A 57,671-nucleotide genomic window follows, 5' to 3' on the forward strand; every position below is an offset into this window, starting at 1 on the left:
CATCCCCATTAAAATAATTATCATAACCAGTCCCTTTAGGTAGAGCTAGACGTTTTCCATCTAAACTATTTTCATTTAATTTGTTATTAATCATCATAATATATTGGGTGGAAACAAATGGTCGAGACATAGTCACATTGTGTTTACGAGAATCTTCATAATCATAAATCATTCCTGCTACAATATCAATTTCATGATTTTTAGTCATTTTATCCAAATCTTTTTGTGACTTTACAGGCACCAGTTCAAACTTCAATCTAGTTTTATCAGATATGTGATTTAATAAATCTATTGATATACCCTTTAATTCTCCTGTTTTTTTATCTATGTTTTGAAATGGTGGCTTATTTAAAAGTACTCCAACTTTTAATGTATCTATATCTTTAATATATGTAGTTTCATCATCAGACAAAATCATCTTACTATTTTCTGGTGTAAAATATTTTTCATACAAAGCAGTCGAAAAATATGGGTCTGTCTGTTCGATATTATTAATTGCTGAATTGAGTCTTTGAGTTAAGTCTGTACTTCCTTTAGGTGTAATAAAATAGAATGGCTTTGGTGAGAATTTAGCTATAGTACGCACACCTTCCATTGGACTCACACTCACATTAAGCAGTGCATCTGCTTCACCAACCTTTAGTGCTTGTAATTGTTCTTCTTGTGACTTACAATATACCAATTTAGGTGATATTAAATTCATCTTGCAATATTCATTTAATTCTTTAAGCCTAGTATTAGAATTCTCTATTACAGCAATACGAATTTCTTTCATAGCTTCTAACCTTATACTATCAATAGCTGTATTTTCATATAATACTTGTAATACTGTATTTACTACTCCATAACTATTACCTGCATAATTATACAATTTTTCCATCTGCTCATTGTATAACATGCTTCCCATTATATCAATCTCACCTTTTTCTAACATTTTCATTAGTTTTGTAAGAACTTCATTTTCATCACCAGATACTTGAACAAATTCATAATTCCATCCAGTATATTGTGCAATTTCTAACAGATATTCGTATGTATATCCAGAGTACTTACCTTGTTTATCTAGTTCAGTTAACCCTTTTTGAATAGGATAAGCAACCCGAATAGTACGATTATCACTACCTAGAGCATTGACATTAAAAGGAAATATGCAAGAAGTGAATATGGATGCAATTACAATAATTAATAAAAGTAATTTTTTTGAATTCACTACACTAATCCTCCATATAATTAAGATTTACAATGCAAATTACTACTTAAACTTTTAGATATGAAAAAGTAGATTAGCATAAAAAAGGATATAAAAATTTACTTAAAAATTTAAATATCCTCACCATATACAATATACCTAGATTATAACTGATTTATTTGATTATTACAACAAATTTACTATATTAAATGTATACATTATCTTGTGCTAATCTTGAGTATATAATACATTCTAAGTTCTATCTTATTTCAAATTTAGCACTATTTCTATTTACAGTTCTCTTATATTTTACACTTGGGTATCCCAATATAAATGAAGTTATAACTGCTTCATTATCATTCATTCCCAATAATTCCTTTAACTTTGGCTCTACATTTGATGCCATAACAAAGAATCCATTGTAGCACATTCCTAATCCTTGAGAATAAGCCATAAGCTCCATATTAGACGCAGCTAATCCACCATCTACATATACACTTCCTCCTAAAGAAGTATCACCAACTACTACCATAAGTAATGGTGCATCATAGAATAGAGAATCATATCCTTCTTCTTTATATCTTTTGTACATTCTCTTAAATGTATTTTTATATATAGAACGTACAGGGTCTTCATCATCAGTATTTAATGCCAAGTTATAAAGCCCTTCTATTGCTAATTCTTTTACTTCTTTTAGTTTTTCTTTTACTAATATGTATCTTATCGGTTGTCTATTTCCACCTGTTGGTGTGTATCTTCCTGCTTCTACTATGTTTTTTATTTTTTCTTCTTCTACCTCTATGTCTTTATAGCTTCTTATACTTCTTCTAAATTTGATAAAGTTTAGTAATTTTTCAGGCTCTAGTTCAAAATTTTCATGATTGAATTCTAATACTTCATTTTTATCAAATCCTTGCATTTCTATTGCATCTGTTGGACATATAGCCATACAATGACCACAATTAATACAGAGAATATTTTTCACCTTTGCTTTATCTTCTTTAACCCTTATTGCATTTACAAGGCAGTCTGACTCACACATACCACATCCTACACATTTGTCTAAATTTATGTCTATCATTCCAGATTATTCCTCCATTTTAAAATTTTTACTCTAGTATAAATCAAATAGTTGTCCTAGTCAATTTTTATTTTTTTAACAATACATAGGCTTTAATTTTTTAATTAATCTAAAAAATTTACACTGTAATCTTTCAATTTACCATTATCATATGTTATCTTTGCACTAAAAATTTTGCCTTTTTTAGCCCAATCTAAAAATAATCTGTCGCCTTCCCACATATTTAAGTCAAATATTTTATCATTATCAACCCAAAGTAACTTGCCTTCTTTACAATTATCTAAATCTTTGTTAGATAAAGTTCCTTCAAATTCATCTGAAAAATACAAAAACATATACCAATCTTCTTCATCTTTAAATTTTGGAAAAGTTATCAATCCTTTATATGTTAATGACTTAAGAGTAAGACCTGTTTCTTCTTTAACTTCTCTGACTATACATTCTTCTGGTGTTTCTCCCTGCTCAAATTTTCCACCAACACCTACATACTTACCTTCATGTACATCATCTTTCTTCTTATTTCTATACAACATTAAAGTCTTACTATCTTTTTCTATATAACAAATAGTCGTAAGTTTCATATACTTCGCCTTACTTTCTCTTTTCTATTTTTCATTTACTTATTTTATATATTTAAGTTTATTACTATAATTACTGATGCAAAGAATCACTATAATTACTCATTGCAGTCAATTATTAACAAGTTGACCTTAAGTTTATATTAATTATAGTCATTTATTTAAACTAATTATTTGTCAATTCACATTTTTAAATTTATTGTTATTTTCCTTATTTACTCATTTTCATTGTTTTCAAGTACATCACTAATATTTTTCATTGCATTAAGAGAAAGCTCTGCAAATTCATCAAATGGAATCCCTATATCTTCTATACTTCTCATTGCATCTCTATTTACATTTGAAGCAAATCTTGTTTCTTTCATTCTTTTAATTACAGATTTTGTCTTTACACTCATAAGTTTTTTATCTGGATAAACTAAAGCTATTGCAGTTATAAATCCAGTTATAGGGTCTGCTGCATATATAGCTTTTTCCATTAAACTAGTTCTTGTAACCCCCATACCATCATGATGACCAAGTATTGCTCTATACATTTCTTCATCACCAAAATTTTCTTTTTTAAGAAGTTCTACAGTTGTTGTTGCATGACCTTCACAGATTTCTCCTGGCTTTCTTCCAACTATATCTGAATCCAAATCATGTAAAAGACCTGCAACCGCCCATTTTTCTTCTTTCTCTGGCTCTAGTCTTTTGGCTAAATCTTTCATAACTGCTTCAACTGCATAACAATGTTTTCTCATTCTATCAGTTTCTAAATACTTAAATAAAATGTCTAAAGCTTCTTCTCTCATTTTCAGTAATCCCCCTGTTTTTTCATAGATATGATATTTTTATATATTAATACACATAAATTCAAGAGTTTTTATATATTTATGTATATTTTTCATGTTATATCTATTCTACACCTTTATAGTAGTGTCCTGCAACTGTTCCAATTTCATCCAATTGCTTATATAAGTTAGTAGCTTTTTCTCCAAGTTTATAATTATTGTTTAAAACCTCAATATGAGCTTCAATAACTTTCTCTACCATTTCACTATTTTCCACTGTAAAATCTATTCTAAATACATCTACTCCAATCTCATCTAATTCATAAAGATTGTCCAACATACAGGTTACCTTTGAATTGTAAATAGTGCTTCTACAGAATATATCTTGTGTTATCCTATAACTTGCATCTGTAAAATCTCTTAGAGCATAACTGCTCTCCTTACATTTAGCTACTCTCTTATCTTTTTTACAATCTCTAACAACAACCCCCATAGGACAGTATTCTGTGACCATCATAGGCGTATATCCATATATCACTGCTTCAATTTCTGCATCTGTATATTTTAATGTTTGTTCAATTTCACTTAAATTTAACTCCTGTGATAAACAAACCGTATTTGCTCCTGTATCCCTAAAGTGATTTATACTTTCACTATTAAAAGTATTCAAATAGCAATCTATATTTAGATTTTTATCTTTAAAATAATCCATAGAACCCCAATTACCAATTTGAATTTTATTTAGCCCTTTTATATTATCTAATACTTCAAACTGTTTGTATTCTCTATTTCTAATAATTCTTGGTGCTGAATAGATTAATCTATCTTCAAAGCTAGATGTTCTTTCACTTGAAACATTTACATCATCTATATTTAATGAAGAATTTACACTATCTATATTTGAACTTAAATTAACTGATTCTTTAGAAATACTTGAAGCTATTTCCAAAGCTTCAAATAGCGTATTTATATCTTCATAATAAATTAAATCTACATTATATTTTAGTACTGCTTCTAATTGCTCTAAATTCTTAACTTTAACTCTAAGTTTAGGAGTTGTATTAAATTCTTTATGTCGATTTATTTTAGCTGGTTTATATTTTAATTTACTTTCCTTAAATCTTCTCTCTTTTATCCTTATTCTTTCCTCATCCAAAAGCTCAATACAATCTCTTCTCATTTGATTTAATATACTTATAGGTATACTTACACCTTCGTCTAAATCAATGTCTATATCTTTTAATTTATAAGGCGTGTTTCCAAGTTTTTGAATCTGTGTTTCGATTTTTTCTTCACTTAAAGCAACTTTTATAGCTTTTTCAGCTACCTTTTCACCCTCTACAACTGCTTTATTACCACAAAAATCACTTATAGAGAGTACTGGCTTTTCACCCAATTTAATACTTACTTTTGCATTTATGTTAGTTTTTATAAGTTCTTTATCTTGCTGAAATGTAGACTGTACTTTGTCCATTAATTCACTGTCTGAAGTCTTGAATATAAGTTGATTTCTCTTTGCTTCCCCAATAAAATCTAATTCGATTAAATCTCCTTTGTGTGCTATTGTAGTTATCTCTCCATCTTTTATAATTCTTCCAATAGTTCCTCCACCTAAGTTGATTCCATCTCCTTTTTTAAGGGTATTCTCTAGTATCACTCTAAGTCTCTTTGTTTTTCTATTATGGTCTAAGACTTTTCCAACATATAGACCTTGATTGTTAGGTCTATCAGAATTCATTATATCCTTACCAACTTCACCTAATATATATCCTTTAGTAAACTTTCTATTGAAGATAGTATACAAATTATTTATTATTTCCTCAGAAATATTTATTTTATTCTCACTTATAAACTCATTAATCGCTTCTCTATATCCTGAAACTACAGTAGCTACATATTCTGGCTTTTTCATTCTTCCTTCAATTTTTAGAGATAATACCCCTGCTTCGATTATTTTGTCTAAATCTTCTATAGTACTTAAATCTCTAGGGCTTAATAAGTAATCTCCATTACTATTTACAACTTCACCTGTATTTATATCTATTAACTCATATTTTTGTCTACATGGTTGTGCACATCTTCCTCTGTTTCCAGACCTGTTTCCTATCATACTGCTCATAAGACATTGACCTGAATAACATACACATAAAGCCCCATGCACAAATACTTCTACATCTACAGTTGTATTTTCACAAATCCATTTTATCTCATCAACATTTAATTCTCTTGCCAAAACTACCCTATCAAATCCTACGCTTTGAAGGTATTTTACATCTTCTAGGGAATGAGCTACCATCTGAGTACTTGCATGTAATTCAAAATCAGGTAGTAATTTTTTTATAAGCCTTGCCATACCTATATCTTGAACTATTAATGCATCAATATCTATATCATATAAAAATTTTACATACTCGACAAAATCTTCTATCTCATACTGTTTTATCAATGTATTTACAGTGACAAATACTTGTACTCCTCTTATATGACAATATTTAACAGCTTCAATCAACTCATTTCTATCAAAGTTATTTGCAGATGCTCTCGCACTAAAGTCTTTTCCACCTAAGTACACAGCATTTGCCCCATTTTGTACTGCTGCTTTCAAGGAATCAAAAGAGCCAACTGGTGCAAGTAATTCTATTTTTTTCATATTTTTCTCCTCTATATATACTTGTTAAACTTAATGTTATCATGTCTATAATTTACACATTTACACTAAATTTATATACTACTTACTATATTTAAAGTATATCAAATAATGACTCTATTGTTTTGTTAATTTAAATTAAAAGAATCATCTTTATTGATAAACATAACTATAAAGACTACTGATAAAATAAGGAAACATATTAATATAGATTTTTCCACAAAAATCTTTGTAAAAACAGTTCCCAAAATAGCTCCCAAAATAAAGAATATAATAATAGCATAATACTGCAAACTCTTCTTTATCATAAAAATATTTTTAGTTTGCACATAATGAAATAGTGTTTCTGTAGCACTTCTTAAATTACCAGTACACATTGTTGTTGCAAATGTGTTGCCATTTACCTTTCTAAAACTCTCAACTTGCATTGAACAAATGAAAGATATAGCAACATTTACAAACATATTAAATTTTCCTTGAGGAATAAAAGAAACAATAAGTATAGTAATCATTTCAATTCCAATGATAACTTGTCGCCAATGAATCTTTCTATTATTATTTTTAAAATGATTTCTTATTTTTTCTGCTATCAACACCCCTAAAATAAAAGCCAAAATAGGAATAAAATAATAAAAAGATTTCCTGACATTACCTTCTGCTATGTTAAGACCAAATAAAACTATATTTCCAGTCTGTGCATTAGCAAATACTTTTCCTCTTACTACATAAGTATAAATATCTAAAAATCCTCCTGTCATTGCCAATAAAGCGCATAAGAAGAATGATTCAGACATCTGGCTCTGTTTTGTCATATATAAACATCTCACTTTCTATTGATAGATACCAAATCAAAATTCTTTTAGATATTATTTTTTATTTTAATATTTTAAAAAAATTTTATATTTACATATTATTTATACACTAGTTATATGTATACATTACATGTTATTTATATTTATTATTTATAAATTAAAAGAAGCTGTCTCAAAAAACAAGAGACAGCAAATCTTTTAATTTATTCCACGTTTTTTACATCATTATTTAACCCTGTACATTTTAGCTGTAAATCATAAGCCTTGTTTTGAAACTCAGAAGCTAAATTTTCAGCTATAGTAGCTCTTTCATTTGATTCTTCAAGCTGAGCAGTTAACTCTTCTATCTTGTTTTTATAAGCATCTAACTCGGCTTTAGAGCCTTCTGTTGTATTACTAAGTTCAAATATTTCTTGCTTTTTATTTTCTATAATCTCAATTAACTCTTTCATTTTAGCTTCAGTTTCACGATTTTCTGCTTCTTTTTCTGCTATTGTAAGTTTTAAAGATTTGATTTCTAATTGAAGTTCTTCGTTGGATGAACCAACCTTCTTACTCAATTCTTCATTAGCTTTAATCAACCTCTCATTTTCATCTGAACATTCAAATAAAAGGTCTGATATATTTAATGCAGTTAATATTGCAGCAACTGATAAGCTTAGCTTCGGGTTTTGACGTGTTATCTTATCCATTTCTTTGTCAACAAAATCAGCAATACTAATCATAAATTTCTCTGACTTGTCTCCAACCATTGGATACTCAGCGCCATGGATTTTTACCATTACTTTGTTCATCCTAACCTCCCCGACATTAGTTGTTAATTTGATCTTAAGTTAGCATTCAATTTTTTGCTTAATTCACTTAATATCTTATCATGCACCTTAGCTACTTCTTCATCTGTTAGAGTTTTATCTTTACTTCTATAAGTTATTGAATATGCAATTGATTTATATCCAGCTTCTATTTGAGAACCTTTGTAAACATCAAATAATTTGTAGCTTTCTACTAATCCTTGACCATTTTCCTTTATTATATCTTCTATTTGTTTTACAAATACATCATCCTTAACAATAAGAGCTATATCTCTAGATGTAGATGGATATTTTGGTAATGGTACATAATTCTTTGTTCTATCAGAATTATCAAATACAAAATCAATATCTATTTCAGCAACATAAACTCTTTGCCCTAGATTGTAGTTTTCTATAACATCTGGATGCAATTCACCTAATGTACCTACATATTTATTATTATACACTATTTTAGCACATCTACCAGGGTGGAAGGTAGTATTATTATCTTGAGATTCAATTTCATAATCTTTAAATCCTACATTTACAAGTACAGTTTCTATAGCTCCCTTTAATGCAAAGAAATCTACATCTTTACCATACATACCTACACACATTCTATTTGCTTCCATAGGAAGTTCTGAATCTTGTGGTGTGAATATATGTCCACACTCAAATGCTGATACTTCTTCTATCTTATGAGATATATTAGTTGATAAAACATCTAACATATTTGGTATTAAAGTAGTTCTCATTACAGAAGTTTCTTCTCCTAATGGGTTCATCAACTTAACAAAGTTTCTCTTTATATTACCTTCTGGTACTCTTATCTTGTCAACTCCCTTAGGGCTTACAAATGAATATGTTAATATTTCATTTAATCCTACAGCAGTTGAATTATTTTTTAGCGCTTCCATGAATTTTTGTTTTGGAGTTTTAACCCCTGCAGTTGTATTTCCTTCTAATTGTACAGAAGGTATATTTTCAAATCCATAAATTCTAGCTATTTCTTCCCATACATCAGCTTCTTGCTCCATATCTGTTCTGAAACTTGGTACATCTACTTCTAGCTTATCATCAGCAATTAAATTGCATTTAAATTCTAATGATTCTAAAATTCCTACAAATTGTTCCATTGGTACATCTACACCTAAAAGATGGTTGATTCTTTGAGGATTTACTACTAATTTTTTAGGTTCTGGTTTATTTGGATATACATCAACAGTTCCTTTTAATACTTTTCCAGCACCTAACATTTCAACAAGTTGTACAGCTCTATTTGCTGCTATTTCTGCAAGATTAGGGTCTAAGGCTTTTTCATTTCTTGAAGATGCTTCTGACCTAATTCCCACTTTTTTAGCTGTCATTCTTATGTTTTCTGGCTTGAAATTGGCACTTTCGAAAAGTACAGTCTTTGTCTTGTCAGTTATTTCTGAGTTTGCACCACCCATTACACCAGCTAGACCAAGTGATTTTTCTCCATTTGTTATAACTAACATATCTTTGTCTAATGTTCTTTCAACATCATCTAGTGTTACAAGCTTTTCTCCATCTTTAGCAGTTCTTACTACTATTCTTCCTGTTTCTACTTGATTTATATCAAAAGCATGAAGTGGTTGACCAAGCTCTAACATTACAAAGTTTGTTATATCAACTATGTTACTTATAGGTCTTACACCTGCTTCTGTAAGTCTTCTTTGCATCCAGTATGGAGAAGGTTCTATTTTTACATCAGTTACCATTCTAGCAACATATCTTCTACATAAATCTGGATTATCTATCTCAACTTTGAAGTCTATTTCCTCGTCACTTTCTTTTACTTCTATTTCAGGATATTTTACTTTTGTTCCTATAGTTGCAGCTGCTTCTCTAGCTATCCCCATCATACATTTGCAGTCAGGTCTGTTTGAAGTTAATTCAAAATCTATTAAAGCATCATTTAATCCTAAAACATCTTTTACATCTTTTTCTAATTCATAAGAGTCTTCGTGGTCTAAAATATATATACCACCTCTTTTGTATTCTTCAATATAATGTTCATCTATACCTAATTCAGCTGCTGAACACATCATACCATCTGATAATTCACCTCTGAAGTCAGTTTGTTTAATTTCAACTCCTCCAGGTAATTTAGAACCATTTACAGCTACTGGAATATAATCTCCTTCTGATATATTTGTAGCTCCTGTAACTATTTGAACAACTTTCTCTCCAACATCTACTTTAGTTACAACTAACTTATCAGCATTTGGATGTTGTTTTATTTCTAAAATCTTTCCAACTAATATATTTTCTACTTCTTCACCATAATAATCTATTGTTTCAACTTTAGTTCCTGTCATTGTCATTTTATCAGCGAACTCTTTTACATCCATGTCTATATCGACATAGTCTCTAAGCCATTTTAAAGATACTAACATCTACACACCCTCCTAATTAAAATTGATTTAAGAATCTCATATCATTTTCGAATAATAATCTAATATCATCTATTTCATATTTAAGCATTGCAAGTCTTTCAACCCCAACTCCAAATGCAAATCCACTGTAAACTTCTGGGTCTATTCCGCAATTTCTAAGTACATTTGGATGAACCATACCTGAACCTAATATTTCTATCCAACCTTCATACTTACACATTGGGCAACCTTTACCACCACATTTGAAACAAGTAACATCAACCTCTGCACTTGGTTCTGTAAATGGGAAGTTATGAGGTCTAAACTTAGTTTTGATATCAGAACCAAACAATTTTTCAACGAAGATATCCATAGTTCCTTTAAATTCTGCCATAGTAACATCTTTTCCAACAACAAGTCCTTCTATTTGATGGAACATTGGTGAATGTGTCGCATCTGGTGAATCAAATCTAAAGCATCTACCTGGTGCTATTACTTTAATTGGTAACTCTTGGCTTCTCATAGATCTTACTTGAACTGGAGACGTTTGAGTTCTAAGTAATACACCATCATTGATATAGAATGTATCACTCATATCTCTTGATGGATGGTCTTTAGGAGCATTTAATGCATCAAAGTTATTTTCAACTGTTTCAACTTCTGGACCTTCTGCTATAGAGAATCCCATTCCTATAAATATATCTGTTACTTCATCTATAATTTGAGTTATTGGATGTTTCTTTCCAACTTTCAATACTTTTCCAGGTTGAGTAACATCTATTACTTCTTCTCTTAACTTTCTTTCTTTTTCAATAGCATTTATTTCTTCTTTTTTGGAATTTATGCTAAGTTCAATATTCTCTCTTACATCATTGGCAACTTTTCCAACTACTGGTCTTTCTTCAGCAGATAATTTACCCATCTCTTTAAGTATGGCAGTTATCTCACCTTTTTTTCCTAAATACTTAACTCTTAAACTTTCTACATTTTCTATGCTTTGTGCCTCTTTTATTTCAGCTAAAGCTGCTTCACGTAAAGCAAGTAATTTTTCTTGCACACATATCACCCTTTCGTTTTTTTGTATAAAAAAAGCCCCTCAATCCCTGTCTAGGGACGAAAGGCTATAGTTTCGCGGTACCACCCTAGTAGTTTAACAATCTAAAAATCATCAAACCACCTCTAACAAACTTAACGCGTTTTTCACGTCAAAGCCTACTATCAAATTTCAGCTTTGTTACTCTAGAGGGAACTTCTCCTGACCTCTTAGAAAACACTCCCAGCCTAGGTGTTTATCTCTTTACTAAGTTTAATCAAAATACTTTCCTCTTTCATTGCATTTACAATATTATATTGTTTATTTTAGTATTATATCATTTATATCTATATTTTGTGATTATCTATATGATTATTTTATTGTGACTATTTTAAAGTACAATCATATAATATTTTTATCAATCATGCTTAAAATATATTGACTATTTTTGATACTCTACTATTTAATTCAAGATTATAACACGACATTATATTTATTACAATACATTAAATTAAGTATTTTTTTATTTCATACATCAATATAGCAGAACTTATTGCCGCATTTAACGACTCAGCTTTGCCATATATAGGTATTTTAACCAAAATATCAGATTTTGATACAAGCTCTTCATTTATCCCATTTGCTTCGTTTCCTATCACCAAAGCTACTTTTGAACCGTAGTCTATTTTGTCATAAAAATTATCTGTATTTAAATAACTTGAAACTATATTAAATCCTTGTGATTTAAGTATATCCACAGTTTCATCTTGTATGGCATTGATTATATTCATATCAAAAATAGAGCCCATAGTTGACCTAATTACTTTTGGATTGTATATATCGACGCATCCCTTTAGTGCTATTATTGCATCTACTCCAGCAGAGTCAGCAGTCCTTATTATTGTTCCCATATTTCCTGGGTCTTGTATTCTGTCTAAAATTAATACAAACTTATCTTTTTCATTTATACTTTCTTTTAAATTTTTTTCCTTAAATGAAACTACACCTATTATACCTTGAGTATTTTCTGTGTCTACAAGTTCCTTAAAGTTTTTATTAGTAGTCTTATATATATTTGTGTTTTTTTTATCTAAGTTTTCTAATAATTCCATGTGTTCCTTTTTATTTTCAAAATCCTCATTGATAAATACATAATCAAGATTTGCATTACATTCAAGTGCAAGCACTACTATTCTGTACCCTTCTATTATGAACTTTGATTCTTTTGTTCTATTTTTTGACTTTAATAATGCTTTAGTATATTTTAATCTTTCATTATCCTTACTGCTTATAGTTGTAATCATTTTATATAAATGCTAACTTGATATTAGCACAACCTCCTTATCATTCTTTATCCTACTTCTAAAATCTTTATTTCTATTAAAATTCTATTCTCGATTGAAACTCTATTCTCGATTAAAATAAAAATAGTATCATATAACTATTCATAATTATATGATACTATCTACTTTCATTGCAATCAAATATATCTTAAATAATAAACTATCTTCTTCTAATTATACCCTTATTTCCAGATGTAATAGCTGTTATGCTAGTGTTTTGACCAATTATAACCAATATACTTCCAGCTGTAAGTTCCTCATCAGGAGAAGGTGTCACATTTATATTTTTACCAGTCTTGATGGCAAGCACAGTTATCTCATATCTAGCTCTAAGCTCAAGTTCTACAAGTGTTTTACCAACCCAACCATTTGGAGTTACGATTTCAACAATTGAATATTCTGGGTCAAGTTCAATATGGTCTAATATATTGTCAGAAACTAAATTATGTGCAACTCTTACTCCCATATCTCTTTCTGGAAATACAACTCTATCTGCACCAATCTTATAAAGAACTTTGGCTTGCAATTCATCTTTTGCCTTACATATTATTAACTCTACACCCATTTCTTTGGCTATAAGAGTCGCCATTATAGATGCTCTTATATCAGAACCTATTGCAACTACTGCTACATCAAAGTTACCTAAACCCAATGATCTTAATGCTTGTTCCTCAGTAACATCCACTATAAGTGAATGAGTTACTTTATCAGATATACTTTGAACTGAATCTTCATTTTTGTCTATTGCCATTACTTGATGTCCTAAAAGATGCATAGTAGATGCAACTGAACTTCCGAATCTCCCACATCCAATGACTATATATTGCTTCATCTCGAAACTTCCTCCCTAATACACAATTTGTATAATATCTATTAAATTAACTTTTATATAGATAAATTAATTTTAATATTTTTATTTTATTAATCATAGCTAAATTTATTTGCTAGATTATTTCTATCATTAATTGATTTATTTAATTGATTATATCAAATTCATTTTCCTAGATTATATATCATTATTAATAGATTTATCTAATAAATGGTACTCTAACCAACCATAATCTTGCCTTCTGCGTATCTAACTGGCTGACTCTTTCTTCTACCTCCAGAAAGTATAGCCATAAATAAAGTAAGAGAACCAACTCTCCCCATAAACATAAAGATTATTATTATAACCTTACCTAAAGCATTTAGATTTGCACTTCCAGCTAAACTTGAACCAACTGTAGCTAGTGCTGATGTAACCTCAAATGCTGATTGAACTAGTGTAAACTTAGGTTGAGTTATTGAAATAATCAAAGTTCCAAAAATAACTGCGGATATACTAATTACAAATATCCCTAGAGATTTTTTTATAGTTGTTGGAGCCAGTCTTCTCTCAAAAGTTTCTATATCAGATTTTCCTGATAAAAAACTTCTAACTGTAATTATTAAAACTGCTAATGTTGTTGTTTTGATACCTCCACCAGTAGATGCAGGTGATGCTCCAATAAACATCAAAATTATCATTATAAATATACTACTTTCTTGTAAAGTAGCTAAATCAAGTGTATTAAAACCAGCAGTTCTTGCTGTTACTGATTGAAATATCGCTGATAATATTTTCCCTTTTACAGGTAAATCTGCCATAGTGGCCTTTTGGTTAAACTCTATAAGAAAAATAAATATTGCACCTACTAAAATAAGTATTGCAGTTGAAAATAAAACAACTTTAGAATGCACATTTAATTTTGAAAATCTTCTTTTTCTTACAATATCAAGAACAACTGGAAATCCTAATCCACCTAACACTATAAGTGCACAAATAGTCATTGATACTATAAAATTGTTTACATAAGAATTTAGCGATGTAAATGGCCCACTTACACTACCCATTAAGTCAAATCCGGCATTACAAAACCCTGATATTGCGTGAAATACGCTATACCATATCCCTCTAGATAAACCAAATTGTGGAATAAAGACAGTTGATAAGACTAGTGCTCCTATTCCCTCTATGGTTATAGTTATTATTAATACAAACCTTGTAAGTTTTACTAGCCCTGATAAGTCTGCTTGGTTTAATGATTCTTGTATCAATAATCTTTCTCTTAGTTGTATTTTTTTTCGTGCCATAAGTGAAAACATTGTAGCTACGGTCATAAATCCAAGACCACCAATTTGTATCAATGTTATTATTACTATCTGTCCAAATAAACTCCAATAAGTTGCTGTATCTACCATAACTAGACCAGTAACACAAACCGCTGAAGTAGCTGTAAATAGAGCATTTAATAAACCTATACTCTCTCTACTCTGTGACGATATCGGGAGTGTTAACAATATTGCTCCAATTAAAATAGTTGCTGCAAACCCAGATACTATTATTTGAGTAGGTCGCATTCCATCTGCGTAGAGAATAAGTCTTCTAACTATTGTTTTCAACTTTCTTTATACCTCCTTAACATAAAATCATTACTGTTAAGACCTTTAATTTGTTTATTTTTAGAGTTTTCCTCTAAATTATTACTCTATTATAGTATAAATATTGTATAAAGACAATGATATGAATTTTTATAAATTTTGTTTAGAATATTGCAAATTTTTATATATGTCTTTTAATTTCAATTACATCAAAAATTTCTATATTTTTTGCATATAATAAGTCTAATAGTAGAATAGTTTTTCGTATTTTATACTTAAAATTTATTTATCATTTTACCAATACAATTTTCATATATTTTCTTGAAGTTAAATTTTTATATTATCTATAATCTTGTCCATATTTTTATATTAAATTTTCTTAATATGCATTTTTTATATTTAATATAGTAAAATAACTAATAACTATATCCATGATTGGAGGATTTCTATGATTAAATCCAAGAAAAGATTATTTATTTCTCTAATTTTAATTGTAATTTTTATTATATTTGCATTATACATAAAAAATTATACTAATGATTCAAAAAAAGATTCAGTTAGAGGAACTATTCCTTTTGAAAAAATGGAATATAAGCGTCCTGACATAAAGTCAGTATGCGAAAATATTAACACATATAACGATAAACTTTTAACATGTAAAAATGCCAAAGAGCAATTGAACGTATTTAGTAATGTCGATAAGATTTACCAAGACTTTTATAGTACACTTACTATAGCAAAACTTAGAAATAATATTGATTCATCAGATGAATTTTACTCTAAAGAATACAAATACCTTATGAGTAAATCTGTGGATGTCGATATGGCATACAAAGATTTTCAGGATACATTTGTAAATTCTAAGTTTTCTAAAGAACTAAAAAAAGAAATTGGAAAAGATGGATTTAATTATTTAAAAAACATTGGAAAGCTTAATTCAGAAGAAGTAGAAAGCCTACTTAAAAAAGAGCAAGACTTAGTTGTTAAATATGAAGACTTATTATCTAAGTCTACTGTATCAGTAGATGGAATGGAAATAGACTTTGAAGAAGCCATGTCAAAACCCAATCTCACTTATGAAGAATATGTAAAAATCTATTCAGATTACTTAAAAAAATACAACCCTATATTTGGTAATATTTTTTTAGAACTTGTACAGACGAGAACTGAAATAGCAACTAAGCTAGGCTTTAAGAATTATACAGATTATGCTTATTTAAATTTAAATAAAGATTACTCCCAAGAGGATGCAAGAAAATTTAGAAGTGAAGTAAAAGAGTACATAGTTCCATTATATAGGAAAGTTACATCACAACCTTCTGACTCTTCTATTTATATTAAGGCATATAAGAATCGTTCATTTAGAAAATTTGATAAAGTACTTGAAGATATATCTCCAAAATTAAAAGAGTGTTTTAACTACATGAAAAAGTATGACTTATACGATTATTCCTCTGGGAAAAATAAATCACCTGGAGGTTATACTACTTATATAACCAAGTACAAAGCACCCTTTTTATTTAATACATGGGACAATTCTTTTTTAGGTGTTACTAGCTTTGCTCATGAGTTTGGTCATTTTTTTAATTACTACAACAGTATTAACTCAAATAATACAATACAGCCAAGTATTGATATATGCGAAGTTCATTCAACATCTTTAGAAATTTTATTTTACAAGTATTTTGATGAATTCTTTGGAAAACAATCTGAAGCAATAAAAAAAGAACACTTATCGATTGTTTTAAACACAATTATTGATGCTTGTCTTTACGATGAGTTTCAAGAAATTATATATAAAAACCCATATATGAGCTTAAATGATATAAATAAACTATTTTTTGATTTAGAAGAAGAATATGGAGTATCTAATAAGATACTTAAAGATAAAAATGCTCCATTTTGGATACTTGTATCTCATAATTTCCAAGTTCCTTTTTACTATTTAAGTTATGGTCTTGCATCTGATGTATCTCTTCAAATATGGGAGTTATCACAAGGTGACTATAGAAAAGCTGTTGATGTATATATGGATTTTTTAAATCAAAATACAGATGCAGGATTTAAAGATGTAGTAGAAAAAGTTAATCTACAATCTCCTTTTGAAAGTGGAAACTTAGAGGAAATAAGCTCAGCTTTATATGATTATTTTGGTATAGAGAACCCTCTCAAACTAGAAAATGCTTCTTAGTATTTAATAACTTATGATATATCTAATAAATATTTATTAATACTTATTAACTCATGTTATGTCTAGTACGTACTTATTAATACTTATTAACTTATGTTATATCTAGTAAATATTTTCCATACTTAGTAACATATAATAAAACCGTCAGAAATTTTATAAACCTTTACCTTTATTACTTCTGGCGGTTTCATATGTTTGACTGATTAGATTAATATTTAATAACACTTGCACCAATAGTTATAAGTTTCATTTCACATCATCTCATTTGATAATATTTTCTATTAAAATATCAATAAATTTATCTCTCTGATGTTTAACTTTTATATTTGTACCACTATATAATTGAAATGATTCTGGTGATAAAGCCGCCATTTGTATAGGTAAAATAATTTGTAAGGCAATAGTTCTTAAACTCATTTCGTCTTTTTCGTCCCCAAATATATTACGAAGCATAGAAATGATAGCAAGTTGTGCCTGCATATTTCCATTGATTATACATTGATTCAATATAAAAGATAGTACCTTATCATAACCTACCTCCAAAACATTTACATTTTTCGTTCTAAACATGTTCAGTATAATATTTTTTTATTATTTGTCAATATATAATTTTTAGTTGACTCTACCACTATGATATGGTTTATATTGATATTGAGCTCAAAAATAACACCTTTATAAAGGAGATGTAAATATGTTTAAGATAGGTGATTTTTCAAAACTTAGTAAAATTAGTATTCGCATGCTACGTCACTATGATGAAATTGGACTTTTAACACCAACTCATATAAATAAAATTAATGGTTATAGATACTACAGTGCAAATCAACTTTCCACTACAAATAGAATCCATGCCTTAAAAGATATGGGGTTCAGCTTATCTTCTATCAAAGAAATTTTGACGGAATACAATGATAGAGAAAGCTTGATAAGGTATTTAAATATTCACTATTCTCAAGTAAGAGAACATCTAGAAGACACGCAAAAAAAACTATTAAAAATAGAAACTACTATGGAGAGAATTGGAAGGACTGATATTATGAAAAATTATGATGTAACTATAAAAGACTTTGCTCCAAAATATATGATGACTTTAAGAAAAACTATACCTACTTATCAAGATGAAGGAATGCTATGGCATCAATTATTCTCAGAAACAAAAGGGCATAATGTACAAGTTGATGTTCCTAACTATTCTAAAGCAGTCTTTTATGATGTTGGGTATAAAGAAAATTATGTTGATGTTGAAATACAACTTGCTGTATCTGGAAATTATAAAGATACTGAAAATGTTAAGTTTAGAACTGTTCCAAGTGTAACTGCTGCAACTGCTATTGTAAAAGGAAACTTCAATCAACTTACAGATGCTTGTGAAGCTATTGGTAATTGGATATCTGACAATAACTATGATGTAGACGGCCCTATGTTTAATATTTATCATATAGGACCTGGTCAAGACAGTAATTCTGATAATTGGGTAACAGAAGTATGCTTTCCAGTTAGAAAAAAATAAGTTTCAATGATGTTTTATTTATATAATATTTGTATTCTAGCTCTTGTTGTACTTTTTTATAAGTCTTTTAAACATAGATTCATACTTTAAGTACTACTTTTGAATAAACATCCCAATTAATGACTAAGAAATTGCTATAACCATCAATTACAATCGGCTTTAGATTCTTTAGGTTTTTCAAACTTTGCTAGAATGTCTGACAAGCTTCCTAACTAATAGGAACTTGTTGGACCTCACATTTTATTTCTTTACTGAGTATAAATATCCTTTGCTAAACTTACAACCTAGGGAATAATATTTATTTTTATTCTAATCTCTTATTTTCCAGACATCGAACTACTAATAGAAAAAGTATATTTTTTCATAGCATTGTTAACTACTCTATTGAAAGTATCATATTCACATTCTCACCTTCTGGATAATCACCTTGACCCCATTTATCGAAGTATTTCCCATAATACTCTTTAGGATTAAAACAATCACTTACCACAAAACCACATTTTTCATAGGCCTTTATAGCACGAGAATTTTTAATCCATGGTCGAATAATAAATGTGCCTACCTCATAGTCTCTAGTCAAGCTGTCAATTAACAACTTCATAGCTTTTGAACCAATCCCCTTCCCAGTATATTTCATTGAACGCAACCACATATCTAGCTCCATATTAGGTATCTTACCATCATTGTATGCATGAGAAATGGTACCCACAATTTGATTATCATATTCTATAAGCAAGTATTTATTAAGACCAGGAGTACTACTAAAAAAGTAAGATTCTTCATCATGAATGTCAGACCAGTCAAAATCCTCTTTATTGTCAAACATTGACTTCCATATCTCATCTTCCTCAAATGCCATATCATATATTAGTTTTCTATCATAATCTTCAGCATAAAAAAGTTTTATTTTATCTCTCATTACATATAAATCTCGCTTCATAAAAATCACTACCTTCATATAAACAATATTATAAATTAAATAGCTGTCTCTCTATTCTGATACAAAATTATTAATTTCGCTTTGCAATTTACTTAAGAACATTTTAGTTGCCTTAGAAAAAACCTGATACTTTTTCCAGACAATATTTAAGTGTGCTTCTAATCTCGGTTCTAAAGGTCTAAAACAAAGATTGCTATTACCTGTTGTATTGATTAGCTTATCCAAGCAAAGAGCATACCCAACCCCTTCATCTACCATAAGAGAAGCATTGTAGACAAGATTATAAGTTGCCACTATATTAAATGCTTGAAAATCTTGCCCAGACCAACCAGAAATTACATTTTGAACCAATGTTTGACGTGAAGTTAAGATAGGAATTTCCTTCAAATCATCTGGACATACCGTTTTCTTTTGAGCAAGCTCACAATCTTTTTTCATAAGCAATCCCCATACATCATTAACAGGAAGTTTGATATAATCATACTTTTCCATGTTGGCAGGTTCGATTAAAATTCCAAAATCTAAAAGCCCTTTATCTAGTCTTTCCGTTACATCATCAGCATTTCCACTAAATAGATGATAACGTATATGAGGGTATTCTTTCTTCAATTCTTTCGCAGTTTTGGCAATAAAACGCATAGCATCTGTTTCTCCCCCACCAATATAAACATTTCCTCGTATATCATCACAATCATTGTTAAAATCTGAAGTAGTTTTATCTGTTAAGTCAATTATTTCCTGTGCACGTTTACGTAAAAATAAGCCATCCTCTGTAAGTGTGATTTTTCTGTTACCACGCAAAAACAACTTTTTCCCAAGTTCATCTTCAAGTTCCATAAGTTGTTTTGAAAGCGTAGGTTGTGTCACATTAAGTGATTGAGCTGCACTTGTAATACTTTCCTCTTTTGCAACTGCCAAGAAATATCTCAATACTCTAAGTTCCATTATCTATACCTCCTATTTATAGTGTACTTTTCCCTACTATGCCTGTCAACTATGGGAAGGCATTCTTTATAAGTATTTGCTATTATATTGTTTCGTTAATATAATAAACGTATAGAAACTATGATATAAATTTTAATAAAAACAATAACATAAAAAGGAGAAAAAAATATGAATTTTAATATGTATATACCAACTCGTTTTATCTTTGGAAATGGACGCTTAGATGAATTACATCAACAAAAACTACCTGGAAAGAAAGCCTTGCTTGTTATTTCAAGTGGAAAATCAACTAAAGAAAATGGTGCACTTGCCCGAACAGAAAAACAGTTAAAAATGGCAGGAGTAGAATTTGTGTTATTCAATGAAATAGACGCAAATCCTAATAAAAATTCTATCATGAACGGGGCTTTCTGTGCTTGTAAAACAGAATGTGATTTTATCATTGCCTTAGGTGGTGGAAGTGTCATGGACGCTTCAAAGGCAATTGCAATGATGGTGACAAATGATGGTGACTTATGGGATTATGTAAATGGAGGTACTGGAAAGGCTCAACCATTACAAAGTGAACCACTACCAGTTGTTTGTATTACAACCACTGCTGGAACAGGTAGTGAAGCTGACCAATGGGGAGTTGTTACAAATGAAGAAACCCATGAGAAAATTGGTGTTGGTGGTTATGACTCTTTATTCCCTGTTTTGTCCATAATTGACCCAGAATTAATGAAATCTGTACCACCTGAACTTACTGCTTATCAAGGATTTGATACTTTATTCCATGCCGTGGAAAGCTATATATCTTCTTTTTCCAGTGTTATGAGCGATATGTATGCTTTAACTGCTATCGAAAATGTAGGCAACTATCTTGCACATGCAGTAAAAAATGGTAATGATATGAAAGCAAGAGAACACATGGCTTTTGCAAATACAATTGCAGGAATTGTCATGACAATCAGTGTCACTACAGCACAGCATTCTTTAGAACAAGCTATGTCTGGTTATTACCCAAGACTTCCTCATGGTGCAGGTTTGATTATGATTTCTAAAGCTTTCTTTGGATTTTTTATAGAAAAACATGCTTGTGATGAACGCTTTGTACGCATGGCACAGGCATTGGGAATGAAAGATGCTAACAAAGCAGAAGATTTTATTACGGCTCTTAGCAAATTACAAGAAGCTTGTGGGGTTGCAGATTTAAAAATGTCCGATTATGGAATTACACCAGGAGATTTTAATCTAATAGCAAAAAGTGCACGAGAAACAATGGGAGGTTTATTTGCAGCAAATCCTTGTGAAATGACACATGAGGATTGTGTAGAAGTATTGAAAAAATCTTACAGTTAATCAGAAAGGATGTGCAAAATGAACTTGAACTTAAATACATTTTTAGAACACCTTAATCAAGGACTTACTGTTGTTGGAGGTTCAAAGTTACATCAGTTTATGAGTGAACTCAGCAATGAAGCCATGAAAATTACATCTAAATTAAACAATCATTATCATGAGCCGGAAGAAATTAGAACATTATTTTCAGAGTTAATTGGAAAACAGGTAGATGAAACATTTAACATGTTCCCTCCATTTTATACTGACTGTGGAAAAAATATAACAATAGGTAGAAATGTTTTTATAAATTCAGGATGTCGATTTCAAGACCAAGGTGGTATTACTATAGGAGACAATTCGTTAATTGGTCATAATGTGGTATTGGCAACTTTGAATCATGATTTTGCTCCAAGCAAACGAAGCACTATGCACCCAAAACCTATTGAAATAGGGAAAAGTGTCTGGGTTGGTGCTAATGTCACAATAACTCCTGGTGTAATAGTAGGAGATGGGGCAATCATAGCAGCTGGAGCTGTTGTAACAAAAGATGTGACACCTAATACATTGGTGGGAGGTGTACCAGCAAAGTTTATAAAAAAAATTGAGGAGGAATAAATAAATGAACAAAAAAGTCTTAATTATATCTACAAGCTTTCGCAAAGACGGAAATTCTGAAATGTTAGCAGATATGTTTTTAAAAGGAGCAAAAGAATCAGGAAATATTGTTGAAAAAATCTGTTTGTATGATAAAACTATTCACTTTTGTAAAGGATGTCTTGCTTGTCAGAATACAAAAACAGGACATTGTATAATGCAAGATGATGCCGATATGATTGTACAAAAGATGATGACTGCTGATGTAATTGTTTTTTCAACTCCAATCTATTTTTATGAAATGAGTGGACAGATGAAAACATTACTTGACCGTTCTAATCCACTATTTCCCTTAGAGTATTCTTTTAGAGATATTTATCTTCTAGCAACTGCTGCTGATAAAGAGGAACATGCAATGGATGGTGCAGTGAAAGGATTGCAGGGCTGGATTGATTGTTTTGAAAATGCAACACTTAAAGATGTTTTGCGCGGTACAGGTGCAGATGAATATGGTTCTATCTCTGCTTTACCTAATCTATTAAGTAAAGCATATCAAATGGGAAAGGTAGTATAATCATATGAAGCAATGTAATCATATAAAAAAGATTATAACCCTCATGTTAACTGCACTCTGTAGCTTTGCACTATTAGGTTGTACAAATATTCCAGCCTCAAAACAAACAGTAAAACAAGAATCTAAAAATAATACTTTGACTGCAACTCCTATTTCTTATAAAGAAAAAGAAGTAATAACACCAACTGAAAATAAACCAATTAAAAATAACATTATAACTGCCAATCTTAAAATTGGAGATAAAGACTTTGTATTGAAACTTTATAATAATTCCTCTGTACAGGCATTAATAAAAAAAATGCCACTTACAATAGATATGAAAGATTTAAATAAAAACGAAAAATACAATTACTTTATAAAAGATTTGCCATCAAATGCAGAATCCGTAAAAAATATTAAAACTGGTGATTTTATGCTCTACGGCTCTGATTGTTTGGTTCTATTTTATAAAGATTTTCAAACCTCATATAACTACACTAAACTGGGGTATATTGAAGATACCAGTAAACTTGCTGAAATATTAGGAAGTGGAAACATACAAATAGTACTTAGTATTATTGATTAAAATAATAGTGTCATCATGGCAAATGCATCTACTATGATGACACTATTAAACCAAACTTTCTCTAACTTACAATTCTATTTTTTCCATTATTTTTAGCTATGTAAAGTTTTGTATCAGCTCCTTTTACTATCTTCTCCATAGTCATATTTTCAACATACTCCTCTACACCACCGCTGACTGTAATTTTGTCCACTAAATCAAATAATTTTTTGTCACTAGAAACATGTATGCGAATACGCTCTGCTACCTCAACCGCTTTAAATTTAGTAAAGCTAGGCATTACCACTATAAACTCTTCTCCTCCATATCTTGAAACAATTCCATCATTTCCAACCTCTTCAATTAAAATCTCACTAAATCGAATTAATACATTATTTCCACATAGATGACCATATTTATCATTTATTTTTTTAAAATCATCTATATCAAATAACACAATGGACATAATTCTTTCTTCCAATGGTTTTTTTAATATATCGGACATATATTGTATTAAATATCTTCTATTATATAACTTTGTCAAATCATCTATAATTGCCTGCTTTTCAAGTCTTTGGTTCAATTTATATACTTTATCACGCTCATGAGAATACTCTTGTAAAACCACAATCATTACTATACATAAAAACAATGAAACTATAATAAAATTACTTATCGTATCTGATGCACGAGATTCACCTATAGACACAATTAAGTTTGGGTAATTAAATGCCAAAAATATACATATACTATACACAAGTGTAGATACAAATATTATAACTATTCTCTTAAGACCATTAAGAGTCAATGATATAACACATATTCCCAACAAGAAATAAAACATCATACCACTATCCACTCCACCACTTATAAAAAAGAGTACTGGAAATAAGAATATATTAAGTCCTATATTAATTACTAGGCACCCTCTATCAATATCTTGTGTTTTAAGAGAATAGATTGCCAATATTGACATGATACAAAAACAAGAAAAACTCCCCCATACAGATATACTAGGAAGATTACTAAAAAGAGCTGCAACAAAGGCTAAAAAGGAACAAACAACTCCAGCAAAACAAAAAAGATAAAAAAGTCTTTCTTGTAAGTTTAATTTTTTATTGAAATACTTCTCCATATAATCTTTAATAGACTGTTGTATAGATGCCAAATATTTAATCTCCTCCTTTATTAAGATATTTTAATTTAATTATACTTATAATATTATATCATATAATAAGTATGTTTAAATAATAGCTTGTATATCCAATATATGGAATTAAATTTATCTAATAAGTATATATATAATAATAAAAGTATGTAGAAAAATATTAAAAGTAAAACTTATAAAAAATAACAGACAATTACATGTATAAAATAACAAAGCAAAGCACTCATATTATATTAAAGTGCCTTGCTTTGTTTATATATTCTATAAAAATTTATAACTTATAATTTTTATTCCAACTCAAATGCCCCTGTATAAAGACTATAATAAACAAAAAATGTAAAGGAAAAATATATTCGATTCTTTATAGATAATTTTACTGGTTTGTAAATAGAAAAAAGGGGTTTAAATAGAAAAAAAGAAGAACATCAAATATAAAGGTTCTTCTCTTTCATCTTAGTATACTATTTTTTAGTGTTTTAACTATATTCAAATATATTTTTTATATAAACATATTCTTACTAATAAATCTAATATTACATTGTATCTAATTGTATAATTATGGTATAAATTTGCTTTGTTTTTATTGATTTACTGCTTTATCAATTTACTTATTTATTGTATTAATTCATCTTTATTGTCTCACTTAATATTTATTGTTCTACTTCATTTTTATCGCCTTACTATATTTATTGATAATATTCCATGTCCCATTTTCTTTTCTTAATTCAAGACTTATTTTTGAATAATACTCTCCATCTTCACTAGATTGTGTCACTATAACTTTATTTCCAGACTTATTCTTATAGGTACGTTCTTTTATCTTATTTTTGGTATGCCCAACTACAATAGCATCTATTCCATCTACTGTAGTAGCAAGTTTTTTTATCTCGCTACTTGGATTTTTTAAATTTATATTATCACTATCTGAATGTACAACTGTGACAATTACATCTGGATTTTCTTTTTGCATAACCTTTACCCACTCATTTGCATCCTTCACTAAGTCATTAGTATATAATCTATTTGTTTTTTTAGAATTTTTTTCTGAACTCGAATCATTGGTATTTTTTTCATCTTTATCTATAGTAAGCCCCAATATTCCAACCTTTATATCACCTTCCTTAGTCTCAACTTTATGCATTATATAAGGTTTTACATAATTTTCTCCAGACTCATCATATATATTAGCTGATAAAACAGGAATTTTCATTTCCTCAAAGTTTTCTATAATAGAATCCAATGTAGACTTTTTTTCTTCAAAATCATTTTTTTCAGATAGAAGTTCATGACTACCAAGTACTACAGCATCATAGCCGAGATAAACAATAGGCCATTCGTTTATTCTTTTATGAATACCTTTTTTTGTATTATACTGCCACTCTTTAGACCATCTAGTCATTTCTTTTGTATTAGCATCAAAAAAATCTCCAGTATCAATAAAGATTGGCTGTACAGCTCTATATCTTTCATTAAATAAACTAACTGCCATTTCATCTGAAAAATTTGAATGTAAACCAGATGTCGTAATTATATTTACTTCTTTTCCAAATACCTTTAATTCACTATGCTTATCTTTTATAAACCACTTATCATTCTTCTTATCCAACTTAAAATTAATCTTTGATACACTATCACCATGAGCTCCAGGCTGTGTCACTATCACTTCTTCACCAGATTTATTCTTAAATGTATGTTGCTCTATCTTTTCATGTGTATGACCAGCTACAATAGCATCTATTCCTTCTACTGTTGTTGCCAGCTCCTTTATTCTATTTCCTGGGTTTTTAGGATTTTTAGGCTCTTCACCTGAATGTACAATGGCAACGATTATATCTGGACTTTCTTTTTTCATGATTTTTACCCATTTTTTGGCATCTTCCACCAAATCATTTGCATATAATTTACCTTTATATTGTGCTTGTTCTTCAAGTGCTCTAGCTTTTTTATCTTGCTCAAAGCTTTTAAATCTTGAACGTTCTCCTACTTCTTTTATAGTAAGCCCTAGTATTCCTACCTTTACATTCCCTTTTTCTGTTTTGACATCTTTCATTATGTACGGTTTTACATAGTTTTTTCCAGATTGTTCATATATATTTGCAGACACTAATGGTATGTTATTATTTTTAAAATCAGAAACTAACCTATCAAGACCTTGCTTATCATTGGAAACGAACTCATGATTTCCAAATGTAACTGCATCATATTTTAATTTTGCCATTTCTTTAGCTATAGGAACTTCTCCTTCACGTGGCTCAGCTATTTTTTTAAATTCCGGCATACCATCATTAAATCGTACTAGTTTTTGACCAGTAAACCATCCATTCATATCAATACTTTGTATGTCAAAAAAATCGCCTGCATCAACCATTAGCAAGTTTTCATCGTATTTTCTCTCTTCTTGCACATAAGAAACTAGGTTTTCTGGGACTATTGAATGTAAGTCGCTTGTACCAAGTATATTGATTTCTATATCTTTAGTACTTTCACAGCCCACTAATAATATTATTAGAAATATTATTGATGTAACTATAATAAATTTTATTTTCATAAAAGCCTCCCCCTTAATTTTTTTGATGATAATAAAATTTACTCTTATACCTTATCTTTACTATATAAGTTTGTACTGTTTATTATACTAAAAAAACTATATGTAAATTCCTTTTTAAATAAATCTACATATAGTTCTTGATATTTTTCAGTTACAAAACAAGGCTTACTCTAGTATGCTAAAATTATTCAACCTCAATTGTTTTACTAGATTTATCATTAATAACCCATGAACCCTTTTCTTTTTTCACTTTAAAAGTAATTTTAGAATAATACTTACCATGTTCACCTGGTTGTGTCACTATAACTTTACCTCCAGACTTATTCTTATAGTCATGTTCATCTATCTTTTCATGAGTATGACTAGCAACAATAGCATCAATCCCATCTACTGTAGTTGCTAGTTCTTTTACTCTATTTCCTGGATGCTTGGGATTTTTAGGCTCTTCTCCTGAATGTACAACTGCAACTATTATATCTGGATTTTCTTCTTTCATCACTTTTACCCACTTCTTTGCATCTTCTACTAAATCATTTGCATATAATTTACCTTTATATTGAAATTGCTCTTGTAAATTTACATTTTTAAGACCTTTACCTACCTCTTTTATCGTAAGACCCAATATTCCTACTTTTACATTTCCTTCATTTGTCTCCACATCTTGTATGACATATGGTTTAACATAGTTTTGTCCAGATTGTTTATATATGTTTGCTGATAATACAGAAATTGCTGTCTGTTCAAAATCTTCTACAACGGCATCTAAAAGACGCTCATCTGCCCAAAATTCATCTTTCTCGGATACAAACTCATGATTGCCAAGTACTACTGCATCATACATGCCCTGATTCATAGCTATTGCCATTGGGCATCTACTAATCACTGTATCAGTATTATTATCCCTTATAGCCTTCCACTCTTTATACCATTCAATCATTTCATCTGTTTGAGGGTCTAAAAAGTCTCCTGCATCTACTACAACAGGTTCAATTGGCTTACTTCGTTCATTAACAAGGCTTACTAATAATTTGTCAGAAAAATGTGAATGTAAATCTGCAGTAGCAACTATATTTATTTCTTTATCAACTATTTTTAATTTGCTAGCCTTTTTCTTTATATCCCATTTACCATTCTTCTTATCTAATTTAAAGCTAATCTCTGACACACTATCTGCATGCGAACCTGGTTGTGTAACAATTACTTCTTTCCCAGATTTATTTTTATATGTATGTTGCTTTATTTTCTTATGAGTATGACCTGCTACTATTGCATCTATTCCATCTACTGTAGTTGCTAGTTCCTTTATTCTATTTCCTGTATTATCAGAACTCTTAGATTCTTCCCCTGAATGTACAACTGCAACTACTATATCTGGATTTTCTTTCTTCATCACTTTTATCCATTTCTTTGCATCTTCTACTAAATCATTTGCATATAATTTACCTTTATACTCAGCTTGCTCTCCAAGTTCTCTTGATTTAGTTTCTTTTTCAATATCTTCAAATCCTGAACTTTTCCCCACTTCTTTTATAGTAAGACCTAGTATTCCTACTTTTACATCACCTTTATCTGTCTTAACATTTTTCATCACATATGGTTGTATGTAGTTTTTTCCAGATTGTTCATATATATTTGCTGATACTACTGGTATATTATTATTTTTAAAATCAGAAACTAATTTATCAAGACCTTGCTTATCATTTGAAATAAATTCATTATCGCCAAGTACTACAGCATCATATCTCAATGGTATCATGTCTTTAACTATAGGTACTTCATCTTGACTATTCTTAACTATGTCTTCATATTCTGCTGTACCACTCTCTCTAATATTAACTAGTTTTTTGCCAGAGGTCCATTCCCACATTTCTTTACTCTGTTCACCAAAAAAATCTCCTGCATCTACCATAAGTATATTTTCATTCTTTGCTCTTTCTTCATTTACATATGAAACTAGAGAATCTGTCACAACTGAATGCAAATCACCTGTTCCTAATATTTTTACTTCTGTATCTGATACATTAACTTTTGTATCTTCTATTTTAGTTTCTTTATTTTTATTACTTTGACATGCCACAAGCAATCCCACTAAAAACACTATCAATACCATTATAATAAATTTTATTTTCATAAAAGCCCCCCTCATAAATTTTTAGATTATAATAAAATTTAATATCATGCTTTATTTTAAACTATAGCAGGTTATAGGATTATGAGCAACATTCATTGGACTAGTAGATTATTACCTGTAAATATATCTATAATTTAAAGATATACATTTCATTTCTTATGTCATGGTATTTAAACATACTTAATAATATATTTAAATATATTATTAAGTATGTTTAAATAGATACTTCACATAACAAACTTTTATTTAACACAGATAGCTATGATGAGATTGTAGCGATATTAAAATATATGGAGAAAATCGAGTATAAAATATTATTTGAACAGTTAAGTAACCAGAATAGTTGTAAAATTGATAAAGGGACTTGTGTATTTTTGACTGTATTACGTATATTTTATCTTATATTCAAAATATAGAAATACAAAGTAATTTTATATCCTCAGATATGATTGTTGCATATGTAAGCATCCTCAATATGCATGCTTATAGGAACTTCATTGTACCACTTCAATTTCTTATGTTAAAAGGTACAATGAAATTCTATTTTATTTATACTAACCTTATATAAGTTAGACCATTACTTCTTAGGATTTACAAGTTCATCAAGCAACATTGGAAGTAACTCGTCTATTTGTTCATCATTAAATTGGCAAGTCCCAACAGCTTTGTGACCTCCACCGCCATACTTAAGCATTAGACTACCAACATCAACATTTGAAGTTCTATTTAAAATACTATATCCTACAGCTACAGAACACCCTTTCCCACCTTTTCCATTTACAATCCAAGCAGAAATATTTTGTTCTGGATACATACTGTAAATCATGAAACGATTACCTGTATAAATTGGCTCTACTCCACGTAAATCAGAAATAATAACATCTCCTTCTGTACGTGTGTATTTAGCAACCATTTCTTTAAATTTATCTGTTTGCTCAAAATAAACTTCTATACGTTCCTTTACATCTGACAGATTTAAAATTTCTTCTGTATCTAAAGTTCTACATGCATCAATTAACTTTTCCATCAATTGATAGTTAGATATAGTAAAGTTTCTCCAACGCCCCAACCCTGTTCTTGGGTCCATAAGATAACCAATTAAAATCCATCCAGTTGGATTTTGTACCTCTTCTATAGTAAGATTTCCAGAATCAACTTTGTCTACTGCTTCTAACATTTCATTAAAATGAGAAAATTTTTCATTTCCACCATAATACTCATAAATAATTCTTGCACAAGAAGGAGCAATGCGACTTTCGCCTCTATACCTTCCTTTAAGCTCATTTCGCTCAAATTCACTAGAATGATGGTCAAACCAAAGACCACACCCTTCTACAAATGGTACATTGGCAAGACAATCATTTTCTGTTACCTCAACCAACCCATCTTGTAAATCCTTAGGATGAGCAAATTTCCAATCATCAATAATACCTGCTTCTTTTAATAATGCACCACAAACTAATCCATCAAAATCAGAACGTGTAATCAATCTCATATGTTTCAACCCCTTTGCTTTAAATATATGCCTATAGATATTGTAATTTTTTCCTTAAATATATAATATCACTTTACATGTCAGCTTGATATACATTTCAATATATACTAACAAAACTTATTTTTTGTACTATAATTTATTATCTAAAGTACAACGTTGTCTTTTACTAAGAATATAGTTATAACTTGCCTAACAACCAAAATTTGATTAAAATAAAATACTTATATTACTATGAATATACTTATATTTTGTTGTAGTCTTAAATATAACCTATATCACGTTATATCAATTCATCATATAAATTTTATAAATTAACATAAAAATATCACTTATCACTTATCACTTATCACTTATCACTTATCACTTATCACTTATCACTTATCACTTATCACTTATGTAAAGTTTAACATGCTAAAATAAAGATAGCAATTTGATATAGAAATCAAACTGCTATCTTTATTTTAAAACTACCCTCAATATTTTATTTAATCATACTAGCTTATATATTGTTTACACTGCACTTCAACAATTTTACTTTATTCTTCTTTAGGAGGTGCAATTATTAATCCTATAGAGTGCATTTTGCGTCCTTCTCCTGATGAGTTATTTCTTAAAGGTTCTAGTATATCACCAATCTTTCTAGCTACTTCAGTTATTTCTTCTAGATTCGCATATATTGGACAGACAGAAAAAACAGAGCCATCTTTTAAAATATCTTTTTCTTCTCTTTTAGCATAATCATAAAACTCCTTCATAAATGCCACCATATATTGAGTAAACAGCTGTACATATGCTTCTGCTGAGTTTTCATTTATCATTTTTTTTGCATCATCATCAATATCTGACTTAACAGCATATACCTTTTCAACAGTTCCTCGTATTTTATTTTCTTCAACTACCTTTAGAATATTATCCTTTAACATTTTATCAAGATAACGATAAAGTGTAGCTTGTGATATATCCTTAAACTTCTCTGCTAATTGCTTTGCTGTAGTTTGCTTATTTGAATAAATCTCAAGTAACAACTTGCATTTAACTGGATTTATGAAGCAATCCATAAGTTTATCATTCATATTATACTACCTCCTCATTATTATTAATAAGATAATATTATTATATTGATAATATTTAATCAAGTTTATTAAAAATTTTATATAAACAAATAATATTCAAAAAATAAAAAAAGCCCTTGAATTATTTAAATAATTCAAGGGCTTTTTTTATCATGATTTAATACTAAGCTAATTTTGCTTTAGCAACTTCTGCTAATTTAGCAAATCCATCTGGATCTTGTATAGCCATTTCAGATAACATTTTTCTGTTAACTTCAATACCAGATAATTTTAATCCATTCATTAATCTTGAATAAGATATTCCATTCATTCTAGCTGCTGCATTTATTCTTTGTATCCAAAGTTTTCTGAAGTCTCTTTTCTTTAACTTTCTTCCTATATAAGCATTTTTTAATGCCTTCATTACGAATGTATTTGCTGGTCTATATAATTTGCTTCTAGATCCTCTGAATCCTTTTGCAAGTTTTAATATTTTTTTATGCTTCTTACGAGCGTTCATAGCTTTTTTAACTCTTGCCATCGTTATGACCTCCTTTTATATCCCTCTTCTATAGTTATTGTTTATAATCCGTATCCTATCCTAGTATGGTAATAATTGTGCTATTCTCTTAGCATCTCCATCACTTACTAGAGTTGATTTTCTTAAGTTCATCTTAGTTTTTGCAGATTTTTTAGTTAATATATGTTTTTTATAAGCTTTAGCTCTCTTTAACTTTCCTGTTCCTGTTTTCTTTAATCTCTTTGCTGCACCTCTATGAGTTTTCATTTTAGGCATGACAAATTCCTCCTCTCAGTTAATCATCTATTTTTTTGGATCTATAATTACAACCATATTATTACCCTCAAATGCAGGGGCTTTTGTTGGTTCTCCAAACTCTTTTATTATCTCTAAAAACTTTAACATAACTTCTCTACCTATATCTTTATGTCCTAGTTCTCTACCTCTAAATCTAAGTTCAACTTTGACTTTATCCCCTTTTTTAAGGAATTTTATAGCATTATTAGCTTTCGTATTTAAATCATTTTGTTCAATACCTGGTCTAAGTCTTACTTCTTTTACAACTATAGTCTTTTGTTTTTTCTTAGCTTCTTTATCTTTTCTCGCTTGCTCATATCTAAACTTTCCATAATCCATTATCTTACACACTGGTGGATTTGCATTTGGCGAGATTTGAACTAAATCTAAGTTTTTACTAGTAGCCATTGCTTGAGCTTCTTTAGTAGGCATTACTCCAAGTTGTTCACCTGTAGGTGAAAGGACTCTTATTTCCTTGTCTTTTATTTGTTCATTGATTGCTAATTCTTTGCTAATTGTAGGACACCTCCAAATTTTTTATAAAATATAAAATAAAAAGCGGATGACATAATCATCCGCAATATAAGTTACCAAATTTAAACAAGCTTAAATTACTATTAAGCTTTAACTTATATTTACCTTACTAACCATCGGCGTAAGGTGAGAAGCGGACTTCTTCTTTGTTTTATTCTTACCCTATCTACTATATCATTTTATCAAATTTTTTGCAACTATTTTTTTAAGTTTAATAAATTTTTACTAAATTAACTGCTTTTTTATTTAAACCTACATATATTTATTATAAGGTACATAGTATTTGCATTTAATTATTTCTTCCTAATACTTATTATATGCTTGTACTATTTATTTTGCTCTTATTTTTCAAAATTTAATTAAAAAAATTCAAACTTCAACTTTAAAATCTTTTATTATCCTACTACTCTATATAGTAAATACCTAAAAACACTTCTTTAGCCAATTTTATACTGAATACTTTACTTTACATCCTTTAATATCTATATTATGGTTTTTTCATCATTTCAAATTTATCTTGATTTGTCGTATTTTTTTAGTATATAAAGTTAATTTGCACATATTCATAAATGACTTTTTTCAATTAAATTTATGAATTTATTTTTATTTAGATTGCATGTATATTTTTTCCATAAAAAATAAATAATAAAAAATAGTAAATATGGAAAATATAAAATTGATTAACAATAATTAATTACCTGAGGTGTGAATATGAAAATGCTAAACAACTTTTTTAAAAAAATTAACAATCCAGTTCCTGTCTTTGCACAGACAAAAATGGAAAGAGAAAATCAAACAGATGATTCACTTTCTACAAAACCAAAAACTACATTTAGAGATGTAGCTGGATTAGACGAAGTAAAAGAAGAACTATTTGAAATAGTTGATTTTATGAAGTCTCCACAAAAGTATCAAAAAATGGGTGCAAAAATACCTAAAGGGGTATTATTTTATGGTCCTCCAGGAACAGGAAAAACATTACTTGCATCTGCTGTAGCTGGTGAAACAAACTCATCATTTTTCAATGTTACAGGTTCTGAGTTCGTTGAAAAATACGTAGGTGTAGGAGCAAAAAGGGTAAGAACTCTATTTGAAAAAGCTAGAAAAGAAGCTCCAAGTATAATATTTATAGACGAAATAGATGCTGTAGGAGCAAAAAGACATCTTGAAAGTAACAATGAGAAAGACCAAACGTTAAACCAACTTTTAGTTGAAATGGATGGATTTAATAAAGACTCCAATGTATTAATAATAGGTGCTACCAATAGACTTGACTTATTAGATGAAGCTTTACTTAGACCAGGAAGATTTGACAGACACATTCATATAGGTGCACCAAATTATCACACTAGATTTGAAATTCTAAAGGTACATACAGATGACAAGCCTATAGACAAATCTGTAAATCTAGAACTTTTAGCTAAAAAAACTCACGGTTTCAACGGAGCCCATCTTTCAAATATAGCAAATGAAGCAGCTATATTTGCAGTTAGAGATGACAGTGAATATATTACAGCAGAACACTTCGACAAAGCACTTGAAAGAGTTATTGCAGGATTAGAATCTAAAAACTCTTCATTAGTTGAAAAAGAGAAAAAGATAGTAGCTTATCATGAGGCTGGACATGCTCTTGTAAGTGATATCGTTGGAATTTGTCCTATACAAAAAATATCTATAGTACCTAGAGGACAAGCATTAGGTTATGTTCTTCAATTACCTGATGAAGATAGATATATTTATACTAGAGATGAACTGATTGGAAAAATAAAAATATTACTTGCTGGAAAAGCATCAGAAGAATTAATATTCAATCATAAATCTACGGGAGCAAAGGATGACTTAAAGAAAGTTACTGAGATAGCTAACCAAATGGTTTGTGAGTATGGTATGAGTAACTTAGGATTTATGACTATTGATGGAAATGATAAGACTTTCTTATGTGATAAAATTCAAAAAGAAGCTAATTGTATAGTTGAAAGTTGTTATAAGGAAACTTTAGAGATGTTAAAGGATAATCTTGAAGATTTACATTCTGTTTCTAAATTCCTATTTGAAAAAGAAACTATGACTCATGAAGAATTAAAAGATTTAATAGGAAAAGAAGCTGTAAATTAATTTGATAGTATTTTAAATAATTCTTACATTAAAATTAATAATTAATCTTAAAAAGAATTTCAATATTTAAAATGTACCAAAATACTTTAAGATGATATGTCTTGAGGCTGTAGATAGATTTGTGTAAAAACAAATTTACCTACAGCCTCTTCATTAATTTTATAGCCTCTGACTACTCTATTCTTTCTTCAAAATCCTATATTTGTGATTTGTCTTTATCAGTTACATCTATAGCAATTAGATTTTTGTATATTAAAGCTACACAACTTTATCCTTATGTAAATATGATAATCTCTTAATGTAAACATGACAATCTCTTATCTGATTTTAAGAATCATTTAGAGATTGTCTCTTTTTATTTATATGATTAATAATAAATGCTATCTTCCTGTAAACATAAGATTAACATTACTATGATATTGTTTTGTATATAAATACCAATAGACTAATATATAAGACACTAATAAAAAGTAAATTTTAAATGTTAAACACATAAATAATACATATAAAAAGGGGGAAATATCATGAATAAAAAATTAAATGCAAGAATTATATCTACAGGAATGGTTATGACTACACTAGTTACAGGAGTTGCTCAGGCACAAGAAACTGCTCAAGGTAATACTAATATAGAAAAGTCAGAAAAAACAACACAATCTAAAAATAGAAAAGAAATTAAAACTAGTAGTACTACATATAGTCAGCTAGCTGATTTTCTTTTACAATCAGCTAAATCATATAATTCTAATATAGATAAAAAGAAAATCCTGTCTGGATACGAAAAGAAAGAAAATCAAAAAGTTAATAGACTAGATGGTCTTATCATGATAAGTAGAGCTTTTGGAACTTTATCAGCTCCAAAAGGTCAAAATGAAAGAGTGGCAGATAAAAATGTAAGTTTTACAGATATCCCTGTTTCTGCTAAGTCTCATATAGATAACTTAATAAAGGGTGGAGTTATGGTTAACACTAAAGACAAAAAACTTCATGGTAGTGATGTTATGACTGTAGGAGAAGTTGATACTATGGTTAGACGTATCTGGTCATTTAAAGGTAGCAATCCAAAAGATGATTTTTATAATTTTGTAAATAAAAAGTCTTTGGAAGAATCAAAGCTTCCAAGTGACGAAGCAGTATCTGGTGGTTATGTTGATATTGAAAATGAGAACACAAAAAAAATTAATGCTATTATTAAAAAGATAGTAGAAGGGAATCATAAAAAAGGTAGTGAAGAGCAAAAGATTAAAGATTTCTATCTTAATATACTAGACATGAAAAGCAGAAATGAACTTGGAAATAAACCAATAAAAAAATATCTTGATGCTATAGATAAAGCAAAGAATGTAAAAGAACTTAGCGATATTCAAAAAAAATCACTTGAAGAAATAGGAACTGGTGGTTTGGTTACTCTTTCTTTAATGCAAGACAATGTAGGTGAAGCAAAATATGCTTTATATATAGGAACAATAGCTGATACACATTTATTTAGCTCCTATTCAAATGATGAGGTAATAGAAAATAGTAAAACATTTTTTAAAAAACTGTTAATTTTAAGTGGAGAAAGTGAAGCACAAGCTAGTAAGCATGTTGATGAGTATATAAACTTTGTAAAAAAAGTATCTGGAGGTGAAGAAAATATTGATAAGAGGATGACTTTAAAAGAAATGGAAGAAAAAATGCCAAACTTAGAGTTGTCTAAAATGCTTACTACTGCTGGATATAGTAATCTTCCTAAAGAAATCAAGCTAATGAATCCAAAAGATTTAGAACTATTTAATAAGGCATACACTAATAACAATTTAGAAGTTTTAAAAACACTTTTTAAAATAAAACTTTCTGAAGAAAATGCGCAATTTTTAGACCAAAAATATCTAAATGTTTGGGCTGAAAATTTTAATCCTGGTGCAGATGCTTCACAAAGTAAAATAACTGAAAAAGATGCATCAGTATTAACATCAGAAAGGTTCAATTCATATCTTGGAAAATTATTTGTAGAGAAATATTTTCCTGAAAAATCAAAGAAAGATATTGAAGATATGATTAAATCTTTTGTAGAATTATATAAAGAAAGAATTAAAAAACTTGACTGGATGAGTGAATCTACCAAAAAAGAAGCTATAAAAAAACTTGATAAAATGACATTTGTCGTTGGCTATCCTGATAAATGGGAATCTGATACAGAAAATGTAGACATTAAAAGTAAAGAAGATGGTGGAAATTATTTTGATAATATAACTGCTTTTAAACTTGCACGTCTAAAAAAGGATGCTGAAGATACAGGTAAGGTAGTACCAAAAGATAGATTTAATTTAGCAACATTTACTGTAAATGCAGTGTATGGAATGTATGATAATGCAATGACTTTCCCAGCAGGTATTTTACAAGCACCTTTATATGACCCAAAGGCATCAAGAGAAGAAAATCTAGGTGCAATAGGTGCAATAATAGGTCATGAAATTTCTCATGCATTTGACAACAGTGGAGCCAAATATGATTCAAGTGGGAAAGAACATGATTGGTGGACTAAGGATGATTACAGAGAATTTCAAGAACGTTGTAATGATGTAGTTAATTTCTATGATGGATGGGAAATAGCTCCAGGTGTAAAAGCAAATGGTAAGATAAGTTTAGGTGAAAATATTGCAGATATAGGTGGTGTAGGAGCAGCCTTGGGAATTTTATCAAAGATGGAAAATCCAAATTATGATAAGTTCTTCAAGAGTTATGCAAAGTCATATACTAGATTATACACAAGAGAATATGCAAAGAACTCTACAGGAGATGAGCATAGTCCAAATACTTTAAGAGTAAATCGTGTCTTATCAAATTTCGAAGAATTCTATAAAACGTATAATATAACAAAGAATGATGGTATGTATGTAGCTCCTGAGGATAGAGTAAATTTATGGGATAATCTAGACACTAATGTAAAATCTAAAAAAATGACTGGAGATGACAGATTCGAAACAGCAGTAAAAGTATCTAAAGAAGGCTGGAAAACTTCAAATACTGTAATACTTGTAAACGGTACTGATAAGCACTTAGTAGATGGATTATCGTCTACTCCACTTGCAAATACAAAAAATGCACCAATGTTACTTTCTAATGGAAATAATGTAGATAAATCAACAATGGATGAAATTAAAAGATTAAAAGCATCTAATGTAATAGTTGTAGGTGGTGAAGCTTCAATATCCAATTCAGTTGTTAACCAACTAAAAGGTGTTAATAAATCTATGAATGTAAAAAGAATAGGTGGGAAATCAAGATATGAAACGTCTTTAAATATAGCTAAAGAAATGTCTGGTAATAACAATATTGATACAATATATGTAAGTGCTGGAGATGGAGAAGCTGATGCACTCTCTATTTCATCAGTAGCAGGAAAAAATAACTCTCCTATAATACTTACACAAAAAGATGGTTTAGATAAAGATACATATGATTATATTAAATCTAAAAAAATAAAAACTTCTTACTTTATAGGTGGGGAAACTAAAATCTCTCAAAAAGCTATAGAACAAATTAATAATGTAACTTCAAATGATGTATCAAAAAATAGAATTGCTGGAAATGACAGACAAGAAACTAATGCCCATGTTATTGAACGTTTCTATAAAGATAATAGCATAAATGGGGTGATATTAGCTAAGGAAAATAATCTGATTGATGCTTTATCAGTAGGTCCATTTGCCTCAAAGGAAAATATGCCAGTTGTAATAGCCACAAGTAGTTTAAATAAAGAGCAAGAAAATATATTAGATAAAAAAAACTCAGAAAAAGTATATCAAGTAGGTGGTGGCATAAAATTATCTGTACTTAATAAATTGAGACTTTTATTAAACAAATAATATAAACAAAAAAATATACTATAAATATAGGTTTACTAAATTAATCACAAGTATTCAAGAAAGTATTCTTCATTTTGAATTTGAAGAATACTTTTCTTGTTTATACAGTATTATTAGTATATCTTTAATATAATTTTATCCTAAATGGTAGAATCTCTTTTAATTAATTCAGGCTTAAGCATTTCAACTACTGGCTCACAATCATCTTCTTCTAATAAGATTTTAAGTATATTAATCGTTTTTCCAATTAATAAGTCTAATGGTTGTCTAATCGTTGTTAAACTATAACTTTTCCATGAAGCCATCTGAATATCATCATATCCCATTACTGATAAATCCTCTGGTATCTTCAATTTATACTCAAATCTTGCAGCATCCATTACACCCATAGCTATCAAATCACTTGTACAAAAAATTGCTGTTGGAGGACTTGATAATGCTAACATTCTCTTTCCAGCTTCATATCCAGAATCATAATCATAATTTGCAGATTCTTCTTTAAGATTGTGAATTCCGTTTTGTCTTAATTTAGAATAAAATCCAATTTTCTTTTCCATTTCCTCACTTGTTTCTCTTGTAAATTGAATGTATCCTATATTTTTATGTCCCCTATCAATTAGGTATTCAGCAGCCATTCCTCCACCTTCAATTGGGTCTACATAAACTGTACTTATTTTTATACCTGGTATAAAACGATTAAAAAGAATCACAGGAATATTATTTTCTTCACATGTCTCAGCCATTACCTTATTCATAGCTGAAGCTGTAATAATCACAGCTTCCACTTGAAACTGAATTACTCTTGAAATTATATTATCTATTCTTTCTTGTCTAGGAACCTTAAAAACAAGACACTGTTTACCTATTTCTTGAATCTTTTCCACGAATAAGTTAATAATTCTGTTGTAAAACGGACCTAGATTATCACCAACTATCAATCCTATAACATTTGTTTTGCCACTAATCATTCCTCTTGCAACTAAATTGGGAACATATCCAATTTCATCTGCTACACGGAAAATTTTTTCTCTCACTTCAGGTTTTACACCTTTTCCATTTGCACTACCAAATGCCCTTGAAACTGATGACTGCGATACTCCTGCTAATTTTGCAACATCTTTTGAAGTAGCCGATTTATTATAATGAACTTTCTTTTGATTCATTTAGTATTTCTCCTTAAACATCTTGTATTTCTTTTTAAACATCTTGTATTTCTTTTTAAACATCTTGCATTTCTTTTTAACGCCCTTTACTTCTTTTTAAACATCTTGTATTTCTCATTAAAATTGTATTAAAAATAAGATTATATATTGGACAACGAAAAAAACTAACACAATTAACTCTTGTTTACCTAAAGAAAATGGCAATACAGATACTCCATCTACTTTATCTATTCCTTGTGAAATAAGTTCTTTTCTCATACCAAATACAGTATATTTTTTAATATCTTCTATATTATGATTATTCTTTAAAATGATACTAAAAATATATCCAAATATTAATGTTATTGTAGCACCTATTGCTGGATTCCACAACCAACTCACATTATATTTATTAGAAATAAAAAATCCTAAAACTAATCCTATGACAAAACCAATAGATACCCCTTTATCATGAGCTTTGTATGTAAACATAGCCAATATAAATGCACCTGTAGCTGGACCAGCAAAATATGAAATATAGTTACCAACAAGGTCAAGAATTGATTTGATGCTTCCTCCAAATCCCATAATAATAAAACATGTCATAACAATACCTATAATCATTGTTATAATCATCGTGACTTTTAATGACGATTCCTCATTATCTTTTTTAAAATAAAACTCATAAATATCCTTTGTAAAAACAGTTGTCATACTATTTAATATAGAGTCAATACTAGACATAGCCGCTGCAAATACACCAGCAATAATAATTCCAATTGCCCCTACTGGAAGTTCATTCAAAATAAAAGTAATCATTATTTCATTTGAAGTTTCAAATGTTCTTCCCTTATAATAAACAAATAAAATCACTCCTACTAATAACATAAAATAGTAAGCTAAATTCATAACAAATGCACTAACTACAAAAGAATTTTTGGCTCCTTTTAAAGATTTAGATGTCAAAACTCTTTGAACTTGAGATTGGTCAAAGCAGAAATATCTTATCCACATTACAGTTCCGCCAATCAGAGTAGCCCAAAAAGTATTTGTAATTGAAACATCCATATTAAAATCAAATGTATTTAATTTACCACTCTGTTGTGCAATTTGCAATGTATCAAAAAAGCCAAGATTCATTCCTTTTAGTGCTGTCATACTTACTATAAATACAGCACCTATTACTACTAACATTTGAATACTATCAGTCCATATAACTGCTTTAATTCCCCCTAGTAGTGTATATATAATTGCTACACATACAACTATTGGAACCAAAATATAAAGTGACCAACCAGTGATTATTTGAATAATAAGTACTGGTATATACACCATAGAACTCGCTTGAATCAATGAATTGATAAAAAATTGAATAATAGTTAAGCCCCTTGAATAATTGCCTAAACGAAGTCCCATATATTCATATACAGATGTTATTTTTAATCTATAAATAACTGGGGTGGTAATGCTCAGTGCAAAAAATATTGCTAAAGGGACTGTAATGTTAACCATTACTGGATACATTCCATCCATATATGCCCATCCAGGCCCCCCTATAAATCCATTAGCACTAATCATAGTAGCAGCAACTGACAAAGCGATTGGAATCCATGGCATTGACCTACCTGCTAAGAAATAATCTTCTTGATTTTTATTATCTTTTCCTGAATAATAACCAATAACCAACATTAACAGCAAATATCCTACTATAATACACACATCGATTACTGAAATCATAAGCCACCCCTTTCTAACCAACAAAATAGTTCTTAGAATTCTACTCTTTCTTGTTTAATGTTTCTGGTAAGAACAGCCATACAATAGCACCTGCTACAAATACTGCTGTTGATATATAAAAAATAGTTGTCATACCTAAAGCACCAGAAGCTGTACCAGCTATTGCAGGAATTGCAAATGTAGATATAATTCTTCCTCCATTAAATGACATTCCAGAGGACAATGAACGATATTTACTTGGGAATAATTCTGTATAGTATGCTCCCCATGCTCCAGAATACCCAACAGCAATTCCTAATAATACTGATATCATATAAAATGCTGTTGTATTATTTCCTCCTAGTTTTGTATATATAAATACAAATACTGCTGCTAATGCCATCCCTATAAAAGGTACTTTTCTTCCAAATTTATCTGCTATTGAACCCCAAAATAAATATCCTACTAACTGCCCAATTCCTTGTAAACTATATATAGAACCTGCTACTGCTGCTGTCATTCCTATCCCTGTTACCAAATATGTAGTTGCATTGTTTGAAAATGCTGAGTATGCTGTGAAGTTAGCACCTGATAAAATAATTGTTCCTAGTCCAATCCACAAATATTTCCCCTTATACATACTTACATAGCTAATTTTTTCACCTGTTTCTTTTCCTTTTTTAACTAATTCTCTTGTATACTCTGAATCATCTGGTACAAAGAAAAATGCCAAAATAGCTCCAACTATAGGTGGTATAATCGCAGTATACATTAATATTTGCCAATTTGCATCACCTAAAAATCCATACACTTTCCCACCAAAAATCATAGCTAGTGAAAATAATGCAGTTAATACAGCAGCTAACTTACCACGATATTTGCTTGGAAACATATCTGCAACTAGAGGCATAGCTGTTCCAAATACACCACCCAATACTACCCCTGTGCATAAACGTGCAATTTTCCACAATATAATATTTGTAGGAGATAACATTGGAATAAAAGTCGTCAACCCAATTAATAAAGCTACACTAATTAAAGTTTTCTTTTTACCAAGCTTTGTAGAAATTACTCCAAAAATGAATGTACCTGGAATTGTACCAAAGGACATGACAGCAAATATTTCTTCTGTCTGTTTTAATGAAAACCCAAATCCACCTTCTGCCAAAGTATAAATCATTGTTGGTTTAATAAAGGTACCTACCATAAAGTTATAGCAATAGAAAAAGTATATTAAAGCAATCGAAAAAAATGCAATTCCCCTTTTTAGATTTGAATAATCTTTTCCTAGTATAATATCATTTTCTATCACATCTGTTGTTTTCATATTATTCATAATTACCCCTCCCTTACTATTAAGCATACTATTGCTAAAACTTTAAATTTTTACTTTTCATACATATTTCTTGCTTAAATTATATAACAAGAATACTTATTATATAATTTCTAAAAATATTTATACTCTAAACTATCTTACTCTTCTACACCCATGTACATCTGCTTCAAAACATCCATACCATCAAAAGTCATCCATTCTTCCTTTACCTTACCTTGTAGTACATGATAATGATTAATTCCCATTACCTCTACATGCTTACCAGAAGGTTGTCCAAAAAATCCAATGCCTTCATTTATTCCACGCAGTCTCCATCTCACAGATACATCATATCCTTCATTTTTTTCCTTTTGATTACAAGTTACTCTTTCTACTTCATAACTGCCATTTGGAATTGAAGCAAGTAAACTTACAATCATTCCTTGAATCTCATCATACCCATTTAAATCTTTATCACATATGAAATGTACTACTGCATTATCGTGATAGTACTTTTTAACTTCATTTATATATTTATAATTGTAAATACGACTTGTCATCTCAAGCATCATTTCACCAACAGAATCATCTTTAGCTTGATACTTTGCTGGCATAAATTGACCATCCATAGACTCACAAATACCATAAGTTGATTGTAAACTCAATACTTTAGATGCACTTGCCTTTGCCATATTTTTTGCCACTTCTTGAGGATTTAATCCTAACTGAGTAACAATCCATAGATTATCTCTAACTAGCCATTCTTCATGGATTCTATTATTCGTAGTAGCACAATCAATTACAGTTCTAAAATTTATCTTTTTTCCAGTTGCTGGAGCAAAATTACTGTCACCTAAATTAGTTGCTGTAGACAAAACACGATGAGAAGACAAAAAACCATCAGCACCAAAATTAGACCATATTACATTTTGACCAATCAGCCTTCTATCTGGAAACGCATGTAAAGTTTGAAGAGTATTTGAGATAACATCTTTTATACCAACTAAATTAGAAGAACCACAGTGCATTGTTACATTATTGTGATATGTATCATAAATAACTCCAATACCTTTTTCTTCCCAAATATTATGTGTAATTTTCATAATATAGTCTACAAAATCTCTATATTTGGAATCAAATCCAGGTAACTTCTGCTCCCTTTTTGTTTGATTTGAAAAATCATTATAATCCATTACTCCAACAGGTGTTACTTCTAGTGAATCTCCATAGTAAATTTTTGTAGACTCCATATTTGTTTCTCCCTTCAATGTAATTTCTTCAGCTTTTTTAATAGTATTATTCTCATTGATTTTATCTATATTAGCTTTATTTACTTCAACATTATTAGCTTTATCTACTTCAACATTACTTAATTTAATCTCATTTATATCAACTTCTTTTGCTTTTTCTTTATCTTTTTCTCTTACATCATTTTTATCAATATACTTCAATTTACATTATCCCCTTTCTTGAATACGTATTCAAAATTAATTATTAAAAATTAAACATTAAAAATACTTTTAGTTCTTTCAAGAATATCAAGACCTTGTTGTTTTAACCAGTATGGAATATCAATCAACACCCAATTTTCTTTAAGTTTATCTCCTTTACGATAGTAAACATCAACGACTTGCATATCTGCCTTAACCTCTCCACCTGGCAATCCTAAAAATCCTCCACATGGGATATTGCTTAAGTTAGGCCATCCAAAGAAACAAGCAAAATTACCTTCTGCGAATCTACATACATGTCCATTAAAAGTCTTTCCTTTTAAATTATTTCTAAATGGCAATTGATGTTGTTCTTGATATCTAGGTATAGTATAAGAAGCTCCAATCCCCCCTGGTCCATACCAAATCATATCTTTAGCCCATGATTTTTCAAGTATCTCTGGTGGGCATCCCATAGAACCACTGTCATTTAGTTCAGACAAATCATCTACCATTTTATTGACTAATGCTAAAGTCTTAACCCCCTCTACTTCATCTGCATCTTCAAAAAGTAATCCATTATGGTCAATTGGTCCTGGATATACAAAATATGAACCTGTTTGTGGTGGCAATGGATTGACACCTGCCTGAATCATAAATCCAATTATATCTACAAATAATCCAGTTTTGGAAATTCTACCATCCTGCACACAGTTAAATTCCGCATATCTTAAGCTAATCATCTTGCGAGTATGCTTAATCCCAAGCCAATCATTATCAAAAAGTCCCATAAAATGACCCATACTCATTACCCACTCACTGTTATCAATTTCATTAGTACCTGCAATGAAGATATCTTGTCGTCTTTGCATATTACTCAATGAATGCTTTAAAGGCTTCCAAAATATATCTGCTACATTTTCAACTCCTTTTTGTTCACGAAATGGATATACGCCTCTCCAGTCATAATCTGACTTCATGTGCTGTTTTAAAATTTTTTTAATTTCATCTCCATTGGCATTTTCTAATGCTTCAAAGTAATTTCTTACAACTCTTTTTGATTCTTGATATTTTCCCATGATTATATCCTCCCAAATTTATAAAGTATAATCTAACTTTATTGACTTGTTATTGCATACGTTTTCTTTTTTACAACCTTTTTATCTATTTTTAGGTTATTTTATGAATACATATGCATTTTTCTAAATATTAACATATATCTAAAAAATTGTAAAGAAAATGTTATCATAAAAATGTAAATTGTAACTTATATCTACTCAAATTTATATGTTTTTAATCACTCCTAATAAAACTAATCTTTATCTCCCATATTTATTGAAATACTTGCACCAATAAACAACTATAAAAAAATAAAGGTGACAGTCTTTTTAAAGCTATCACCTTTTTGATTTAGTCAATAATATGTTTTTATTTGTATTCTGATATTTATTTTTTAACCTTTAATTTAATTGTTTATTTATTGAATTTCTAACCCTATTTTTTATCAGTATCTTTTTTTTCACCTTTAATTTCTTCTTTAGTATTATTTTTCTTAACCTCTTCTACTTGTTCATCAGTTGCTGTTTTAGATTCATAAATTTTTTCATATTCTTTTATATTATTTTTCTCAGTATCTGATTTATTTTCAGACACTATTTTTTCATCTACATTTTGGTTTTCAAATCTTCCACATTTCTGATATTCATTGTTTTCTTGATAATTTTTAGCATCAAATTCTTCATTTTCTTTAAATTCTCTGTAAGTTCTTTCATGACCACTTGGTGCAAATCCTTCATGACCTCTATATTCTCTATTGCCATGACCTCCTTCGTATCCTCTTGGCACAAATTCTTCATGACTTCTACATTCTCTATTGCCATGACCTCCTTCGTATCCTCTTGGCGCAAATTCTTCATGACCTCTATATTCTCTATTGCCATGACCTCCTTCGTATCCTCTTGGTCCAAATCCTTCATGACTTCTACATTCTCTATTGCCATGACCTCCTTCGTATCCTCTTGGTCCAAATCCTTCATTGCCTCTGCATCCTGCATGTTCATGAAATTGCTTGTATCCTCTTGGTCCAAATCCTTCATGACACATCATTTCAAATATTTTGCACCCTTCACATACATGATTCCATGGATGTCTATGAGGACCTCCATATCCTCTAAATCCTTCTCTTTTATCTTTGTAATAATTCATATTAACTCCTCCTAATTAACTCGATTTTTTCTATTAATTTATTTTTTCAGTTTTATTAAGGTACCTTATCTATTTTTAATTATAAAGGTACCTTATAATTTTGTCAACACTATTTTTAAGGTACCTTTGTATTTTCTTCAATTTCTTTTATTTTCTATTTTCAAAATGAAAAAAATTAGGGATACTCCTACTAATAAAATAATTATTTAAAAAAAGTGAACCATTTATAGTAAAATTTTATCTAATAAGTGTAAGGCAAAAAAGTAGCGCTACGATTTGCATAGAAAGGTAGGAGTACAATTGGATAAAACTACATTTATTAATAATATTCTTGAGTCAGAACAGACTTTGTATCGCATATCTAAGTCTATTTTAGGAAATGACCAAGATTGTGAGGATGCTGTCAACAATGCTATTTTAAAGGCATATGAAAAATTAGACTCACTAAAAGAACAACAATATTTTAAGACTTGGTTGATTAGAATAGTCATAAATGAATGTAATTCATTAAGACGTAAACAGTTTAACCTTCTACCCTTTGAAGAAATTCTCAAGAACAAAAAAGTAGAAGAAGATGATGATTACAGTGATTTATATATTGCTATTCAAGGTTTATCTAAAAAAATTAAGATTCCAATAGTTCTTTATTATATCGAGGGATATTCAATAGATGAGATTAAAGAAATATTAGATATACCTCAAGGAACTGTAAAAAGCAGATTATCAAGAGGTCGAAAATTATTAAAAACTAAATTAGAAAATATGGAGGTAATGTATGAACAAAAACAAATTAAATAATTCATTTCCGAAAGCTCCAGAAAGCTTTCATAATAGATTAAATAAAACATTAAATAGTCTACCAGAAAGAGGGGAAAATTATAAAATGATTAATAATAAAAAACATAAATTACCATTTAATTTATCATTCAAAAAAGGATTAATTGCAACTTTTGCTGTTACTCTACTTTTGGGTACAACAGTTCTTGCTACAGGAGAGATATCTAGTATAATTGGAAAATCAAGTACTAGGGCTACCTATACATCTATCCCAACTACAGAACAAGTAAAAAAAGACTTTAAATTTGCCCCTAATATAGTTTCTGAATTTAGTAATGGATATAAATTTAAAGGAGCTTATACTATAAATGAAAAAGGACTTGATAAGGAAGATAACATTTTAGGCGAATTAAAAGCACTTGATTTTACCTATGAAAATGGTAATGATGAAATATCTCTTAAAACATCAAATAATGTGCTTGGAAAAGATTCTGAGAATATAAAAGTTGTAGATACATACAAAGATGTAAATATTTCTTATGAGGAATTCAAGCAAAAGTATGTACCAGAAGGTTATAAAATGACAGAACAGGATAAACTTGATGAAAAATCAGGTAAATATGTATTTAGTGAGTGGTCAGGTGATGTGGAAGTTAATGAATATAAATATTTGAGCTGGAAACAAAATGGAGTTTATTACTCATTTATAGTTCAGGACTCAAATTTATCTATGAATAATTTAGTAGAGATGGCTCATGAAGTAATAGATACAAAATAAAGATAAGTAACATAAAGCATATCTAACAATTGAATTATTTATGAGTCTATTATTTGTGACTTTAATTTATTTATTAGTAAACATAACCATCTCTTTTATATTAATATTTTTTTTAGAATTTATATCAGATTTTAACTATTTAACTGCTATACAAATTCTAACTAAATAATACTACTAAAAAAGCCCTTAAAAAACATCTATTTTGAATTTTAAGGGCTTTAACTTTATCATAAAATACTCATATAAATATTCATTACAAGTACATAATAAATATATAATAATCCTAAAAAATTAGAAAAGAGTTAAAATTTCATTATTTTAATATTACTTCAATATTATTTTAATATTGTTTTAATATCGTTTTAGTATTACTTTAATCTTACTTTAATATTGTTTTAATAAAGAACTTATCTCATCTAAATAATATATGTTTAGTACATGAAGAGCTCTTGTACAACAAGTATAAAGGAGCAACCTTTCATCTTCATTATTATAATTTTTATTACTTGCATTATATATAATAACCACATCAAATTCAAGCCCTTTAGATAGATATGAAGGCATTATTAACACGCCATTTATATACTCATCATCATCTTTTGTTATACACTGTACATCAACATCATTCTCTTTTAAAAACTCGTATACTTCTCTAGCTTCACGAACTGTTTTTGTTATGATACCAACAGAGTTATAATTTTTCTTTTTATAACCTTTTATATCTTCAATAAGTTTTTTATTCAGTTGATTTTTATCTTTAAAACCGATTATCTTAGGCTCATCACCATGTCTTTCAACATATTCATCATTTATAGATTCAGTAAGAAGTTTTCTTGAAAATCTAGTAATTTCCATTGTTGAACGATAGGTTTTACTTAGATTTATTATACAAGTATCATTCTTTAATATATCATGAATATTATTGTAATCTCCAACATTCATAAATGGATTGATTGATTGGTTGATATCTCCTAATATAGTCATATTTGCAGAATTAAAGAGTTTATAAAATATTTCATATTGTAATGGACTGTAATCCTGTGCTTCATCTATGATTACATATTTAATTTGTGATGTATTTGGGATACCTCCAAGAACCCCTTTTAAATATAAAAGAGCAATTTGGTCCTCATAATAAAGGCTCTTTACACTCAAATTATCCATTGTATAAGTTCTTATATTATCTATAAGATTTTTATCATACTCAATATTCGTTTTATCTAAAAACAGCTCCAAATTCTCAAATAGATTTTTATAAGTGTCTATCAAGTCTAGCTCTGTCATTTTTAAAACTTTAGAATAGATTTCTTTCAAATTTTCTTTTACAATAAGAGTACTTTTTTCTATCATTTCTTCTTTTTCTATATAATCTCCAGATTCTTCAAGTTCTTTAAATATTTCATCAACCCAAATTTTTTCATATGGTTCAATTAGAAACATTATTCTTGATTTTATCTTTTCTAATCTTCTCTTGATTGGTAGATTTGAATAATCATTGGAAAACAAATCTTGCAAATCCTTAGATGAAATTATCAACTTGCCTCTCACAATAATATCTTCAAAGCATCTATCCTCTGTCTCTAGATGAGTTATATATTTTTTTAATATATCCACAAACTCTGAAGATGTTTTAAATTCTATATTTTCTATCCTATCTCTATATGTTATTTTTTGATTATTATCAAATATATACTCCATCATTTCTGATGGACTTTCTTTTTTAAAATCATTTCCTAATTCTTGATGCATATAGTCTTTAAATGTGGTCTGACAAATATTATCTTCACCAAGTTGTGGTAATACATTTGATATATAGTCGTTAAATATGTTATTTGGAGAAAATATTATTATATTTTTAGATGTTATTTTATCTTTATGTCTATATAGTAAATATGCAATTCTATGAAGTGCTATAGATGTTTTTCCACTTCCAGCGGCGCCTTGTACAATTAAGTTTTTATAATCTTCATTACGAATCACTTGATTTTGCTCTCTTTGAATAGTTGTAACTATAGTTTTCATTTTCTCATCAGAGTTTTTGCCTAAAAGCTCCTGTAAGACATCATCATCAATATTTAGATTGCTGTCAAACATATACTCAATTTTTCTATCTTTTATTTTATACTGTCTTTTCTTAGTTATTTCTCCAGAGATTAATCCTTCTGGGCAATCATAACTTGCTTGTCCAATCTCATAGTCGTAAAACATACTTGAAATAGGAGCTCGCCAATCATATACAAAAAAATCATAATCATCATCAATGAGATTTGATAGCCCAATATAACACTTTTGAGTATCAACTTCATTATCTTCAGTAAAGTCAATTCGTCCGAAATAAGGAGATTCAATCATTTTTTCGTATTTATCTTTGAGCTTTTCAGTAAATTCATGGCTCCTTTTTTGATGCTTCATAACATCCATAAATGACATAAACTCAGAAAGTTGTTCTAATCCATTTTCAATAGAAATAGCCCCCAAATCACTCCATAATTCCCTTTGAGTTTCTATAGCATCTTTTTTTAGTTTATCCTTTTCTCTACGTTTTTCCTCAAGCTGTCTGTTAGCTTCTTTAAGAACTTTTTGGAGCCATTCATTTTCAAGATTCAATTCAAAATCATTTAGATTCATATTATAATCCTCCTCAATTGAAATTAACGTTTAATCCGCTATATCAATTATATAGAAATGAGGATATATTCATAGTCTTAAAAAAACTTTTTATTTATGATATAATTATAGTGGGAAGATAGATAGTTTCTAATCTTCATTAACATCCTTTTCGCTATACTTTTCATCCTTAGATACATTCTGCTCATCAAATTTCTTATTCTTGAAAAACTCTGGATGTTCTTTTACTATCTGTTCAAAAAATCCTGGATGCTGTTTCGTCATTTGCTCAAAGAATTCTTCTCTATTAAAAAAAGCTTGAAATGCTTCCATACGTGGATTGTAAAACTCTTTTTCTTCTTGAGAACTTGGATGTGGTTCCTCATGTGGATTTGGATGTGAACCCATATGCCCCATTCCAAAACCTTCTCTTCCATTAAAACTTAAGCGTTGACCAGGATATGGTCTTGAGTGTGCTCCCATATGCGCCCCATCAAAATTAATATTATCATCATTTTTTATAGTTCTCTCCAACTCATTAGTAATCTTAGTAAGAATATCACTTAGAATACTTTTTTCTTCTTTTTCTAAAATATCGAATATTTTATTAGTTGGGTCTTCTTCCTGCTCAATTTTATTAATTTCATCCATACCCTTTGATGTCAGTCTTACTACCATTACTCTACGGTCTTTTTCTGAAGGTGTACGAGTAATAAATCCTTGATTTTCTAGTTTTGAAAGCAACTCGCCTAAAGATTGAGGTCTCATATCAAGCAAATAAGATAGTTCTTTTTGAGTAATTTCTGGTTTTATTTTTAGCATAGATAATACTCTTCCTTGACCTCTATGCGTTCCTCTAAAAAAACCATGTGATTTATGATTTTGAAGGTGAAATTTATGTAGTAACGATTGTACTTTAAAAAATTGCTCTAATAAATTTTCATCTTGAGTTTCATTCATGATTTTTACCTCCTAAATTAATTATTAATTTTGTAATCATACATTTTACTAATTATATGATTTTTTTCGAATAAGTCCTTTAAAAAGGTACCTTACTTGTATTGAGTATAAGAGCAAGCCTTCGATTTGTCAAATATTTTAACACTTTATTACACTTTAACTGTACTATATTTTAAACTTTTACTAATATTATGCCCCGATTATACTCTACTCATATTTCTTATGTTTAAGCTTTTCTCTTAGGCATTTTGTAGCCTTCTAAAGCTTTATTAATATAATCATTAAAAGGTTTCATAAGTAAGAATTTATCAGTAACCATTTTACAAAATTCATATAAATTGTCTAAGTCACTATCCTGTAAGTGATATTCAATATACCAGCTTTTGTGTTTTAAATACTCTCCTTTAGTAAAATCTTTTGGATATCCTCTTGGAATATTTTTTAGTTTTTCGCCATCTAAAGTAAAATTCTCTGAAAATTTATGATTATACAAAATAGATTCTAATTCATCTGAATGTTTAAGTATATAATCCCTCACTCTTGTTGTTGCATCTGAAAGCTGTGGTGTAAAAAGTCCTGCTCCTAAAAATATATTTTGTGGAGAAATATCTATGTAATACCCTACTGGAATTGGTACTCGTCCAGCAGATGAAATATGTGCTCTAAATGATGGGTTATAAGGTGATTTATCATTACTAAAACGAGGATCTCTATTCAACCTAAATATTAAATCTTTTGCATTTAGATGTGCAATAGATTTATCTTGATAAGCTAAAGCATTAATTATATCTTGTAACAACTGTTCAAATTGCAATGTAGCTTCTTTTTTCCATTCTTTATTTTCCATCATCCACTCTCTTGAATTATTGTTTTTCAGTGCATTTAAAAACTCTAATATACAATTTTTTTTCATAATTTTCTCTCCCTTTTATATTAATTTTATTAATATTTTTAAAAATTATTTAAATACTTGATTGATACTCAAATACCATATAGCTATTTTAAAATACTCATTAATTAATTTTTAAAATTACATATCTAAATAACTTCTAATATCCATACTTAATACTTATTAAAGTTTTGCATCATATTTCAAAAACTTTCTAAGTATTTATAAATTTTTAATTATTGAGTAGCAGTCTGACTGTAAAAAATCTATTAGAAATTTTTTTAATTTTTCACTAGAATAATATGATGGAAGTCTTGAAAATACTGTTGAAAAATTTTCAGCTTCTTCCATAGCAGATTTAAATTTAAATATAGTATTATCATCATCTTTTTCTAGACTAGAATACTCCAAGTTTTTAGGATTTATACGGTGATTAACTATTGCATAATTAATACGCTTCTTGCACTGACATACCCCTAATCCACAATACTCATCTAAAAATGAGGCCATTTTCTTCCTAATTCGTGATAGCCTCTGTCTATATGCTTCAGAAGATATATCCAAAATATCAGCAGCAACTTTACTATTTAGTTTAAACATTGTACCTAAAATAAAAATGCATCTACTCTCTACATCCAAGCATTGTAACATTACATTTGTACATGAATATTTTAGTTCTTCTTCAATAATAGAAGTTTCAACATTTTGAGATAAATCAGGTATATCTTTTGATTTGCCATTTTTGATATCAGCTCCATAATATTCAAAACTTAAATGCTGTTTAGAAAACATACTTTTTTTATAATTTTGTAAATGATTGTATGCTATTCTAAATACCCATGTAGAAAAAGAACTTTCTTTTCTAAATGTAGATAGATGAGTAATTACACGTATCATAATTTCTTGACTGGCATCCTCTGCATCCTGTACAGTACCTAACATTCTTAAGGATAAATTAAATACTAAATCCTGTACATCCAATAACAAAATTTCAAGAGATTTTTTGTCTCCTAAAATAGCTCTATCTATCAAATTTTCTATTTCATCTTTTTTTACATTATTTTGTGTACTTTCACTCATAATTTCACCCCCATATTAAATTAGACAATTTAAAAAGTACTTTGTGACATAAAATTTTTATTTTTAGTATATTATTACAAAATAAAAATACCCAATCAACCTAAATAGTCCAATTGGGTATAAATTCTCTAAAAAATCATTTTGTATTTAAATAATTATCTTTATATTTGAATAATTATCTTTGTATTTGAATTTTTATCTAATTCTAATCTTTATCTAATTCTAATCTTTATCAAGCTCTAGTCTTTATCTAACTCCAACTTTTATTTAACTCTAGCTATTAGAGAAATTGTATTAAAATACTTACCATCTTCTACTTCCATCATTTTTTTATCATTTTTTGCATAAGAATTATCGCAGTTTAGCCAATCTTGCCATGCTTCTTCATGACAACTTAAAGCTTCACATTTCTCTAAAATCACAGACTCCGATTCTGACCAAAGCTCATTCCACCATTTAAGAGAATGAAAATTCATGTTATCTTGCCAAAATGGAATAAGTTCATCAGGTATACAATCTACAAAATCTTGTTTTAATCCTGGCATTGCCATTGCAATTATTCCACCCTCTTTTACAAGAGGTGATATGTGATTTTCTAAAAAACCTTCTTTATTTCCAAAGTAGTGATAAGAATGAACACTTATTACTGCATCAAAAAAACCTTCTGCGTAAGGTAATTCATGTGCCTCTGCTTGTATTGGAAATATTTTATTATCTAAGTTAAAGTCCTTAAATCTTTCATAATTCTCAGTTGGTTCTATCCACAAATCTGTTGCAAATACAGTTGCATCAAATTCATTTGCTAAAAATATAGAAGATATACCTCTTCCACATCCTAAATCTAAAATACGCATTCCCTTTTCTAATTTTATCTTATTTGTCAGTTCCTCTAGTATTTTTATACAATTAGGCCCCATCATATTTTTCATGAGGAACTCTTTGTCATACTTATTACTTTTCGTAAATACCATTCTATCTTTCCTTTCCTTATAAATTATTATTTATTTAAATTGTTTATATTTTAATGTATATACTAATTAATCTATTTAGTTTAGCGGATATTTGACACTTTACCTTTTATTATACCATTTATTCTCATAAATATAATAATTCTATTATTTTAAAATTAATATTTATAATAATTTAAAATAAATACTTATAAAATATAGTTTATCATAATAATACTATAAAAAAACATCGAAAAATAAGTATTCTATAGTGAAATAGGAAAAATAACCTTGATATATGTTAGCTATAAAATATGAACAAATAAAGAAGCAGATATGAATAGATTTTGGAATATCTAAAAAATCTAACTCCAAGACAATTTTTTTAAATTCTCCAGAGAGTATTACGATACTACATTATAAAGCTAATTAAGATATTATTCTAAAAACAATAAAATAGGCAGTCAGTAAACACAAATTTTTACTGACTGCCTATTTTTGTTTAATATCTATTATAAATCTTCTAAATAATACTTTCCTTCCAAGAATTCTGATTCTAGCCCTAGATTTTTTAAGTAATTAACCAAAGACATACATGCAAATTTTTCTGTAGAATAATGAGTAGCACCTATAACATTAATTAAATTCTCTTTTGCAATTCTATGAAATTCTAATACTGGTTCAAAATGTTTTAAAGGCTTGGTAAATCCAGTAATATATAAATTTATACCAAGCTCATCAACTTCACTTGCTACAAATGGGTAACTTCCTCCCCCTGCTGCAATAGCTACTAAACCATCTTTTAAAACAGAGCTTCCATAATCATATAGTTTCACATCATGTCCAACTGCTTTTTTAACAAGCTCCTTAATCTCTTCTACTGACTTTAAGGATGTTTTACATATAACTCCTACCTTGATTTTATCATCATATTTGCAGAATGGTTTGACAATTTCAAGACCTAAAGCATTTGCAAAACTAACAGAAGTTGAATAATCACTATAATTGTCTAATGGAGAATGTAATACATAAAAAGAAATTCTACGTTTTTTCATCTCTTCCATATAAGATAGTGGAATATCATGAAATGGAAAACCTTCATCAGATGCTATATACCCCATTGCATGGTGTGAAAAAAGTAAGATATCTCTTTCATCTTTATCTATGATTTGCTGAATTATTTCTTTATCTGGAAAAGTAACTGTATATACTTTATTAATGTCTTGAGCATTATCTAATACTAAACCTATGTATTTTTTCTTAAACTCTGGAGTAATAAAATCATTTTCAAAATTCATAAAACTCCAATCATCATCAATATTTTTAATATCAAATTCTAAGTCTAACTTTTTATAAAGTTCTTTTGCTTTAATACTAATCACTCCTTTACAATAATATTTAACTAATATCTATTTATACAAGAGTTCTATAGTATACTTATACTTTAAAAATCAACTATATCTCAAAACACTATAAATATTCACTTATTTTAAAGAATAGTTTATTTTTCTAGTATACATTCTATCTCAATACTCTTGTCTAGAAATATCTTTTCATTTTAATTTACATCATTAATCTTGTCAAATACTATTATTTTATATGATTAGATTTTTTGGAGGCTTTTTCTTAACTTCAATAATCTTTAAAATATCATCAAGCTCTTTCTCATTCTCCACTCTATAATTTATCCATCCTCCACTTCCACAAGGGTATCGCTTATCCCAAAATTCATTTGTCTTTGGCAATAAGTTATCCAATATATTTAATAGCTTGTCTACATCATTACTTCCAATTTGAATAGTTGCCGTAAAGCAATCTTTCTCAAAAAACACATAAAATAGATGCATTGTTTTATGTGAATACTTATATCCCCAGCCATAATTATTTCCAAAAGGAAATCTTAATTCTTTACGCAAATCATATTTTTTATCTAATAAATTCTCAAGATGCAAAATAAGATTAAAATGTTTTTTGCCAACATACTCAGAAATCTCTTTTTCTGATGGCATAACACTTTTATTCAACATTCTTTCATACAATTTTAATCACCACTTTTGATTTATTTTTAATCTGAAAATACTAGTAACAAAATTATTCACTCCTTTTACATTCCTCTACAAATTCAATTGGATGTTGAATAATCTTAGAAACTTCTTCTACAGAATACCCTTCATCTAAGTATCTTCTAGCTATAACTTCCATAGCTTCTCCTACCTCAATAATATGCTTATCAGGGTCATAAATACGCACTACTCTCTGTTTCCATTCATATTTTAGTGGTTGGTGAACATACTCTACATCTTTATATGATTTAAGTTTTTCAATAAATTTATCAAAATCATCAGCTTCAAAATAAAGTTCCATATTGTGTGATTTTTTCACAACTGTATCTGGATTTAGTCCTGTTAACCATGCGAAATCCTCTTGTATTGCAAATCCTCCAC

Annotated in this window: 47 protein-coding genes and 2 other annotated features (2 of these 49 running past the window's edge); of the genes, 10 read left to right on the plus strand and 37 right to left on the minus strand. The window is 28.9% G+C overall.

Features of this window, described 5'->3' with window-relative positions; all coding sequences use genetic code 11:
- The 12 genes from IC214_RS02395 to IC214_RS02450 form a co-directional block, all read right to left on the minus strand.
- On the minus strand, positions 1-1,210 hold the beginning of the coding sequence (locus tag IC214_RS02395; protein WP_227433463.1) for a diguanylate cyclase domain-containing protein. It extends 1,259 nt beyond the left edge of the window; 1,210 of the gene's 2,469 nt are visible here — the first part of the coding sequence; it begins with the start codon at positions 1,208-1,210; the stop codon falls past the left edge of the window.
- A 238-nt stretch (positions 1,211-1,448) separates the two neighbouring features.
- The gene (locus IC214_RS02400; protein WP_227824721.1) at positions 1,449-2,270 is read right to left on the minus strand and encodes a nitroreductase family protein; all 822 of its coding nucleotides are present in this window, start codon (positions 2,268-2,270) and stop codon (positions 1,449-1,451) included.
- A gap of 104 nt (positions 2,271-2,374) precedes the next feature.
- Positions 2,375-2,851, minus strand: coding sequence for an NUDIX hydrolase (locus tag IC214_RS02405; protein WP_227433465.1), 477 nt, complete (start codon positions 2,849-2,851; stop codon positions 2,375-2,377).
- Positions 2,852-3,063: 212 nt separating this feature from the next.
- Positions 3,064-3,642 carry an HD domain-containing protein gene (locus tag IC214_RS02410; RefSeq protein ID WP_227824720.1) on the minus strand — a complete coding sequence of 193 codons (579 nt, stop codon included), beginning with the start codon at positions 3,640-3,642 and terminating at the stop codon, positions 3,064-3,066.
- A 103-nt stretch (positions 3,643-3,745) separates the two neighbouring features.
- Positions 3,746-6,271, minus strand: coding sequence for a U32 family peptidase (locus IC214_RS02415; RefSeq protein ID WP_227866172.1), 2,526 nt, complete (start codon positions 6,269-6,271; stop codon positions 3,746-3,748).
- Positions 6,272-6,396: 125 nt separating this feature from the next.
- Positions 6,397-7,080, minus strand: coding sequence for a YoaK family protein (locus IC214_RS02420; protein WP_227866173.1), 684 nt, complete (start codon positions 7,078-7,080; stop codon positions 6,397-6,399).
- Between the two features lie 203 nt (positions 7,081-7,283).
- Entirely contained in the window at positions 7,284-7,874 is a 591-nt protein-coding gene (gene zapA / locus IC214_RS02425; RefSeq protein ID WP_227433469.1) for a cell division protein ZapA, read from the minus strand.
- Between the two features lie 23 nt (positions 7,875-7,897).
- Complete coding sequence (gene pheT, locus IC214_RS02430) at positions 7,898-10,291, minus strand: phenylalanine--tRNA ligase subunit beta (RefSeq protein ID WP_227866174.1); 2,394 nt, start codon at positions 10,289-10,291, stop codon at positions 7,898-7,900.
- Between the two features lie 16 nt (positions 10,292-10,307).
- A complete protein-coding gene (gene pheS, locus IC214_RS02435) occupies positions 10,308-11,327 on the minus strand; it encodes a phenylalanine--tRNA ligase subunit alpha (protein ID WP_227433471.1) in 1,020 nt (339 codons plus the stop codon).
- A 49-nt stretch (positions 11,328-11,376) separates the two neighbouring features.
- Positions 11,377-11,611, minus strand: a binding site (T-box leader).
- Positions 11,612-11,809: 198 nt separating this feature from the next.
- Entirely contained in the window at positions 11,810-12,607 is a 798-nt protein-coding gene (locus tag IC214_RS02440; protein WP_227433472.1) for a TrmH family RNA methyltransferase, read from the minus strand.
- Between the two features lie 199 nt (positions 12,608-12,806).
- Positions 12,807-13,478, minus strand: coding sequence for a potassium channel family protein (locus IC214_RS02445; protein WP_227433473.1), 672 nt, complete (start codon positions 13,476-13,478; stop codon positions 12,807-12,809).
- Positions 13,479-13,693: 215 nt separating this feature from the next.
- A complete protein-coding gene (locus IC214_RS02450; protein WP_227824716.1) occupies positions 13,694-15,070 on the minus strand; it encodes a TrkH family potassium uptake protein in 1,377 nt (458 codons plus the stop codon).
- 427 nt (positions 15,071-15,497) lie between these two features.
- Here IC214_RS02450 and IC214_RS02455 point away from each other — a divergent pair, with 427 nt between their 5' ends.
- Entirely contained in the window at positions 15,498-17,240 is a 1,743-nt protein-coding gene (locus IC214_RS02455) for a peptidase M3 (protein WP_227834740.1), read from the plus strand.
- 261 nt (positions 17,241-17,501) lie between these two features.
- Here IC214_RS02455 and IC214_RS02460 read toward each other — a convergent pair whose 3' ends face one another.
- A complete protein-coding gene (locus IC214_RS02460) occupies positions 17,502-17,810 on the minus strand; it encodes a hypothetical protein (RefSeq protein ID WP_227834741.1) in 309 nt (102 codons plus the stop codon).
- A gap of 121 nt (positions 17,811-17,931) precedes the next feature.
- Between IC214_RS02460 and IC214_RS02465 the strand changes: the two genes are divergently transcribed.
- Positions 17,932-18,750 (plus strand): MerR family transcriptional regulator, encoded by an 819-nt coding sequence (locus IC214_RS02465; protein ID WP_227433477.1) that lies wholly within the window; start codon positions 17,932-17,934, stop codon positions 18,748-18,750.
- Between the two features lie 376 nt (positions 18,751-19,126).
- On the opposite strand, the gene IC214_RS02470 is transcribed toward IC214_RS02465, so the two are convergent.
- Positions 19,127-19,690 carry a GNAT family N-acetyltransferase gene (locus IC214_RS02470; protein WP_227831293.1) on the minus strand — a complete coding sequence of 188 codons (564 nt, stop codon included), beginning with the start codon at positions 19,688-19,690 and terminating at the stop codon, positions 19,127-19,129.
- A gap of 51 nt (positions 19,691-19,741) precedes the next feature.
- Positions 19,742-20,635 (minus strand): LysR family transcriptional regulator, encoded by an 894-nt coding sequence (locus IC214_RS02475; RefSeq protein WP_227433479.1) that lies wholly within the window; start codon positions 20,633-20,635, stop codon positions 19,742-19,744.
- Positions 20,636-20,803: 168 nt separating this feature from the next.
- On the opposite strand from IC214_RS02475, the gene IC214_RS02480 reads away from it, so the two are divergent.
- From IC214_RS02480 to IC214_RS02495, 4 genes are read left to right on the plus strand one after another with little or no spacing between them, the layout of a single operon-like run.
- A complete protein-coding gene (locus IC214_RS02480) occupies positions 20,804-21,976 on the plus strand; it encodes an iron-containing alcohol dehydrogenase (protein WP_227866175.1) in 1,173 nt (390 codons plus the stop codon).
- Positions 21,977-22,000: 24 nt separating this feature from the next.
- Positions 22,001-22,573 carry a DapH/DapD/GlmU-related protein gene (locus IC214_RS02485; protein ID WP_227433660.1) on the plus strand — a complete coding sequence of 191 codons (573 nt, stop codon included), beginning with the start codon at positions 22,001-22,003 and terminating at the stop codon, positions 22,571-22,573.
- 4 nt (positions 22,574-22,577) lie between these two features.
- Complete coding sequence (locus IC214_RS02490; protein ID WP_227433481.1) at positions 22,578-23,126, plus strand: flavodoxin family protein; 549 nt, start codon at positions 22,578-22,580, stop codon at positions 23,124-23,126.
- Between the two features lie 4 nt (positions 23,127-23,130).
- Positions 23,131-23,691, plus strand: a complete 561-nt coding sequence (locus IC214_RS02495; protein ID WP_227851432.1) for a cyclophilin-like fold protein — start codon at positions 23,131-23,133, stop codon at positions 23,689-23,691.
- A gap of 61 nt (positions 23,692-23,752) precedes the next feature.
- On the opposite strand, the gene IC214_RS02500 is transcribed toward IC214_RS02495, so the two are convergent.
- From IC214_RS02500 to infC, 8 genes are all read right to left on the minus strand, one after another.
- A complete protein-coding gene (locus tag IC214_RS02500; RefSeq protein ID WP_227866176.1) occupies positions 23,753-24,646 on the minus strand; it encodes a diguanylate cyclase in 894 nt (297 codons plus the stop codon).
- Positions 24,647-25,496: 850 nt separating this feature from the next.
- Positions 25,497-27,386 (minus strand): metallophosphoesterase, encoded by a 1,890-nt coding sequence (locus IC214_RS02505; protein WP_227866177.1) that lies wholly within the window; start codon positions 27,384-27,386, stop codon positions 25,497-25,499.
- 184 nt (positions 27,387-27,570) lie between these two features.
- Complete coding sequence (locus IC214_RS02510) at positions 27,571-29,517, minus strand: metallophosphoesterase (protein ID WP_227845526.1); 1,947 nt, start codon at positions 29,515-29,517, stop codon at positions 27,571-27,573.
- Between the two features lie 577 nt (positions 29,518-30,094).
- Entirely contained in the window at positions 30,095-31,012 is a 918-nt protein-coding gene (locus tag IC214_RS02515) for an exopolyphosphatase (RefSeq protein WP_227824703.1), read from the minus strand.
- A gap of 536 nt (positions 31,013-31,548) precedes the next feature.
- The gene (locus IC214_RS02520; protein ID WP_227866178.1) at positions 31,549-32,085 is read right to left on the minus strand and encodes a helix-turn-helix domain-containing protein; all 537 of its coding nucleotides are present in this window, start codon (positions 32,083-32,085) and stop codon (positions 31,549-31,551) included.
- A gap of 163 nt (positions 32,086-32,248) precedes the next feature.
- Positions 32,249-32,605: a 50S ribosomal protein L20 gene (rplT, locus tag IC214_RS02525; RefSeq protein WP_227433488.1), complete on the minus strand. Its 357-nt coding sequence runs from the start codon at positions 32,603-32,605 to the stop codon at positions 32,249-32,251.
- 60 nt (positions 32,606-32,665) lie between these two features.
- Positions 32,666-32,860: a 50S ribosomal protein L35 gene (gene rpmI / locus IC214_RS02530; protein WP_003418222.1), complete on the minus strand. Its 195-nt coding sequence runs from the start codon at positions 32,858-32,860 to the stop codon at positions 32,666-32,668.
- A gap of 27 nt (positions 32,861-32,887) precedes the next feature.
- A complete protein-coding gene (gene infC / locus IC214_RS02535; protein WP_227433661.1) occupies positions 32,888-33,397 on the minus strand; it encodes a translation initiation factor IF-3 in 510 nt (169 codons plus the stop codon).
- A 28-nt stretch (positions 33,398-33,425) separates the two neighbouring features.
- Positions 33,426-33,568 (minus strand) — a sequence feature (ribosomal protein L20 leader region).
- 558 nt (positions 33,569-34,126) lie between these two features.
- Here infC and IC214_RS02540 point away from each other — a divergent pair.
- Together IC214_RS02540 and IC214_RS02545 are read left to right on the plus strand one after the other, a co-directional pair.
- Positions 34,127-35,530, plus strand: a complete 1,404-nt coding sequence (locus IC214_RS02540) for an AAA family ATPase (protein ID WP_227866179.1) — start codon at positions 34,127-34,129, stop codon at positions 35,528-35,530.
- Positions 35,531-36,054: 524 nt separating this feature from the next.
- On the plus strand, positions 36,055-39,381 hold the full coding sequence (locus tag IC214_RS02545) for a cell wall-binding repeat-containing protein (protein ID WP_227866180.1): 3,327 nt from the start codon (positions 36,055-36,057) through the stop codon (positions 39,379-39,381).
- Between the two features lie 140 nt (positions 39,382-39,521).
- Here the strand turns inward: IC214_RS02545 and IC214_RS02550 are convergent, their stop codons facing one another.
- The 6 genes from IC214_RS02550 to IC214_RS02575 form a co-directional block, all read right to left on the minus strand.
- On the minus strand, positions 39,522-40,544 hold the full coding sequence (locus IC214_RS02550; protein WP_227433491.1) for a LacI family DNA-binding transcriptional regulator: 1,023 nt from the start codon (positions 40,542-40,544) through the stop codon (positions 39,522-39,524).
- Between the two features lie 117 nt (positions 40,545-40,661).
- Positions 40,662-42,260: a sodium:solute symporter gene (locus tag IC214_RS02555; RefSeq protein ID WP_227866181.1), complete on the minus strand. Its 1,599-nt coding sequence runs from the start codon at positions 42,258-42,260 to the stop codon at positions 40,662-40,664.
- Positions 42,261-42,300: 40 nt separating this feature from the next.
- Entirely contained in the window at positions 42,301-43,575 is a 1,275-nt protein-coding gene (locus IC214_RS02560; protein ID WP_227483026.1) for an MFS transporter, read from the minus strand.
- Positions 43,576-43,712: 137 nt separating this feature from the next.
- Positions 43,713-45,005, minus strand: coding sequence for an ester cyclase (locus IC214_RS02565; RefSeq protein ID WP_255613106.1), 1,293 nt, complete (start codon positions 45,003-45,005; stop codon positions 43,713-43,715).
- 50 nt (positions 45,006-45,055) lie between these two features.
- The gene (locus IC214_RS02570) at positions 45,056-46,063 is read right to left on the minus strand and encodes a nuclear transport factor 2 family protein (protein WP_227855441.1); all 1,008 of its coding nucleotides are present in this window, start codon (positions 46,061-46,063) and stop codon (positions 45,056-45,058) included.
- A gap of 415 nt (positions 46,064-46,478) precedes the next feature.
- Positions 46,479-47,189: a hypothetical protein gene (locus IC214_RS02575; RefSeq protein WP_227866182.1), complete on the minus strand. Its 711-nt coding sequence runs from the start codon at positions 47,187-47,189 to the stop codon at positions 46,479-46,481.
- Between the two features lie 300 nt (positions 47,190-47,489).
- On the opposite strand from IC214_RS02575, the gene IC214_RS02580 reads away from it, so the two are divergent.
- Positions 47,490-47,987, plus strand: coding sequence for an RNA polymerase sigma factor (locus tag IC214_RS02580; protein WP_227831304.1), 498 nt, complete (start codon positions 47,490-47,492; stop codon positions 47,985-47,987).
- Positions 47,965-48,744 carry a hypothetical protein gene (locus IC214_RS02585; RefSeq protein ID WP_227866183.1) on the plus strand — a complete coding sequence of 260 codons (780 nt, stop codon included), beginning with the start codon at positions 47,965-47,967 and terminating at the stop codon, positions 48,742-48,744. Before IC214_RS02580 ends, IC214_RS02585 begins: the two co-directional genes overlap by 23 nt.
- Positions 48,745-49,128: 384 nt before the next feature.
- Here IC214_RS02585 and helD read toward each other — a convergent pair whose 3' ends face one another.
- The 8 genes from helD to IC214_RS02625 form a co-directional block, all read right to left on the minus strand.
- Entirely contained in the window at positions 49,129-51,372 is a 2,244-nt protein-coding gene (gene helD / locus IC214_RS02590; RefSeq protein ID WP_227866184.1) for an RNA polymerase recycling motor HelD, read from the minus strand.
- A 129-nt stretch (positions 51,373-51,501) separates the two neighbouring features.
- Complete coding sequence (locus IC214_RS02595; protein WP_227831307.1) at positions 51,502-52,311, minus strand: MarR family winged helix-turn-helix transcriptional regulator; 810 nt, start codon at positions 52,309-52,311, stop codon at positions 51,502-51,504.
- 226 nt (positions 52,312-52,537) lie between these two features.
- Positions 52,538-53,224: a DUF2461 domain-containing protein gene (locus IC214_RS02600; protein ID WP_227866185.1), complete on the minus strand. Its 687-nt coding sequence runs from the start codon at positions 53,222-53,224 to the stop codon at positions 52,538-52,540.
- Positions 53,225-53,422: 198 nt separating this feature from the next.
- On the minus strand, positions 53,423-54,280 hold the full coding sequence (locus IC214_RS02605; RefSeq protein WP_227866186.1) for an RNA polymerase sigma factor: 858 nt from the start codon (positions 54,278-54,280) through the stop codon (positions 53,423-53,425).
- 263 nt (positions 54,281-54,543) lie between these two features.
- Positions 54,544-55,251, minus strand: a complete 708-nt coding sequence (locus IC214_RS02610; protein ID WP_227433502.1) for an SAM-dependent methyltransferase — start codon at positions 55,249-55,251, stop codon at positions 54,544-54,546.
- Positions 55,252-55,739: 488 nt separating this feature from the next.
- Positions 55,740-56,609: a Nif3-like dinuclear metal center hexameric protein gene (locus IC214_RS02615; protein WP_227866187.1), complete on the minus strand. Its 870-nt coding sequence runs from the start codon at positions 56,607-56,609 to the stop codon at positions 55,740-55,742.
- A gap of 213 nt (positions 56,610-56,822) precedes the next feature.
- Positions 56,823-57,266: a DUF3788 family protein gene (locus tag IC214_RS02620; RefSeq protein ID WP_227866188.1), complete on the minus strand. Its 444-nt coding sequence runs from the start codon at positions 57,264-57,266 to the stop codon at positions 56,823-56,825.
- 52 nt (positions 57,267-57,318) lie between these two features.
- Positions 57,319-57,671, minus strand: partial view of a VOC family protein gene (locus IC214_RS02625; protein WP_227483036.1) — the 3' portion only. It continues 115 nt past the right edge of the window; the window shows 353 of its 468 coding nt (coding positions 116-468); its start codon lies off the right edge, out of view; its stop codon occupies positions 57,319-57,321.

The organism is Clostridioides sp. ES-S-0190-01 (genome assembly GCF_020658275.1).
Taxonomy (GTDB): Bacteria; Bacillota; Clostridia; order Peptostreptococcales; family Peptostreptococcaceae; genus Clostridioides.

What these genes read in the sequence shown, in the direction of transcription:
- IC214_RS02400 (WP_227824721.1), bottom strand. Translation starts at nt 2,270, where the DNA reads ATGATAGACATAAATTTAGACAAATGTGTAGGATGTGGTATGTGTGAG.
- IC214_RS02405 (WP_227433465.1), bottom strand. Translation starts at nt 2,851, where the DNA reads ATGAAACTTACGACTATTTGTTATATAGAAAAAGATAGTAAGACTTTA.
- IC214_RS02410 (WP_227824720.1), bottom strand. Translation starts at nt 3,642, where the DNA reads ATGAGAGAAGAAGCTTTAGACATTTTATTTAAGTATTTAGAAACTGAT.
- IC214_RS02415 (WP_227866172.1), bottom strand. Translation starts at nt 6,271, where the DNA reads ATGAAAAAAATAGAATTACTTGCACCAGTTGGCTCTTTTGATTCCTTG.
- IC214_RS02420 (WP_227866173.1), bottom strand. Translation starts at nt 7,080, where the DNA reads ATGACAAAACAGAGCCAGATGTCTGAATCATTCTTCTTATGCGCTTTA.
- zapA (WP_227433469.1), bottom strand. Translation starts at nt 7,874, where the DNA reads ATGAACAAAGTAATGGTAAAAATCCATGGCGCTGAGTATCCAATGGTT.
- pheT (WP_227866174.1), bottom strand. Translation starts at nt 10,291, where the DNA reads ATGTTAGTATCTTTAAAATGGCTTAGAGACTATGTCGATATAGACATG.
- IC214_RS02440 (WP_227433472.1), bottom strand. Translation starts at nt 12,607, where the DNA reads ATGATTACAACTATAAGCAGTAAGGATAATGAAAGATTAAAATATACT.
- IC214_RS02445 (WP_227433473.1), bottom strand. Translation starts at nt 13,478, where the DNA reads ATGAAGCAATATATAGTCATTGGATGTGGGAGATTCGGAAGTTCAGTT.
- IC214_RS02455 (WP_227834740.1), top strand. Translation starts at nt 15,498, where the DNA reads ATGATTAAATCCAAGAAAAGATTATTTATTTCTCTAATTTTAATTGTA.
- IC214_RS02460 (WP_227834741.1), bottom strand. Translation starts at nt 17,810, where the DNA reads ATGTTTAGAACGAAAAATGTAAATGTTTTGGAGGTAGGTTATGATAAG.
- IC214_RS02465 (WP_227433477.1), top strand. Translation starts at nt 17,932, where the DNA reads ATGTTTAAGATAGGTGATTTTTCAAAACTTAGTAAAATTAGTATTCGC.
- IC214_RS02470 (WP_227831293.1), bottom strand. Translation starts at nt 19,690, where the DNA reads ATGAAGCGAGATTTATATGTAATGAGAGATAAAATAAAACTTTTTTAT.
- IC214_RS02475 (WP_227433479.1), bottom strand. Translation starts at nt 20,635, where the DNA reads ATGGAACTTAGAGTATTGAGATATTTCTTGGCAGTTGCAAAAGAGGAA.
- IC214_RS02480 (WP_227866175.1), top strand. Translation starts at nt 20,804, where the DNA reads ATGAATTTTAATATGTATATACCAACTCGTTTTATCTTTGGAAATGGA.
- IC214_RS02490 (WP_227433481.1), top strand. Translation starts at nt 22,578, where the DNA reads ATGAACAAAAAAGTCTTAATTATATCTACAAGCTTTCGCAAAGACGGA.
- IC214_RS02495 (WP_227851432.1), top strand. Translation starts at nt 23,131, where the DNA reads ATGAAGCAATGTAATCATATAAAAAAGATTATAACCCTCATGTTAACT.
- IC214_RS02500 (WP_227866176.1), bottom strand. Translation starts at nt 24,646, where the DNA reads ATGTCAATATTGGCAATCTATTCTCTTAAAACACAAGATATTGATAGA.
- IC214_RS02505 (WP_227866177.1), bottom strand. Translation starts at nt 27,386, where the DNA reads ATGAAAATAAAATTTATTATAGTTACATCAATAATATTTCTAATAATA.
- IC214_RS02510 (WP_227845526.1), bottom strand. Translation starts at nt 29,517, where the DNA reads ATGAAAATAAAATTTATTATAATGGTATTGATAGTGTTTTTAGTGGGA.
- IC214_RS02515 (WP_227824703.1), bottom strand. Translation starts at nt 31,012, where the DNA reads ATGAGATTGATTACACGTTCTGATTTTGATGGATTAGTTTGTGGTGCA.
- IC214_RS02520 (WP_227866178.1), bottom strand. Translation starts at nt 32,085, where the DNA reads ATGAATGATAAACTTATGGATTGCTTCATAAATCCAGTTAAATGCAAG.
- rplT (WP_227433488.1), bottom strand. Translation starts at nt 32,605, where the DNA reads ATGGCAAGAGTTAAAAAAGCTATGAACGCTCGTAAGAAGCATAAAAAA.
- rpmI (WP_003418222.1), bottom strand. Translation starts at nt 32,860, where the DNA reads ATGCCTAAAATGAAAACTCATAGAGGTGCAGCAAAGAGATTAAAGAAA.
- IC214_RS02540 (WP_227866179.1), top strand. Translation starts at nt 34,127, where the DNA reads ATGAAAATGCTAAACAACTTTTTTAAAAAAATTAACAATCCAGTTCCT.
- IC214_RS02545 (WP_227866180.1), top strand. Translation starts at nt 36,055, where the DNA reads ATGAATAAAAAATTAAATGCAAGAATTATATCTACAGGAATGGTTATG.
- IC214_RS02550 (WP_227433491.1), bottom strand. Translation starts at nt 40,544, where the DNA reads ATGAATCAAAAGAAAGTTCATTATAATAAATCGGCTACTTCAAAAGAT.
- IC214_RS02555 (WP_227866181.1), bottom strand. Translation starts at nt 42,260, where the DNA reads ATGATTTCAGTAATCGATGTGTGTATTATAGTAGGATATTTGCTGTTA.
- IC214_RS02560 (WP_227483026.1), bottom strand. Translation starts at nt 43,575, where the DNA reads ATGAATAATATGAAAACAACAGATGTGATAGAAAATGATATTATACTA.
- IC214_RS02570 (WP_227855441.1), bottom strand. Translation starts at nt 46,063, where the DNA reads ATGGGAAAATATCAAGAATCAAAAAGAGTTGTAAGAAATTACTTTGAA.
- IC214_RS02575 (WP_227866182.1), bottom strand. Translation starts at nt 47,189, where the DNA reads ATGAATTATTACAAAGATAAAAGAGAAGGATTTAGAGGATATGGAGGT.
- IC214_RS02585 (WP_227866183.1), top strand. Translation starts at nt 47,965, where the DNA reads ATGAACAAAAACAAATTAAATAATTCATTTCCGAAAGCTCCAGAAAGC.
- helD (WP_227866184.1), bottom strand. Translation starts at nt 51,372, where the DNA reads ATGAATCTAAATGATTTTGAATTGAATCTTGAAAATGAATGGCTCCAA.
- IC214_RS02595 (WP_227831307.1), bottom strand. Translation starts at nt 52,311, where the DNA reads ATGAATGAAACTCAAGATGAAAATTTATTAGAGCAATTTTTTAAAGTA.
- IC214_RS02600 (WP_227866185.1), bottom strand. Translation starts at nt 53,224, where the DNA reads ATGAAAAAAAATTGTATATTAGAGTTTTTAAATGCACTGAAAAACAAT.
- IC214_RS02605 (WP_227866186.1), bottom strand. Translation starts at nt 54,280, where the DNA reads ATGAGTGAAAGTACACAAAATAATGTAAAAAAAGATGAAATAGAAAAT.
- IC214_RS02610 (WP_227433502.1), bottom strand. Translation starts at nt 55,251, where the DNA reads ATGGTATTTACGAAAAGTAATAAGTATGACAAAGAGTTCCTCATGAAA.